Annotated in this window: 53 protein-coding genes and 1 tRNA gene (1 of these 54 only partly in view); 29 read left to right on the top strand and 25 right to left on the bottom strand. The window is 68.3% G+C overall.

Going from position 1 to position 55957, the window contains the following annotated elements:
- Positions 1-254: 254 nt before the first annotated feature.
- The 12 genes from rplJ to csgH all read left to right on the top strand — a co-directional run bounded on the left by rplJ (position 255) and on the right by csgH (position 11736).
- Complete coding sequence (gene rplJ / locus ACMX37_RS01635) at positions 255-770, top strand: 50S ribosomal protein L10 (protein WP_088912589.1); 516 nt, start codon at positions 255-257, stop codon at positions 768-770.
- Positions 771-842: 72 nt separating this feature from the next.
- Positions 843-1220 carry a 50S ribosomal protein L7/L12 gene (gene rplL / locus ACMX37_RS01630; protein ID WP_410178968.1) on the top strand — a complete coding sequence of 126 codons (378 nt, stop codon included), beginning with the start codon at positions 843-845 and terminating at the stop codon, positions 1218-1220.
- A 93-nt stretch (positions 1221-1313) separates the two neighbouring features.
- Complete coding sequence (locus ACMX37_RS01625; RefSeq protein ID WP_483147229.1) at positions 1314-1964, top strand: hypothetical protein; 651 nt, start codon at positions 1314-1316, stop codon at positions 1962-1964.
- Between the two features lie 462 nt (positions 1965-2426).
- On the top strand, positions 2427-2846 hold the full coding sequence (locus ACMX37_RS01620) for a curli assembly protein CsgF (RefSeq protein WP_483147228.1): 420 nt from the start codon (positions 2427-2429) through the stop codon (positions 2844-2846).
- 11 nt (positions 2847-2857) lie between these two features.
- The gene (locus tag ACMX37_RS01615; protein WP_483147227.1) at positions 2858-3832 is read left to right on the top strand and encodes a CsgG/HfaB family protein; all 975 of its coding nucleotides are present in this window, start codon (positions 2858-2860) and stop codon (positions 3830-3832) included.
- A 212-nt stretch (positions 3833-4044) separates the two neighbouring features.
- Positions 4045-4239, top strand: a complete 195-nt coding sequence (locus ACMX37_RS01610; RefSeq protein ID WP_483147226.1) for a hypothetical protein — start codon at positions 4045-4047, stop codon at positions 4237-4239.
- A complete protein-coding gene (locus ACMX37_RS01605) occupies positions 4236-6308 on the top strand; it encodes a beta strand repeat-containing protein (RefSeq protein WP_483147225.1) in 2073 nt (690 codons plus the stop codon). Before ACMX37_RS01610 ends, ACMX37_RS01605 begins: the two co-directional genes overlap by 4 nt.
- Before the next feature lie 110 nt (positions 6309-6418).
- Positions 6419-8047 (top strand): beta strand repeat-containing protein, encoded by a 1629-nt coding sequence (locus ACMX37_RS01600; RefSeq protein ID WP_483147224.1) that lies wholly within the window; start codon positions 6419-6421, stop codon positions 8045-8047.
- A gap of 117 nt (positions 8048-8164) precedes the next feature.
- Positions 8165-9883: a beta strand repeat-containing protein gene (locus tag ACMX37_RS01595; protein ID WP_483147223.1), complete on the top strand. Its 1719-nt coding sequence runs from the start codon at positions 8165-8167 to the stop codon at positions 9881-9883.
- 73 nt (positions 9884-9956) lie between these two features.
- Positions 9957-10601 (top strand): hypothetical protein, encoded by a 645-nt coding sequence (locus tag ACMX37_RS01590; RefSeq protein ID WP_483147222.1) that lies wholly within the window; start codon positions 9957-9959, stop codon positions 10599-10601.
- Positions 10602-10609: 8 nt separating this feature from the next.
- Positions 10610-11368, top strand: a complete 759-nt coding sequence (locus ACMX37_RS01585) for a hypothetical protein (RefSeq protein WP_483147221.1) — start codon at positions 10610-10612, stop codon at positions 11366-11368.
- Positions 11369-11439: 71 nt separating this feature from the next.
- Positions 11440-11736, top strand: coding sequence for a curli-like amyloid fiber formation chaperone CsgH (csgH, locus tag ACMX37_RS01580; protein WP_483147220.1), 297 nt, complete (start codon positions 11440-11442; stop codon positions 11734-11736).
- Here csgH and ACMX37_RS01575 read toward each other — a convergent pair.
- On the bottom strand, positions 11733-13292 hold the full coding sequence (locus ACMX37_RS01575; protein ID WP_483147219.1) for a hypothetical protein: 1560 nt from the start codon (positions 13290-13292) through the stop codon (positions 11733-11735). The two genes, csgH and ACMX37_RS01575, sit on opposite strands and share 4 nt — an antisense overlap.
- Positions 13293-13486: 194 nt before the next feature.
- Between ACMX37_RS01575 and ACMX37_RS01570 the strand changes: the two genes are divergently transcribed.
- The gene (locus ACMX37_RS01570; protein ID WP_483147218.1) at positions 13487-14872 is read left to right on the top strand and encodes an MATE family efflux transporter; all 1386 of its coding nucleotides are present in this window, start codon (positions 13487-13489) and stop codon (positions 14870-14872) included.
- On the opposite strand, the gene ACMX37_RS01565 is transcribed toward ACMX37_RS01570, so the two are convergent.
- The gene (locus ACMX37_RS01565; RefSeq protein ID WP_483147217.1) at positions 14869-15732 is read right to left on the bottom strand and encodes a mechanosensitive ion channel family protein; all 864 of its coding nucleotides are present in this window, start codon (positions 15730-15732) and stop codon (positions 14869-14871) included. The genes ACMX37_RS01570 and ACMX37_RS01565 overlap by 4 nt on opposite strands.
- Before the next feature lie 211 nt (positions 15733-15943).
- Between ACMX37_RS01565 and groES the strand changes: the two genes are divergently transcribed.
- The 5 genes from groES (at position 15944) to ACMX37_RS01540 (ending at position 20477) form a co-directional block, all read left to right on the top strand.
- Positions 15944-16231: a co-chaperone GroES gene (gene groES, locus ACMX37_RS01560; RefSeq protein ID WP_088912594.1), complete on the top strand. Its 288-nt coding sequence runs from the start codon at positions 15944-15946 to the stop codon at positions 16229-16231.
- Between the two features lie 53 nt (positions 16232-16284).
- On the top strand, positions 16285-17916 hold the full coding sequence (gene groL / locus ACMX37_RS01555; RefSeq protein ID WP_088912595.1) for a chaperonin GroEL: 1632 nt from the start codon (positions 16285-16287) through the stop codon (positions 17914-17916).
- A 145-nt stretch (positions 17917-18061) separates the two neighbouring features.
- Entirely contained in the window at positions 18062-18469 is a 408-nt protein-coding gene (locus ACMX37_RS01550; RefSeq protein WP_483147216.1) for a baeRF12 domain-containing protein, read from the top strand.
- Between the two features lie 158 nt (positions 18470-18627).
- Positions 18628-19290 carry an SRPBCC family protein gene (locus ACMX37_RS01545; protein ID WP_483147215.1) on the top strand — a complete coding sequence of 221 codons (663 nt, stop codon included), beginning with the start codon at positions 18628-18630 and terminating at the stop codon, positions 19288-19290.
- On the top strand, positions 19290-20477 hold the full coding sequence (locus ACMX37_RS01540) for a zinc-dependent alcohol dehydrogenase (protein ID WP_483147214.1): 1188 nt from the start codon (positions 19290-19292) through the stop codon (positions 20475-20477). Before ACMX37_RS01545 ends, ACMX37_RS01540 begins: the two co-directional genes overlap by 1 nt.
- Before the next feature lie 25 nt (positions 20478-20502).
- Here the strand turns inward: ACMX37_RS01540 and ACMX37_RS01535 are convergent, their stop codons facing one another.
- Entirely contained in the window at positions 20503-21003 is a 501-nt protein-coding gene (locus ACMX37_RS01535; RefSeq protein WP_483147213.1) for a hypothetical protein, read from the bottom strand.
- Positions 21004-21037: 34 nt separating this feature from the next.
- Positions 21038-22054, bottom strand: coding sequence for a class II fructose-bisphosphatase (gene glpX, locus ACMX37_RS01530; protein ID WP_483147212.1), 1017 nt, complete (start codon positions 22052-22054; stop codon positions 21038-21040).
- A gap of 78 nt (positions 22055-22132) precedes the next feature.
- Here glpX and ACMX37_RS01525 point away from each other — a divergent pair, with 78 nt between their 5' ends.
- Together ACMX37_RS01525 and ACMX37_RS01520 are read left to right on the top strand one after the other, a co-directional pair.
- Positions 22133-22756: a hypothetical protein gene (locus ACMX37_RS01525; RefSeq protein WP_483147211.1), complete on the top strand. Its 624-nt coding sequence runs from the start codon at positions 22133-22135 to the stop codon at positions 22754-22756.
- A gap of 14 nt (positions 22757-22770) precedes the next feature.
- Positions 22771-23460, top strand: a complete 690-nt coding sequence (locus ACMX37_RS01520) for a hypothetical protein (RefSeq protein ID WP_483147210.1) — start codon at positions 22771-22773, stop codon at positions 23458-23460.
- A gap of 4 nt (positions 23461-23464) precedes the next feature.
- Here the strand turns inward: ACMX37_RS01520 and ACMX37_RS01515 are convergent, their stop codons facing one another.
- Together ACMX37_RS01515 and ACMX37_RS01510 are read right to left on the bottom strand one after the other, a co-directional pair.
- Entirely contained in the window at positions 23465-24793 is a 1329-nt protein-coding gene (locus ACMX37_RS01515) for a homoserine dehydrogenase (RefSeq protein ID WP_483147209.1), read from the bottom strand.
- An 84-nt stretch (positions 24794-24877) separates the two neighbouring features.
- Positions 24878-25690 (bottom strand): hypothetical protein, encoded by an 813-nt coding sequence (locus tag ACMX37_RS01510; RefSeq protein WP_483147208.1) that lies wholly within the window; start codon positions 25688-25690, stop codon positions 24878-24880.
- A 495-nt stretch (positions 25691-26185) separates the two neighbouring features.
- Here ACMX37_RS01510 and ACMX37_RS01505 point away from each other — a divergent pair, with 495 nt between their 5' ends.
- The 4 genes from ACMX37_RS01505 (at position 26186) to ACMX37_RS01490 (ending at position 28786) form a co-directional block, all read left to right on the top strand.
- Positions 26186-26821, top strand: a complete 636-nt coding sequence (locus tag ACMX37_RS01505) for an energy transducer TonB (protein ID WP_483147207.1) — start codon at positions 26186-26188, stop codon at positions 26819-26821.
- Between the two features lie 75 nt (positions 26822-26896).
- Positions 26897-27667 (top strand): MotA/TolQ/ExbB proton channel family protein, encoded by a 771-nt coding sequence (locus ACMX37_RS01500; RefSeq protein WP_483147206.1) that lies wholly within the window; start codon positions 26897-26899, stop codon positions 27665-27667.
- 126 nt (positions 27668-27793) lie between these two features.
- The gene (locus tag ACMX37_RS01495) at positions 27794-28324 is read left to right on the top strand and encodes an ExbD/TolR family protein (protein ID WP_483147205.1); all 531 of its coding nucleotides are present in this window, start codon (positions 27794-27796) and stop codon (positions 28322-28324) included.
- A 30-nt stretch (positions 28325-28354) separates the two neighbouring features.
- Positions 28355-28786, top strand: coding sequence for an ExbD/TolR family protein (locus ACMX37_RS01490; RefSeq protein ID WP_483147204.1), 432 nt, complete (start codon positions 28355-28357; stop codon positions 28784-28786).
- A gap of 119 nt (positions 28787-28905) precedes the next feature.
- Here ACMX37_RS01490 and ACMX37_RS01485 read toward each other — a convergent pair whose 3' ends face one another.
- The 7 genes from ACMX37_RS01485 to ACMX37_RS01455 form a co-directional block, all read right to left on the bottom strand.
- Positions 28906-31350, bottom strand: a complete 2445-nt coding sequence (locus ACMX37_RS01485; protein ID WP_483148437.1) for a ligase-associated DNA damage response DEXH box helicase — start codon at positions 31348-31350, stop codon at positions 28906-28908.
- A gap of 71 nt (positions 31351-31421) precedes the next feature.
- Complete coding sequence (locus tag ACMX37_RS01480; protein ID WP_483147203.1) at positions 31422-32225, bottom strand: DUF2059 domain-containing protein; 804 nt, start codon at positions 32223-32225, stop codon at positions 31422-31424.
- A gap of 82 nt (positions 32226-32307) precedes the next feature.
- Positions 32308-33891 (bottom strand): hypothetical protein, encoded by a 1584-nt coding sequence (locus tag ACMX37_RS01475; RefSeq protein ID WP_483147202.1) that lies wholly within the window; start codon positions 33889-33891, stop codon positions 32308-32310.
- On the bottom strand, positions 33888-35603 hold the full coding sequence (locus ACMX37_RS01470; protein WP_483147201.1) for an Hsp70 family protein: 1716 nt from the start codon (positions 35601-35603) through the stop codon (positions 33888-33890). The genes ACMX37_RS01475 and ACMX37_RS01470 overlap by 4 nt, the downstream gene beginning before the upstream one ends.
- Positions 35604-35651: 48 nt before the next feature.
- On the bottom strand, positions 35652-37067 hold the full coding sequence (gene pgmG, locus ACMX37_RS01465; RefSeq protein ID WP_483147200.1) for a phosphoglucomutase/phosphomannomutase PgmG: 1416 nt from the start codon (positions 37065-37067) through the stop codon (positions 35652-35654).
- Between the two features lie 181 nt (positions 37068-37248).
- Positions 37249-37551: a J domain-containing protein gene (locus ACMX37_RS01460; RefSeq protein ID WP_483147199.1), complete on the bottom strand. Its 303-nt coding sequence runs from the start codon at positions 37549-37551 to the stop codon at positions 37249-37251.
- A gap of 4 nt (positions 37552-37555) precedes the next feature.
- The gene (locus ACMX37_RS01455; protein WP_483147198.1) at positions 37556-38413 is read right to left on the bottom strand and encodes a division plane positioning ATPase MipZ; all 858 of its coding nucleotides are present in this window, start codon (positions 38411-38413) and stop codon (positions 37556-37558) included.
- Positions 38414-38510: 97 nt separating this feature from the next.
- Here ACMX37_RS01455 and panC point away from each other — a divergent pair, with 97 nt between their 5' ends.
- From panC to sdhD, 4 genes are all read left to right on the top strand, one after another.
- The gene (gene panC / locus ACMX37_RS01450) at positions 38511-39371 is read left to right on the top strand and encodes a pantoate--beta-alanine ligase (protein ID WP_483147197.1); all 861 of its coding nucleotides are present in this window, start codon (positions 38511-38513) and stop codon (positions 39369-39371) included.
- A gap of 55 nt (positions 39372-39426) precedes the next feature.
- Positions 39427-39500, top strand: a tRNA-Gly gene (locus ACMX37_RS01445).
- 201 nt (positions 39501-39701) lie between these two features.
- Positions 39702-40988, top strand: a complete 1287-nt coding sequence (locus tag ACMX37_RS01440; protein WP_483147196.1) for a tyrosine-type recombinase/integrase — start codon at positions 39702-39704, stop codon at positions 40986-40988.
- Positions 40989-41400: 412 nt separating this feature from the next.
- Entirely contained in the window at positions 41401-41787 is a 387-nt protein-coding gene (gene sdhD / locus ACMX37_RS01435; protein WP_483147195.1) for a succinate dehydrogenase, hydrophobic membrane anchor protein, read from the top strand.
- On the opposite strand, the gene ACMX37_RS01430 is transcribed toward sdhD, so the two are convergent.
- The 12 genes from ACMX37_RS01430 to pepN all read right to left on the bottom strand — a co-directional run bounded on the left by ACMX37_RS01430 (position 41784) and on the right by pepN (position 55034).
- Complete coding sequence (locus ACMX37_RS01430; protein WP_483147194.1) at positions 41784-42206, bottom strand: Na+/H+ antiporter subunit G; 423 nt, start codon at positions 42204-42206, stop codon at positions 41784-41786. The two genes, sdhD and ACMX37_RS01430, sit on opposite strands and share 4 nt — an antisense overlap.
- Entirely contained in the window at positions 42203-42472 is a 270-nt protein-coding gene (locus tag ACMX37_RS01425) for a K+/H+ antiporter subunit F (RefSeq protein ID WP_483147193.1), read from the bottom strand. Before ACMX37_RS01425 ends, ACMX37_RS01430 begins: the two co-directional genes overlap by 4 nt.
- Positions 42465-42953: a Na+/H+ antiporter subunit E gene (locus ACMX37_RS01420; protein WP_483147192.1), complete on the bottom strand. Its 489-nt coding sequence runs from the start codon at positions 42951-42953 to the stop codon at positions 42465-42467. Before ACMX37_RS01420 ends, ACMX37_RS01425 begins: the two co-directional genes overlap by 8 nt.
- On the bottom strand, positions 42950-44467 hold the full coding sequence (locus ACMX37_RS01415) for a monovalent cation/H+ antiporter subunit D (protein WP_483147191.1): 1518 nt from the start codon (positions 44465-44467) through the stop codon (positions 42950-42952). The genes ACMX37_RS01420 and ACMX37_RS01415 overlap by 4 nt, the downstream gene beginning before the upstream one ends.
- A complete protein-coding gene (locus tag ACMX37_RS01410; RefSeq protein WP_483147190.1) occupies positions 44464-44847 on the bottom strand; it encodes a Na+/H+ antiporter subunit C in 384 nt (127 codons plus the stop codon). The genes ACMX37_RS01415 and ACMX37_RS01410 overlap by 4 nt, the downstream gene beginning before the upstream one ends.
- Entirely contained in the window at positions 44844-47678 is a 2835-nt protein-coding gene (locus tag ACMX37_RS01405) for a monovalent cation/H+ antiporter subunit A (protein ID WP_483147189.1), read from the bottom strand. Before ACMX37_RS01405 ends, ACMX37_RS01410 begins: the two co-directional genes overlap by 4 nt.
- 143 nt (positions 47679-47821) lie before the next feature.
- Entirely contained in the window at positions 47822-48373 is a 552-nt protein-coding gene (locus tag ACMX37_RS01400; protein ID WP_483147188.1) for an adenine phosphoribosyltransferase, read from the bottom strand.
- A 97-nt stretch (positions 48374-48470) separates the two neighbouring features.
- Positions 48471-49328, bottom strand: coding sequence for a cytochrome c1 (locus tag ACMX37_RS01395; RefSeq protein ID WP_483147187.1), 858 nt, complete (start codon positions 49326-49328; stop codon positions 48471-48473).
- Between the two features lie 54 nt (positions 49329-49382).
- Positions 49383-50759, bottom strand: coding sequence for a cytochrome b (locus ACMX37_RS01390; RefSeq protein ID WP_483147186.1), 1377 nt, complete (start codon positions 50757-50759; stop codon positions 49383-49385).
- A gap of 67 nt (positions 50760-50826) precedes the next feature.
- On the bottom strand, positions 50827-51390 hold the full coding sequence (petA, locus tag ACMX37_RS01385) for a ubiquinol-cytochrome c reductase iron-sulfur subunit (protein ID WP_483147185.1): 564 nt from the start codon (positions 51388-51390) through the stop codon (positions 50827-50829).
- A gap of 229 nt (positions 51391-51619) precedes the next feature.
- The gene (gene pgeF, locus ACMX37_RS01380) at positions 51620-52369 is read right to left on the bottom strand and encodes a peptidoglycan editing factor PgeF (RefSeq protein ID WP_483147184.1); all 750 of its coding nucleotides are present in this window, start codon (positions 52367-52369) and stop codon (positions 51620-51622) included.
- Between the two features lie 4 nt (positions 52370-52373).
- Positions 52374-55034, bottom strand: a complete 2661-nt coding sequence (pepN, locus tag ACMX37_RS01375; RefSeq protein ID WP_483147183.1) for an aminopeptidase N — start codon at positions 55032-55034, stop codon at positions 52374-52376.
- Between the two features lie 129 nt (positions 55035-55163).
- On the opposite strand from pepN, the gene ACMX37_RS01370 reads away from it, so the two are divergent.
- Positions 55164-55957, top strand: the 5' portion of a protein-coding gene (locus tag ACMX37_RS01370; protein WP_483147182.1) for a Rossmann-fold NAD(P)-binding domain-containing protein. 46 nt of this gene lie beyond the right edge of the window; only the first 794 of its 840 coding nucleotides appear in the window; the start codon lies at positions 55164-55166; its stop codon lies beyond the right edge, outside the window.

Below are 55957 nucleotides of genomic sequence, written 5' to 3'. Positions count from 1 at the left end.
CCGCGTCATCCGTCCGAGACAGTTGGTGACCGGGATCTGCCGGTCTTAATGTCCAGCCTAGACGGGGAAACGAGATTTTCGCGAGGGGCCCACGTCAACGTGGACGCCTTGCACGTGCCTGATGGCACACCCTCCTTCCCTATCGACGGACTCGCCCGCGCGTCGGAGCCGCATGGCTTCCGCGCGCGGACACAACGTAGCCGGTCGCGACCGGGGAGCCATTCCCGCCGCGATCAAATGTGAAGGAGTATGGCATGGATCGTTCGCAGAAAGCCGACGCGGTTGCCCAGCTCAATGCGGTCTTCTCAGAGGTCGGCGTGGTGGTCGTCACCCGCAACCTCGGCATGACGGTGGCCCAGTCCACCGACCTGCGCGGGAAGATGCGCGAAGCTGGTGCGTCCTACAAGGTTGCGAAGAACCGTCTCGCCAAGCTCGCCCTCGAGAACACCGACTATGTCGGGCTCGGTGACATGCTCACCGGCCCGGTCGGGCTGGCCTGGTCGAAGGACCCGGTCGCGGCTGCCAAGGCCGCTGTCGATTTCGCCAAGTCGAACGACAAGCTCGAAATCGTAGGCGGGTCGCTGGGTTCGGTCGTGCTCGACGAAGCCGGCATCAAGGCGCTTGCCACGATGCCCAGCCTCGACGAGATGCGCGCCAAGCTCATCGGTCTGGTCAACGCCCCGGCGACGAAGATCGCCCAGGTCGTCACGGCCCCCGCTGCCAAGGTCGCCCGTGTTTTCGCCGCCTATGCGGAAAAGGACGCAGCGTAAGAGACGCTTTTCGCCAGACGAAACAATCTGTTGGGACACATTCGTCCCGCCACAATTTTGGAGTGAACCATCATGGCCGATATTGCCAAGCTTGTTGAAGAACTGTCGCAGCTGACCGTGCTCGAAGCTGCCGAACTCGCCAAGGCGCTTGAAGAAGCGTGGGGCGTTTCCGCTGCTGCCGCGGTTGCCGTGGCTGCTGCCCCGGGCGGCGCTGCCGATGCCCCGGCTGCCGAAGAGCAGACCGAATTCGACGTCATCCTGACCGGCGACGGCGGCAAGAAGATCCAGGTCATCAAGGAAGTCCGCGCCATCACCGGCCTCGGCCTGACCGAAGCCAAGGCGCTCGTCGAAGGCGCGCCGAAGGCCGTCAAGGAAGGCGTGTCGAAGGCCGAAGCCGAAGACATCAAGAAGAAGATCGAGGAAGCCGGCGGCACCGTCGAGCTCAAGTAAGCTCTTCGTCGCCGATCTTTCGGATCGACGCAAATGGGGCGGCGCCAGCGATGGCGTCGCCCTTTTTTTACCTGTTTGCCGTAGCTTGCCGCCATGCGCAGCGAACGGGAAAAGCAGATCTTCCGCGAGACCCAGGGGGCGAGGATCTCGCGCTGGATCCGCGACAGCGAGGCCGGGTGGCTGTTCTACGGCCCCGGCGGCGCCCCGTTCCACATCCTCTCCGACGAGGCGGCGAGGCTCGAGGCCGAGGGAAACGCCATCGTCGAGCGCCTGCTGGGACCGGGCTTCGTGGCCCTGCCCCGTCAGGGCACGATCATCGCCGCGGTGATCGGGGTCCCGCTGCTGCTCGGGTGGTTCCTGCCTTCGCACATCAGCGGCATAGCCATGCCCGCGGCGCTGCTCTTGATGATCGTGCCGCTGCTGGCGCTCAACATCGCCAATGACGCGGCTTACGAGATCGCCTTGCGGCGCTGGCGGCGCGGCGTAGCGGCGCGGCTGGCGGCAAGCCAGCGCGGCAGGGTGCCGGTGCCCGTCGCCGAGAAGCATCGCCGCTACAACATCTTCCTCGTCATCTGCATTGCCGCGACCATCGGGATGCTGGGCACCACCGGCCTGATGGTGGCGGGGGTGCTGGGCGAGAGCTTCTACCTTCTCCAGATCGCCTTCGTGGTGCTGGCACTGGCCGTGAGCCCGGCCGCGCGCCGGGTCGATGACACCCATCGTCGCCGCAAGTGGCTCGATTGAGGCGGTCGCCCGTCGCCCCCGGGAGACGGAATCGGCCGCGAGTCGCAGGCCGAGTCGATCCTTTGGGATGAGCTGGAAGCGCCACTGACCGGTGCCGCAAGGCGCTATATAGGTTATCCAAAGCCGCGAAATTCATCGCGAGCGCAGCACGTCCGGGCGACCGGTCTCGCCGCTTCCGAAGCCCCCTTCCGATCGCTGCGGCAAACGTTCTCATCCGCAGGATTCCGCGACTTGCGGCAGGTTGCTGACATCTCCGCGCAACCCTGGAGCTGGGTGAGAAATGCAGACTTTGCAACCGTCTAGGAACCGGACGATTCCGCGCTGTAATGGTTAAGTTACTTTACAGCCTGTTAATAACACCTAACATCAGGCCATCGAGTCGCCGAGTCGGCAACGGCTTGGAACGTCAATGGGGTAGATAACCCAGGTACGTTCCACGGGTTCGAACTTGGGGGGGATTAGATGCACGTTTTCAAGGCAGGTCTGCTGGTTTGCGCCCTATGGTGCGGCGCGCCCCTGGCAGCGCAGGATCTGGTGCACGAGCCGATCAGCCCCACCTTCGGGGGCAACCCGTTCAACTCGCAGCACGTCCTGGGCGTTGCTAACGCCAACAACGACTTCCGCGACCCGCGTGCCACCAGCAGCAATTCGCAGGCCGATATCTTCGCCCGCCAGCTGCAGTCCCGCCTGCTTTCCGCGCTGTCCTCGCAGATCGTCGACGCGATCTTCGGCGACAACCCGCAGGAAAGGGGCACGATCAGCTTCGGCGGCCAGACGATCGAGTTCTTCCGCACGCTCGAAGAGGTCACGCTGATCATCCGCAATGACACCACGGGCGAGGAAACCCGCATCGTCGTGCCCCTGTTCATCGAAGTCGACTGATGGCGATGGACATGCGCAAGCTTCTTCCCCTCTCGCTGACGGCACTGGCCCCGCTCGCGCTGGCAGGCTGCATGAGCGCGCCGCACGATGGCCGCAGCTCGCTGCCGACGACCACCAGCCTCGCCTATTTCCCGAAGAAGACCCAGACCCAGAACCTGCTCCAGCAGCTTCCCGCGCCGCAGCGTCCGGTGGCGATCGCGGTCTACGGCTTCACCGACCAGACCGGCCAGTTCAAGCCGAGCGCGCAGGGCCAGACCCTGTCGCGCGCGGTCACGCAGGGCGCGGGCTCGATGCTGGTCAAGGCGCTGCAGGACGCGGGCAACCGCGGCTGGTTCACCGTGGTGGAGCGCGAGCGGCTCGACAACCTTCTGAAGGAACGCCAGATCATCGGCGAGATGCGCAAGCGTTATCTCGGCGAACAGGAAGTCGATCCCAACGCCCTGCCCGCGCTGCTGTTCGCAGGCGTGCTGCTGGAAGGCGGGATCGTCGGCTACGACACCAACACCGTCACCGGCGGGGCGGGTGCGGCCTTCCTCGGGATCGGCGCGCGCACCGAATACCGCCAGGACACGGTCACCGTCTATCTGCGCGCCGTCTCGGTGCGCACCGGCGAGGTGCTCGCCAACGTCACCGCCTCCAAGACCATCGCCAGCCAGGCGCTCGGCGCCAGCGCCTTCAAGTTCGTGGCCTTCCGCGAACTGCTCGAGGCCGAGGCCGGGATCACCTCCAACGAGCCCGATCAGGTCGCGCTGCAGCAGGCGATCGAGAAGGCGGTCTATGGTCTCGTGCTCGAGGGCGTGGAGCTCGACCTGTGGCGGTTCGACGACATGTCGGCCGCCCAGCCGCTGCTCGCCGCCTATCGCGCCGAGCGGGACGGGGTTTACGATGCCAGCGACATCCAGAAGGCGGTCAAGCGGGCAGGCTCGCTCACCGCACTGACGGTGGTCGATGGCGACAAGGACAAGGACCGGCGCGACGGATCGTGACGCCGGAGGGAGTTTCCCGGGGGGGCCGCAGGCTTTGACGGGATAGACCAGAGAGCGCGAAAAGCGCCGACTGGGCCGCAAAAACAAAGCACGCAAAGGAGCGGCAACTCCGATGCGCGCGAGGAAAAGGTATGCGATCACCTGTACGACCCGGCGTCTAGACGCGCCGTGGCCGATGCTCGGTATCGCCTATCGTCAAGGCGGATGCAACCATGAATGCCGAGCGTATCCAAAGTGATGGCTTGCCGATCTCCGTTCCGGTCCCCGTGGCCGGGCGGCGTGGTGCCGCGATCGCACGCTCTGCCTTCTCCTTTCTCAACGAATTCCAGACACCTGCGGCGCGCGAACGCCGGCGGGGATGGGACCAGTCGCACAAATTCCCGAATGCAGGAGGAAACGAGCAATGAAGAACGTGATCAAATCCGGCGCTTCGCTGATGGCACTTGCGCTGGCCGGCGCCGCGATGGCGCAGGGCGTGCCCAACACCTCGGATGTCGAGCAGACCGGGACCGGTGAAGTCGCCGACGTCACCCAGAGCGGCACCGGCGTCAACATCAGCGACATCGATCAGGACGGCAGCAACAACACAGCCACCGTGACCCAGTCGAGCGTGGCCGGCGCCGCGAACAGCTCGACCATCCTCCAGTCGGCGAGCGCGAGCGGCAACCAGGCCACCGTCGACCAGATCGGCGAGGGCAACAGCAGCAACGTCACGCAGGACGGCGAAGACAGCGAAGTCGACGTGACGCAGGACGGGACCGACAACGTCTCGAACGTCACCCAGAACGCGGTGGAATCGATCGCGATCATCAGCCAGACCGGCAATGCCAACTTCTCGAACGTCGGCCAGACCGGCGATGATGCGAGCATCTCCGTCACCCAGGCCAACAGCGACGGCGGTGTCGACGGCAACGATTCCTTCGTCACCCAGAGCGGCGACGGGTCTTCGACCACCGTCGGCCAGGACGGCCAGGGCAACATCTCCAACGTCACCCAGACTGGCGCCGGATCGCTGACCGACGTCAGCCAGAGCGGCGTCGGGAACCAGTCCACCGTGACGCAGGGCGGCACGTCGGCCGACGCCTTCGTCACCCAGACCGGCTCGATCAACCAGTCGACCATCAGCCAGACCGGGATCAGCTCGGTGACCGACGTGATCCAGGACGGCGAGGATAACCGTTCGACCGTCACCCAGTCGGGCTCGTTCTCGACGACCGAAATCGAGCAGAACGGCGAGGGCAACCGTTCGACCGTGAGCCAGACCGGCTCGCTCGCCGGCACAAGCGTGACGCAGAACGGCGACAGCAACACCTCGACCGTCACCCAGAGCGGTCTCGGTTCGAGCACCGACGTGACCCAGACGAACTTCACCGGCCTCGTCGGCAACACCTCGACCGTGACACAGAGCGGCGCTGGTTCGAGCAACACGGTCGACCAGACCGGGACGGCCAACAGCTCGCTCCTGACCCAGTCGGGGGTCGGTGCGGTTGCCTCAATCACCCAGGACGGCGAGGGCAACATCTCGACCGCCAGCGAAACCGGAGCGACCTCCGATCTCGCCGTTACCCAGCTCGGTACCGGCAACACCTCGACCGTGACCCAGAACGGCGCGGGTTCGGAAGTCGACATCTTCCAGGACGGCACGGACAACGTCTCCCTGGTCACCGGCACGGCCATCGGCGGGACCGTCGATGTCAGCCAGACCGGCACCGGCAACCAGAGCACCGTCGGCCAGTCGGGCGGCCTCCTCGGTGCCGTGAATGCCGATGTCCAGGTCATCCAGGACGGGACCACCAACGTGTCGACCGTGACCCAGCTGGCGGGCGGTGCCGAAGTGCTCGTGAACCAGAACGGCACCAACAACTTCTCCGACGTGGTCGGCATCGCCAACAACTCGGACGTGACGGTCGATCAGGACGGCACCGGCAACCGTTCGGAAATCGATCAGAACGCCGTCACCCTGCCCCTCGCCGCGGCGCTCAACGAGAACCAGAGCGCCAACGTGACGCAGAACGGGGAAGGCAACACCCAGCGCCTGAACCAGTACGGCCGTAACCAGATCGCCAACATCACCCAGATCGGTGACGGCAACATCTCGGGTGCGCCGGGCGGTGCGATCGGCATCACCCAGGTCGGCGAGAACAACACCGCCAACCTGCTCCAGAGCGGCGATCGCAACAATTCGGTGATCAACCAGGGCACTAGCGGCAGCCTGACGATCATCACCGGGGCATCGAGCTCGGGCAACACCGCCAACATGACCCAGTCGGGCAACGACGGCATCTCCAGCCTCACGCAGAACGGGGACAACAACTCCGCCACGCTCAACCAGGATGGCGATTTCAACGAATCCACCATCATCCAGACCGGCAACGGCAACACCGCCGGCGTGACGCAGGGTGGCATCGGGAACGTGTCCGACATCAGCCAGACGGGCAACGGGCACACCGCCACCGTCTTCCAGAACCAGCCCTGACGGCCACGGGGGAGCGGCTCCGGTCGCTTCCCCGCAATGCCGGACAGGGGCGCGAAGCATAGCCTCCCCCCTCCGGCAAGCCACGTAATCGCATGAAAGGATTACACATCATGAACAGGATCATCATCACCGGCGCTTCGCTCATCGCGCTCGCCGCCGGATCGCCCGCCCTCGCGCAGAGCGTGTCGAACCTCAACCAGATCGGCACCGGGAACGGCGCGACCGTCCAGCAATCCGGCAGCAACACGTCGGACATCGACCAGAACGGCAATGGCAACGCCGCCACGACGACCCAGACCGGCACGGGCAACAGCTCGACCATCGACCAGGATTCGCTCGGCGGCGGGGCCTTCGTCACGCAGACGGGCAACAACAACACCTCGACGATCAAGCAGGTCGATGCCTCGACGTTGAACACCATCAACCGGCCGGAGGATCCGGAATCGACTGTCGTGCAGAGCGGCAACAACAACAGCTCGACCGTCGATCAGAACGCGGTCGCGCCGGGCTTCAACCTGGTCGCCAACGCGACGCAGACGGTCGGCGACAACACCTCGACGATCAATCAGGATGCGCTCGGCCCGCTCTGGACGGGAACGCTGCGCGCCAACGTGGTGCAGTCGGGCAGTTCGGACTCGGTCATCAACCAGACCGCGGCGAACCCTAACTCACGCGATCTGCACGCCTCGGTCACGCAGATCGATTCAAGCTCGATCGTCAACCAGATGGCCACGGGGCAGGCATCCTCGCAGCTCAACGCCATCATCAACCAGCAGAGCGGTTCGACCTCGACCGTCAACCAGACCGCGAGCGGCGCCCAGTCGGGTGATCTTCTGGCCCGGGTGACGCAGCGCAACGGGGCGACGGCGACGATCAACCAGACTGCGGCAGGCCAGGCGTCGGTCAACCAGGATGCGATCGTCAACCAGAACGGCGCGAGCACCACGAACATCACCCAGACGTTCAACAATGCCGGGAGCAACGCCTTCTCGGCCACCGTGCGGCAGACCGGAGGCGGCAACCTCGTCAACGTGACGCAGCGCGACGAAGGCTTCGGGATCATCGGCAATGCCGACAGCAACCTGACCGCCGACGTCACCCAGATCGGCACCGGCAACACCACCGATCTGGTGCAGGAGAACAAGAGCGCCTTCGCCGACATCGACCAGACCGGCAACGGCAACATCGTCGATGCCTTCCAGGGCACGGCGGGCCAGAACCTCGTGGTGCTCCAGACCGGTGACGGCAACACCTCGAACTCGAACCAGACCGGGCTCAACAACTCGGCCGACGTGTTCCAGGCCGGCAATGGTGCGACCTCGACCATCAACCAGACGGGCCGCAACGATCTCGCCTTCGTCGACCAGCTGGTCGGTTCGGACGGGTCGAGCTCGCTGATCACCCAGACCGGGGCCGGCGGTCCGCGTTCGGAGAACCGGGCGGAAGTCATCCAGGCGGGGCTCTCGAACACCTCCGAGATCACCCAGGGCGGCTTCGACAGCACCGCGAAGGTGAACCAGTCGGGCCCGGGCAACGAGTCCAACATCGCCCAGACCGGCACCATCGACGGCCTCGGCAACCTTGCCGACGTCACCCAGTCGGGCGCGGACAACGAATCGAACATCACCCAGAACGGTTCGCTGAACTCCGCCACGGTCACCCAGTCGAGCAACAACAACCTGTCGAACATCATCCAGACCGGCAACGGCGGGTCGGTGACGGTGACACAGGGCTTCTGATCCGCTGCCTGCGGGCGCGCCCGACGGCGCGCCCGCAGACGGCTCCACCGGGGCGCAAGACCCCGGCTCGTACCGAACCGAATGTCGCAAGCCACTTGAAACAAAAAGGAACTTGAGATGAAGAACACCATTCTCGCCGGCGCCTCGATGCTGGCCCTCGCTCTGGCGGCTCCTGTCGCCGCCCAGGACAACCAGTCGACGATCACCCAGACCGGCACCACCCAGACCGCGACCGTCACCCAGTCGGGCACGAATGCGGAAGCGACCGTGATCCAGAGCAACGCGCGCAACACCGCCACGGTCACCCAGCAGGCCAATTCGGGCGGCGATGTCGACATTACCCAGTCGGGCACCGACAACAGGGCCACGGTCGGCCAGACCTCGCTGAACTCGGATGCGGACGTCGTGCAGTCGGGCAACCGCAACGAGATCACTCTCACCCAGGGCCGTCCGGCCTCGAACCCCAACCAGACCAACAGCCAGGAAGCCCTGCTGGTGCAGAGCGGCAGCGATAACGAAATCACCGCCAGCCAGACGGGCAGCAGCGGCGATCTCAACGTCCTGCAAAGCGGCAACTTCAACGAAGCGACCGTCACCCAGGGCGGCTTCGACAATGGCTCGGGCGACAGCGACGTGCCGGCGCTGGTCGGCATTCTGCAGTCGGGCAACAACAACGATGCCTTCGTGAACCAGACTGGCCAGCTCTCGGACGCCTTCATCAACCAGGGCGGCGATCTGAACATCGCGACCATCAACCAGTCGATCAACAATGCCCCCAACCCTCCGGGCGGCAACGATCCGCGCGTCGCGACCGCGACCATCAACCAGAGCGGCGACCGCAACGACAGCACGATCAACCAGAACGGTCCGGGCACCAATACCATCTCGGCCCGGCTGATGACCGCCACCAGCACCCAGAACGGCGACGACAACGACAGCACGATCACCCAGACCAACACGGCGATCGGCACCGCACCGCAGGTGGGCGCCGCGTCGAACACCGCGACTGTCACCCAGAACGGCGACAACAACGATTCGACCGTCAGCCAGAACGGCGTCCAGCTCGGCGCCAGCGTCCTGCAGGACGCCAGCGACAGCGAGTCGACGGTGATCCAGAGCGGCACCGGCAGCGATGCCTTCGTGACGCAGAGCGGCAGCGACCAGATCGCGGAAACCACCCAGTCGGGCACCGACAACTACTCGACCATCGACCAGAGCGGCTCGGGCAATGATGCCTTCGTCACCCAGTCGGGCAGCAACGGCGTCTCGACGCTCTTCCAGATCGGAACGGATGCCGAAGCGACCGTCACCCAGACCGGCAACGGCAATTCGAATGTCGTGCAGGGCGGCGCCAACAACGTCGCCTTCGTCGAGCAGATCGGCAACGGCGGCGACAGCGACGTGTTCCAGGGCGACATCGGCGGCGGCAGCAACAACTTCGCCGATGTGAGCCAGACCGGAGCCAACAACTCCTTCGTGGGTCAGGGCACCGGCAGCCGCAACAGCGCCACGGTGATCCAGACCAACACCGGCGGCACCGCAAACACCAGCAGCGTCAGCCAGGGCGATTTCGCGCCGGGTAACGATAACCTTGCGGCCAACATCACCCAGACCGGCACGGGCAACTCGAGCACCGTCAACCAGTCCGATCCGCTCGGCCTCGGCGGGTTCAACGACGTCTCGGTCACGCAGAACGGTGCCGACAACAACAGCACCGTCACGCAGGTCGGCACCCTGAACACCGCCGACGTGATGCAGACGAGCAACAACAACCTGTCGAACCTTAACCAGACCGGCACGAGCAACTCCGCCACTGTCACGCAGGGCGGCCTCTGAGCCTCACCAACCGTCCCGGGCGGGAGCGATGCTCTCGCCCGGGACATCTTTTTGCGATAATGAAGGACGGATGATGGCGATCGCATCCCTCGACCTGATCCGCGGCAGCATCCTCGCCGCCGCCCTGATTGCGGTGCCCGCCCTCGCCCAGAGCGCGACCGAGCGCGGCGTCTTCGTGACCCAGATCGGCGACGGCAGCCGCGCGAATGTCATCCAGCGCAATTCCGACAGCTTCGCCCGCATCGTGCAGGACGGCGACGAGAACGAGGTCGACCTTGCCCAGAACGGCAGCGCCCCGCACCGCGCCACGATTGCGCAGGACGGCGACGGCAATGTCGCCGGCGTGGAGCAGGACGGCGACGGCTCGACCGATCTCACCCTGGTGCAGGAAGGCGATGGCAATTCGGCGCTGGTGCTCCAGCGCGAGATTTCCGCCGCACAGCAGTCCAGCGCCGCAATCCTGCAGCGCGGCAGCGGCAACCGCGTGATCCTCGCCCAGAACGGCAGCGACAACGAGGCCCGCCTCGAACAGCTGGGCGACGGCAACACCATGACCGCGACCCAGCTCGACAACGGCAACCGCCTGCAATGGAGCCAGAACGGCGACAACCTCGCCGATCTCGGGATCGTGCAGACCGGCGGCGCGAGCCTCCAGGTCACCCAGAGCAACATCGGCGGCGTGCAGTTCGCTCCGCCGCCCGGTGGCGGGGGCGGATAGGCTTGGCGATGATCCGCCTGCCCCGCGCCGCAAGCGGCGCAGCCGCGATCGCCGCGCTCGGCCTTGCGGCAGCGGTCGCGGGCGCGCAGGAGCCCCCCGCCGAGACTCCCCCCAGCCGCACCGACGCGTTCCAGATCGAGCAGATCCCCGAGGACGCGCGCGCCAAGGCCTTCATCGGCGCCGAACGCCGCGCCCCGCCGGTGCCGCGCCCGACCATCACCGAGGCGCCCGGCGCGCAGATCTCGCGCGGGGCCGGCAATGCCCCCGCCAGCCAGATCACCAGCCGCACCCAGGGCACGCCAGGCATGGCGCAGCTTTCCAGGGCCGATCTCGACGCCACCCTCGCCCAGCTCAGCCCGGCCGAACGCCGCGTGCTGCTGCAGGCGATCGAGGGCACCGACATCTGCAATGACCCGCCCGCTGTCGCCGCGATCGTGGCGCTGTGCCAGAACCGCATCGAGACGCGCTCGCGGGACTTCGCGGCACTCGCCGACAGCGGCCCGAGCGCCGAGGAGCGGCTGCTGCGCGGCGACTTCGAGAACGCCGCCCTGCCGACCGTCGACCAGGTGATCGAGCGGCTCGCCCGCTCCGGCGCCTCGAGCGGTGATTTCAGCAATCAGGCGATCGCCTCCATCGCCCTTGCCACGCCCGAGACCTCGCCCGCGCGCCCGCGCGAAAAGGAACAGCCCGAAACGCAGAGTTTCGGCGAGGAGACGCAGGCGCTGATCAACGCGCTCATCAACCAGCTCGGCGGCCGCGCGCCGTGAGGCCCGCCCTGCCCGCCGCCGCGCCCGCCCTTGCGCTGGCGCTCCTCCTCGCTCCAGCAACGGTGCCCGCGATGACCGAAGAACCCCGTGCCCTCACGCTCGACGTCCGCCCGCACGAGGGGGGCGTCGAGGTGCAGCTGATCGGCCTCTCGCCGCGCCGGCAGCAGGTCAGCTACACGCTCGAGGTGACGGGCCGGTCGACCTCGCGCCACCGCGGCACGACCACGCTCGCCGCGGACACGCGGGCGGTGCTCTCGACCTTGCGATCGAGCGGCGGGGACGACTGGTGCGTGACGCTGAAGGCGGAGGAGGAGGGCCGCGCGCCCTACGAGATCACCCGGGGCAGCTGCGCCGCGGGCAAGGGCTAGCGCCGGACCTGATCCATCCCGGTTGCCCCGATCCCGCGCTCGGGCGCGGTGATCTGGTCCATGTGCACCTTGCGCCCGGCCTTGGGCCGCGTGTCGGTGTGGCCCACGTTGAATTCGTCATAGACCGGATCGTAGCTGATCGGGATGCCCTGCGCCTGGAGCTCGGCGAGCGAGAGCCAGGTGTTGCCGGCCTGCGAGCCGCGGATGCGGGCGAGCTGGGCCGGATCGATACGGTCGGCAAGCACCTCGGCGATCGAGCCGAGCCTCACCGTGAGCCCCGCCTCGGTCTGCCGGAAATCGACCGCGCCGGCGGTCTTGCCGTCGACGCGGGTGACGAGCTGCGACTTGATGTCGAGCCGGTAGGCGGGCTTTGCGGCCCCGAGGCCCGGCGCGGCGGCGAGCGGCGCGGGCGCGCGGGGCACGGCGGCGACGGCAGGATTGGGCGCGGGCGCGGGCGCTGAGGTCGGCGCGGAAGCAGGCGGGGCGGCACGGGCCGGTGCTGCGGCGGGCGGCTTTGCTGCGGCGGCAGGCTTCGCGGCCGGTGCGGGCGCGGCGCGGGCGGGTGTCGGGACCGGCACCGAGGCGGCGAGCGGCGGGCGGGCGCCGGGCGCGACCGGTCGGGCCGCGGGCGAGACTGCGGGCGAGACCGCCTTGGCCGCGCTGGTCGGTGCCGGTGCGGACGGCGCCGGCTTCGCCTGCGCAACCTGCTCGATGCCGCCGCGACCGACCGGTGTGCGCGCCACGGGCGAAGCCGCGGCAAGTCTCGCAGGCGCAGCGGCGACAGGGGTCGCGGACGGAGCCGGAGCATCGGCCGGCGCGATCGGCGCGGCAGCAGCAGCAGCCGCGACCGGCGCGGCCAGCGCTGCGCGCTCCTCGGGCTGGAAGGCGGCGAAGGCCGGGTTCTCCTGCCCCGCCAGCGGAGCGGAGACCGGCGCGGGCGCCGCGGGCGGATCGACGCGGACGGCGGGCGGGGTCTCGGGCGGCAGCGGAAGCGCGGCTGCCGCGACGGCGGCGACGGGCGCTGCCGGTTGCGGCGGAGCGATGATCGCAGCCGATGCCGGGGCAGCTGCCGGAGCGGCCACCCGCAGGACCACGGCGGGCGATGGCGCGGGCGGCACGAAGGGCTCCGCCTCGATTTCGGGAACACTCGGCGCAAGGTCGAGGACAGGGGCCGCGTCCGCGCTCCGGCCGAGCGGAGCGGCGGCGGTGATGGCGGGGGAGATGAAAGCGGCCGAGGCGCGGCTCTCGCCCAAATCCAGCAGCCCGCCATAGCGCACCCCGGCGAGCGGCCCTTCGGCAAGCGGCTGGACCAGTCCTGCCGGCTTCACGCTGCGCCTGGCCGGCGACGCGGGGGGCGCGTCGCGGCCCTCCCCGCCTCCGAGATCGCCCGCGCCGACCGAAAGTTCGGGCAGGGTGAGCGCCGCGACCACCGCGACGCCGCCGGGAATCCAGCGGGTGACGAGCTTCCGGCCGATCCGGCCGCGGCGCACCGGCCCATCCGCAGTCGCGGACAGCGCTTCGCCCTCGGCACCGGAATCGCGTCGGATATCGGTCAAGAAAGCCCCCCAAGTGCATCCGTTATGGTTGGATCGCCCGATTCGGCAAAGCGCAATCGGCCAAGCCGCTGATTTCGCAGGACCCCTGATGCCGCAAAGGGACACCGCCACCTGCTTGCGGCTTTTGCGCTTTCCCCGAATCACCCCTGCGCCTATCCGGGCCGGCTTGCCCGACGGCAGGCACCGACACGACCATGCAACAAGCCATCACCCTCGAGACGCCCGGCTGGGGGCAGGAACTGCGCGCGACCCTCGGGATCGCGGGGCCGCTGGCGGCTGCCAACCTGCTGCAGATGCTGACCTATGCCGTCGACGTGATCTTCATCGCCCGGCTCGGCGAGCAGGAGCTTGCGGCATCGGCGCTGGCGGTGTCGCTGTTCGGGCTGGTGCTGTGGGCGCTGACGGGCCTCACCGGAGCCGTCGCGCCGCTGATCGCCGAGGCGCTCGGTGCGCGCGCCCCGGCGCTGAGGCCGGTGCGGCGCTCGGTGCGCATGGCGCTGTGGCTGGCGGTGATCGCGGGGATCGGCGGCACGGGGCTGTGCCTGTTGCTCGATCCGATCATGCGCGTCTCCGGCCAGCAGCCGGGGATCATCGCGCTGGCCAACCAGTACAACACCGTGATCGTGTTCTCGATGGTGCCGATGCTGCTGTCGGCGGTGCTGCGCAACTTCGTCTCGGCGCTCGGCCGCCCGATCTTCGCCACGGCGATCACCGGGCTCGGCATCTTCGTCAATGCCATCGCCAACTACGCCTTCATCTTCGGCGAACTGGGCGCGCCGGCGCTGGGCCTTGCGGGGGCGGCGGTGGCGACGATCATCACCGCGTTCTTCACGCTCGGCGCCTATGTGCTGGCGATCCGGCTCGACCCGCGCCTGCACCGCTACCGCGTCTTCGGGCGGCTGTGGACGCCGGACTGGGCGCGGCTGAAGCAGATCGCCCGCATCGGCACGCCGATCGCGCTCACCATCACCGCCGAGGCGGGGATCTTCGGGGCGGCGGCGTTCCTGATGGGGCGGTTCGGTGCGGCGGAGCTGGCCGGGCACACGGTCGCGCTCCAGCTCGCCAGCCTGGCCTTCCAGGTGCCCTTCGGGGTCGGGCAGGCGGCCGCGATCAGGGTCGGCTACCACTTCGGCGCGCGCGATCCGCTTGGCGCGGGCCGGGCGGGATGGGTGGCGCTCGCGATCGGCGCGGGGTTCATGAGCCTCACCGCCGGCGCGATGATTCTCGCCCCCGAATGGCTGCTGCGGATCTATGTCGATCCCGACGCCGCCGCCAATGCTGCGCTGGTGGGGTTCGCGCTGCAATACCTCGTGCTCGCCGCGATCTTCCAGCTCGCCGACGGGGTGCAGGCCGTCGCCGCGGGGGCGCTCAGGGGATTGCAGGACACCCGCGTGCCGATGTGGATCGCGATCTTTTCCTACTGGGTACCCGGGATCGGCCTGTCGCTGGGGCTTGGCTTCTTCACCCCGCTCGAGGGGACGGGGGTGTGGATCGGGCTCGCCACGGGCCTCTTTTTCGCCGCCGCGGGCCTGATCTGGCGCTGGCACCGGCGCGATAGGCTGGGGCTGACACGCGGCTAGGTCTTGGCAGGGAGCGTCCGCACCTCGCGCTGCGGGAAGGGGATGGTGATGCCCTTCTCCTCGAACCGCTGCTTGGCCGCCTCGGTCAGGGCCCAGGACAGGGCGAGATAGTCGGAGGTGTTGCACCACACCCTGAGGCCCATCGTCACCGCGCTCTCGGCGAGCGCCGAGACGAACACCACCGGCGCCGGCTCCGCCAGCACCCGCGCATCGGCCTCTGCCAGCGCCAGCAGTTCCGCGCGCGCGGTCTCGATGCTGTCGTCATAGCCGATGCCGATCAGCAGTTCGAACCGCCGCGTCGGCATCCGCGAGAAGTTGATGATGGGCTTGTTCCACAGCTCGTTGTTGGGAACCATCACGTAGAGCCCGTCGTGCTGGAGCACCTCGGTGGTGAACAGGCCGATGCCCTGCACCACCCCGGTGACCGTGCCCGCGGTGATCGCCTCGCCCACGCGGAAGGGCCGCTGGATGAGGATCATCACGCCCGCCGCCACGTTCGACAACGTGCCCTGGAGCGCAAGGCCCACCGCCAGCGCAAGCCCGCCGAGGGCGGCGATGATGCTGGTGGTCTGCACCCCGAACTGCGTCAGCACGGTGATCGCCACCACCACCCACAGCGCATACTTGATGATGTTACTGAGGAACCGCGCCACGGTCGGCTCGATCCGCTCCGATCCGGTCAGCGCCCGGTCGGCCCATTTCGACAGCACGCGGGCGAGGATCACGCCGATGACGAGCACCGCCATGGCGCCGGTCAGATGGGCAAGGTTGGTCTTGAGCCACAGCCACGCCTCGGCGGCGACGTTGATCTCCTCGTTCAGCGTGGCGGACAGTCGGGGCGGAAGCTTGGGGGCGGTCATCGTGCGGCGGGTTTCCCTGGGAATGTGCCGGGCTGGATAACCGAGCCCGCCCGCGCTGGCCACCCCGCCCCTGAAAACGCACGCCTCGCGAAAATTTTTGCGGGTGCGGGGGTTGATTCATTCTCCCCCCGCGACCAAATGCCCGCCCGTTGGCACTCTCGAGGGGAGAGTGCCAAGCAACCCCTAGTCCAATTCAGGAAAGGTCATACACATGGCATTTCGTCCGCTGCACGACCGCGTCGTGGTTCGTCGCATCGAAGCCGACCAGAAGACCGCTGGCGGCATCATCATCCCCGACAGCGCCCAAGAAAAGCCGAGCGAAGGCGAAGTGATCGCCGTGGGCGACGGCGCCCGCGACGATGACGGCGACCGCATTCCGCTCGACGTCAAGGTCGGTGACCGCGTGCTGTTCGGCAAGTGGTCGGGCACCGAAGTCAAGATCAACGGCGAAGACCTGCTGATCATGAAGGAAAGCGACATCATGGGGATCGTGGGCTGATCGCCTGACCCCTTCTTCCCTTTCAAGAACAACCCAATCTCAGGAGAAACGAAATGGCTGCCAAGGACGTGAAGTTCGGCCGCGAAGCCCGTGAAGGCATTCTGCGCGGCGTCGATATCCTCGCCAACGCCGTCAAGGTGACCCTCGGCCCCAAGGGCCGCAACGTCGTCATCGACAAGAGCTTCGGCGCGCCGCGCATCACCAAGGACGGTGTGAGCGTCGCCAAGGAAATCGAGCTCAAGGACAAGTACGAGAACATGGGCGCGCAGATGCTGCGCGAAGTGGCCTCGAAGGCGAACGATGCTGCCGGTGACGGCACCACCACCGCCACCGTGCTCGCCCAGGCGATCGTGACCGAAGGCATGAAGTCGGTCGCCGCCGGCATGAACCCGATGGATCTGAAGCGCGGCATCGATCAGGCCGTGATCGCGGTCGTCGAGAACCTCAAGTCGCGTTCGAAGGACGTGTCGGACAGCTCGGAAATCGCGCAGGTCGGCATCATCTCGGCCAACGGCGACCGTGAAGTCGGCGAGAAGATCGCCGAAGCCATGGAAAAGGTCGGCAAGGAAGGCGTGATCACCGTCGAGGAAGCCAAGGGCCTCGAGTTCGAACTCGATGTCGTCGAAGGCATGCAGTTCGACCGCGGCTACCTTTCGCCCTACTTCATCACCAACCCCGACAAGATGACCGTGGAACTGGATAACCCCTACATCCTGATCCACGAGAAGAAGCTGTCGAACCTGCAGTCGATGCTGCCGATCCTCGAAGCCGTGGTGCAGTCGGGCCGTCCGCTCCTCATCATCGCCGAGGACATCGAAGGCGAAGCTCTGGCGACCCTCGTGGTCAACAAGCTGCGCGGCGGCCTGAAGGTCGCGGCCGTGAAGGCCCCGGGCTTCGGCGATCGTCGCAAGGCCATGCTGCAGGACATCGCGATCCTCACCAAGGGCGAGATGATCAGCGAAGACCTCGGCATCAAGCTCGAGAACGTCACCGTCGGCATGCTCGGCCAGGCCAAGAAGGTCTCGATCGACAAGGACAATACCACCATCGTCGACGGCGCCGGTTCGGCTGACGACATCAAGGCGCGGGTCGCCGAGATCCGCACCCAGATCGACAACACCACCAGCGACTACGACCGCGAGAAGCTCCAGGAGCGTCTGGCCAAGCTCGCCGGCGGCGTGGCCGTGATCAAGGTCGGCGGTGCGACCGAAGTCGAGGTGAAGGAGCGCAAGGACCGCGTCGACGACGCGCTCCACGCGACCCGCGCCGCGGTTGAAGAAGGCATCGTCCCGGGCGGCGGCACGGCTCTGCTCTACGCCACCAAGGCTCTCGAAGGCCTCAAGGGCGCGAACGAGGACCAGACCCGCGGCATCGACATCATCCGCAAGGCGATCACCGCCCCGATCAAGCAGATCGCCCAGAACGCCGGCCACGACGGCGCGGTCGTTGCGGGCAACCTGCTGCGCGAGAATGACGAAACGCAGGGCTTCAACGCCGCCACCGACACCTATGAAAACCTGGTGAAGGCCGGCGTGATCGACCCGACCAAGGTCGTCCGCACCGCGCTGCAGGACGCGGCCTCGGTCGCCGGCCTGCTGATCACCACCGAAGCGGCCATCGTCGAGCGTCCGGAAGACAAGCCGGCCGCCCCCGCGATGCCCGACATGGGCGGCATGGGCTTCTAAGCATGCCCTGAGCCCTGTCGAAGGGCTCGGCTGACCTTACGGTCCGACAACAGGAAGCCCCGGAGGTTCACGCCTCCGGGGCTTTTCTGTTAGGCTATCCGCATTCGGGGGCGATCACGCAAAACGACATCGAAGGACGCCCACCATGAAACTGCCTCACAACGCCCTCGTCGCTCTGGTTGACGGCGAGCACTTCACGCTGTTTCGCAACACGGGCCAGATGTTCGAGCCGAAGTTGTCGGAGGAAGGCAAGCCCGAACTCGACCCCACCAATTTCAGTGCCGGTGTGCGGCATCAGGATTCCGGCCGGAAGCCAGACAGCACCGATCTCGGCGAGCTTGCCCATGGCGCGGCGGCGGCCGAATGGCTCAATGCCCGGGCGATCGCCGGCGATATCGAAGCCCTCCTCGTCATCGCCGACCCGAAGACGCTGGGCGAGATGCGCCAGCACTATCACACCGAACTGACCGAACGTCTCGTGGGCGAGATCGCCAAGACCCTGACGGGCCAGACCACGGACCGGATCGAAGCGGCGATCATCGCCGCGCCATGAGCAGCCGCGCGTCCGGCGGGACAGGCTGCGCCTCCCGCCGGTCAGCGCGCGCTTCGCGGATAATGCAGGTTACGGGCAGCGCCCCCTGCGCGTGCCATCCTCCGGCTTCGTACATGGAGCGCGCCAGCCTGCGTCCATGCCCAGCCCCCGGAGGAACCATGCGCCACGAAACCCCCGCCAGATGGCCCTATTTCGCCCTTGCCGGGATCGGCCTTGCCGCCATACCCCTTGCCGTGGGCGCGACGGCGGCGCGCAAGCGGCGCGCGATGCAGGACGAGCACGACAGCGCCCCCGGTCACACCGCCCGCCGAAGCAGCTTCGGCGATTACCAGGTGGTCGGTCGCACCGTCACTATCGCCCGCCCGCGGGCCGAGCTGTTCGCCTTCTGGCGCGACTTCCAGAACCTGCCGCGCTTCATGGCGAACCTCGACCGTGTCGAACCCGGCGCCGAGCCGGGCCACAACACCTGGCACATCCGCGCGCCGGCGGGGAAGATCTATGCCGTGGACACGCGGATCGCCCGGGAGGTCGATGGCGAGCTGATCGCCTGGCGCTCCACAGAGGAGAGCGAGATCGACACCGAGGGCCGCGTCACCTTCGAGGACGCACCCGGCAACCGCGGCACCCGCGTCGGCCTCATCATCGCCTACAAGCCCAAGGGCGGCGCCATCGGCGACCTGATCGCCACCCTCGCGCGCCGCAGCCCCGAATTGCAGGCGCGGCATGACCTCAAGCGGCTCAAGATGCTGATGGAAGCCGGCGAGATCGCCACCTCGGCGCGCACCTGCGCCGACCTACCGACAGAAAAGGAGGCCCGCTGATGCGCGCTCTGACATGGCAAGGAACCCAGAAGGTCAGCGTCGAGACCGTCCCCGATCCCGAGATCGTCAACCCGCGCGACGCGATCATCCGCGTCACCTCGACCGCGATCTGCGGCAGCGACCTGCACCTCTATGACGGAGTGATCCCGGCGATGCGCCCGGGCGACATCCTCGGCCACGAATTCATGGGCGAGGTGGTGGAGACCGGCACCGACAGCACCCTGCAGAAGGGCCAGCGCGTGGTGGTGCCCTTCACCATCAGCTGCGGCGGATGCTTCCACTGCCGCATCACCCAGTTCAGCGCCTGCGAGAACTCCAACCCGGTCGAGAAGCAGGACATGTCCGAGAAGCTCTACGGCCACCCGATGGCCGGCATCTTCGGCTATTCGCACATGACCGGCGGCTATTCGGGTGGGCAGGCGGAGTATGTTCGCGTGCCCTTCTCCGATGTCGGCCCGATCGTGGTGCCGGACCACCTCGACGACGAGAAGGTGCTGTTCCTCTCCGACATCCTCCCGACCGGGTGGATGGCGGCCGAGAACGCCGAGATCCAGCCCGACGATACCGTCGCCGTGTGGGGCTGCGGCCCGGTCGGCCTGTTCGCGATCCAGTCGGCGATCGCGATGGGCGCGGCGCGGGTGATCGCGATCGACCACTACCCCCACCGGCTGGAGCTGGCGAAGCAGCTCGGCGCGGAGACGATCAACTTCCGCCTCACCGACGTGCGCGAGGCGCTGATGGAGATGAGCGGCGGGATCGGGGTCGATGCGGTGATCGATGCGGTGGGCATGGAATCCCACGGCTTCGCGGTCGACAACGTCATCGACATCGCCAAGCAGAAGGTCGGCATCGGCGCCGACCGGGCGAGCGCGCTCAAGCAGGCGATCCTCGCGGTGCGCTTCGGCGGGCGGGTCTCGGTGCCCGGCGTCTATGGCGGGATGACCGACAAGTTCCCGCTGGGCGCGGTGATGGAAAAGGGCCTGCAACTGCGCACCGGCCAGACCCATGTGCAACGCTACATGGCGGACCTGCTGGCGAAGATCGAGGAAGGCGAGATCGACACCACCTTCCTCATCAGCCACCGCCTCCCGCTGGAGGAGGCGGCGGACGGCTACAAGTGCTTCAAGGAAGCACAGGACAGCTGGACCAAGGTGGTGCTGAAGCCGGGTATGGCCGCCGCCACCTAGGCGCGCTGCCCCCGGCCACCGGCAATCACGTCGCGTCGTTGACCCCGACAAAGCCGAAGGTCAGCGTCTCGACGGTCCACGGTGCGCCTTCGGGCGAGCTGGCGAACAGCGCGATCTGGGTCTCGTACCCGTTCGCGCCGAGCGTGCCGTCGCTGACCGGGCCGATACCGACATGGCGCCGGTTCGCGGCGTCGTAGGTGATCGCCACGTCCTTCGCGAGCGGCGTTCCGTTGAAGCTGAACCACATCTGGCACTTGAGCGGGGTCCAGTCCGCCGCGCCCCTCACGATCACGTAGGGCTGGCGGTTGGCAATGTCGGGCCAGCGCAGGCGGATGATCCCGGCATTGCGCAGGGTGATGCGGCCATTGGGAAGCGCGCTCACCGGGCCGGAGTGCCAGCGCTCGGCCCCCTCGACCTCGCACCACCATGCGCCGTAGTAGCCGTTCCCGGCGGTCTGCCGGGCCGACATCACGAGCGGCTGCCCCTGGCCGCCCCCGAAGCGGGGCAGGTCCTTTTCATCCATCATGTTCCCCCCATTTCTGCACCCCCCGGTGCGTCGTTTACCCGATCCGGTGTTCGCCCCGGATCCAGCGCACCGTGCCCGACGAAGCGCGCATCACCACGCTTTCGGTGGTGAGGATCGTCTCGCCGGTCGGCTTGCGGCGGCGCTTGACGCCGTCGAGCAGCGAGCCGTCGGTCACGCCGGTCGCGGCGAAGATGCAGTCGCCCTTGGCGAGGTCCTCCAGCTTGTAGATGCGATTGAGGTCCTCGATCCCCCACTTGCGGGCGCGGGCCTTCTCGTCATCGTTGCGGAACACGAGGCGGCCGTTGAACTGCCCGCCGACGCAGCGCAGCGCCGCTGCGGCAAGAACGCCCTCGGGCGCGCCGCCCTGGCCCATATACATGTCAACCGTGGTTTCCTCGTCGGTGACCGCGATCACGCCCGCCACGTCGCCGTCGCCGATCAGCACCACCCCGCAGCCGATGCTGCGCAGCTCGGCGATCAGCTCGGCATGGCGCGGGCGGTCGAGGACGCAGACGTTGATGTCCGACGGCTTCACACCCTTGGCATTGGCGACCGCCATGACGTTCTCGGTCGGCGACTTGGCGAGGTCGATGATGCCTTCGGGATAGCCCGGGCCGACCGCCAGCTTGTCCATGTAGACGTCGGGCGCGTTGAGCAGGCAGCCTTCTTCCGCCGCCGCCAGCACGGCGAGCGCGTTGGGCCCGGCCTTGGCGGTGATGGTGGTGCCTTCGAGCGGGTCGAGGGCGATGTCGATCTTCGGGCCCTTGCCCATGCCGACCTTCTCGCCGATGAACAGCATCGGCGCCTCGTCGCGCTCGCCCTCGCCGATCACCACGGTGCCGTCGATGTAGAGGTTATCGAAGGCCTTGCGCATCGCCGCGACGGCGGCCGCGTCCGCGGCCTTCTCGTCGCCGCGCCCGACGAGCTGGGCCGCCGCGACCGCCGCCGCTTCGGTGACGCGCACCATCTCGAGCACCAGCACGCGCTGGATGGCATTGTCGCTGGCGGCTTGTGCGGCCACATCAAGCTGGGTATCGGTCGCGGAGTTCATGGGAAATTCAGCCCCCTGTTGGTCTGGTGAGCATGCTGCACGCAGCCACCTATGAAATTGCCCCCGGCGCTTAAGCGGATGGAGACGGGTTTGTCGAGCAATGCCACGCCGGTCCTGCCCTGTTTTCGTCTCGCCCTGTCGGCGCTGACGCTCGGATGGACGACAATTGCCGCCGCGCCTGTGGCGGCGCAGGATGACAGCGGCGCGGCAGCGCCGGCCGCCCAAGCGCCCGCCCAGCCGCCGCCGCGCGTCAACCTGATGGTCACCGTGCCGCGCAACGAGCCGAGCCAGGCGGACCTGCGCGAATGCCGGGATGACGAGGAGGCCGCCGCGATCAACGGCGAGATCGTGGTGTGCCGGGTGGTCGGCAATGACGGCACCGGCCTGACCGGCACCCGGGCCGAGAGCCAGAAACGCTACGCGCAGGAGACCATGCTCAAGGGCGCCCCGCGCGCGCCGGAGGCCTTCGGCATCCCCGACAACGGCAAGGGCATCGGCTTCGGAGGCGTGCCGCCGCCGGCCTATATCGTCGATTTCGAGGTCCTGCCGGCGGCCCCCGCGGGTTCCGACGCCGACCGCATCGCCCGCGGCCTGCCCCCGCTCAACGAGGAGCGCGAGCTGACCGAGGAGGAGGAGAAGGCCCGGCGCGAGGCGGCAGGGATCAAGACCACCGTGCCGCCCCGCCCGAAGAAGAAGGGCTGAGGGCGCGGGCGGACGTGCCCATGCTGGCCTTCATCGCCGCGCTGGCCGCCCAGGTGGCAACCGAACCGCAGGTGCCGGTCGGGCCGCAGGTGCCGCCCGAACAGACCCTTCGCCTGCCGCTCCCGGACCAGCGGGCCCGCGCGCCGCAGCGCCCCTCGTCCCCGGCGACGCCCGAGCCCGAGCGCATCCCCATCGATCTCGGCCCCGACGCGCCGACCAGCGGCGCGCCGCCGCAGCAGATCGACATCCTCGTCCCCCCGCCCGCCTCCGAGGCCGCCAACGAGGCCGTGCTCAAGGAATGCGAGGACCAGCGCGAGGCGGGCGTCGTCGCCGGGGAAATCGTCGTGTGCCGTGAACTCGCCGTGCCGACCGACCAGCTCTACAGCGGCAGCCGCGAGGAGTGGCTCAAGGCCTATGCGGCGCGCACCCCGGGGCCGGCCACGCCCGATGTCGACGGCAGCGGCCTTCCGCGCGGGATGGCGGCGATGATCACCATCAAGGGCTGCTTCATCCCGCCCTGCCCCAAGCCCCCGGCGCTGATGATCGATGTCGAGGGCATCGAGACACCGCCCGCCGGGTCGGACGCCGAACGCGTGGCGCAGGGCCTTGCCCCGGTCGAGGACGACATGGCCCCGCTCGACGAGGAGACCCGCCGCCGGGTCGAGGCGGACCTCGGCTTGCCCGAGGCGCCGCGCGAGGACTGAGCGGCTAGAGCGGCAGGATCGGCAGCACCAGCGGCTCGCCCGACAGGCTCTCCGATCCTTCGAGCAGCGCAAGCGCCTTGGCGACGCAGCGTTCCGGCCCCTCGTGCGTGACCATCGCCACCATCACCTCGCCCCCGCTCTGCGAGCGGCCCTGCTGGATCAGGCTCTCGATCGAGACGTCGCCATCCCTGAGCGCGGCGGTGAGTTCGGCCAGCACGCCGGGGCGGTCCTTGACCATGAAGCGGATATAGGTGCGCTCGGTGCGGTCGCCGGGTTCGGCGGGCGGCAGGGCGGCGAGCTGGGCGACCGGGATCGAGAAGGGCGCGCCCACCTCGTCGCGGGCGATGTCGATGAGGTCGGCGGCGACCGCGCTGGCGGTCGGCCCGTCGCCCGCGCCCGCGCCCTGGAACAGCAGGCGGCCGGAGAAATTGCCCTCGGCGACCACGGCATTGGTCGGGCCGTCGACCGCGCTGAGCGGGTGACCCTTGGCGACGAGGCAGGGGCGCACGCGCTGGAGCAGGCGCGGGCCTTCGGGCGTCTCCTCCACGTCCGCCTCGCCGATCAGGCGGATCACGAAGCCGAGCGCGTCGGCCTGGGCGATGTCGGCGGCGCGCACCCGGGTGATGCCGGAGACGCGCACGCCCGCGAAATCGACCCGCGTCCCGAAGCCGATCGCGGCGAGGATCGCGAGCTTGTGCGCCGCGTCCACGCCCTCGATGTCGAAGGCGGGATCGGCCTCGGCGAAACCGAGGCGCTGCGCTTCCGCCAGCACGGCGGCGAAATCGGCGCCGGTCGCCTCCATCTCGGAGAGGATGTAATTGCAGGTGCCGTTGAGAATGCCGTAGACCTTGGTCAGCGCATTGGCGCTGGTGCCCTCGCGCAGCCCCTTGATGACAGGGATGCCCCCCGCCACCGCCGCCTCGAACTTCAGGGCGACGTTGTTCGCCTCGGCCAGCTGCGCCAGCTCCAGCCCGTGATGCGCGATCATCGCCTTGTTGGCGGTGACGAGGCCCTTGCCCGCCCCCAGTGCCGCGCGCGAGCAGGCGAGCGCCGGGCCGTCCGAACCGCCGACCAGTTCCACCACCACATCCACATCCTCGCGCCGGGCGAGCGCGGTCATGTCGTCTTCCCAGGCGAAGCGGGCGATGTCGACGCCGCGATCCTTGCCGCGGTCGCGCGCGGAGACGGCGACGACCTCGATCGGGCGGCCGGCGCGCGCGGCGATGAGGTGCGCGTTGGTGTCGAGCAGGCGGATCACCCCCGCGCCGACAGTGCCGATCCCGGCGATGCCGATGCGCAGCGGCGCGGTGCGAGGCGGTGCGGTGGTGGTCAAGCGGCCCTCCCTTGGTGACGCGAGGGCGCGCTTAACCGTGCAGCGCGCGCGGTCAAGCGCGGATGCGCGTCGGGAGCCCGCGGATCACCCTTGCGTGATGCGCCGCTCGCACGGTCCCAGCGCCTCGCGCACGAAGGCATAGTCCCCCGCCGCCAGTCGCCGCTCGGCCGGATCGCGGGCGAGGTTGGCGTTGCTCGGCAGCTGTGCGGGCAGCGAACAGGCGAGACGATACCAGCGCAGGGTCTCGGGGCTTGGCGGGCGCGCGGCCGAATCGATGATCTCGCCCCACGACACGCCCCACTGCACCCGCTGGCCCGGACGGCGCAGCACCGTGATCGACACGGGGGAGCGGTTTTCGGTTGCGAGGAAGATCTGCGTCTCCGATTCGCCGGTCAACGTCCCCGGCACCGCCAGCGCATCGCTGATCCCGGTGATCCGCGGCGGCGGACCCTCGGCGGCGTAGAACTCGGTCAGGATCGGCCGCAGCCGCGCCTCGAGCGCGGGCGTGTAGGCGAGGTGGGCGCTCGGGCCGGCCAGCTGGACCTCGCCCGGACGGCCGGCCACGGGCTTGGCAAACAGCAGGAATTCGCGCTTCTTGAGCTTGGGCACCTTGCCCTTCGCATCGAGCGGCACGTCGACGAGATAGGCCAGCGTGCTCCCCACCCCGCTGCGCCCGGCGATGAGAGCGAGGGTGTCGGCCTCGATGTAGAGCCGCGCGAATCCCGGTGCGAGGCCGGGCGCACGCTCGGGCTTGAGGGCGGTCTGACGGCGAATCTGTGCCCGCACGACGAGCGTCGAAGCCTCCGAAAGCGTCGCCAGATCGGCATAGGTGGGCCCCTCGGCAGGCGCGGCGGCAGGCGCGGGCGGGGTCTGCGCATGGCCTGTCACCGGTATCATCAGGCACCCGGCCAGCAGCACTGTGCGAACATTCAGAGTCTTGAAAAACGACATTAATCTACCCTTTACCTTTCCGCACCGCGGCGCGCTCACGCAGACCGCCGCCACGGGCTTTCCGGCTCCATTATTGCACAAGGTGCACCGTGAATCCGCACTGAACCGCAAAAGCGTTTGATCGGCTAGGGGTTGCCCGTTAAAGCCCTCGAGGCTGATTGCGCGGGACTGGGGACATTGCCGCGGGAACAGTTCAGGTTGCGCGCTGGGCTCCCTAAAGCCCAACGCGTGCCAGCCGGGGAGAATTCGGGCGATGCGGCAGAATGCGCATGCCCGCGCTTTCGTTCCGGCGTGGGAGGACCGAAATTACCGGGATCCGCTCTCCGACCGTAATGGCCGGGGGGCGGGGAGTGTGCCGATCGCAGGGTCGGCGAGTATTTGGAGAGAAAGCGCTGGATGTCCTACGCTAGCCAACAACAAGGATTGACCGGGCCCAAGCTCGTGTCGCTGATCATCGCATTGTCGATCGTCGGCCTCGTGGGCACGGGCATGGTCCTGTTCCTTGCCGTCGACGCCGTCAAGGAGATGGTCGAACGCGTGACGACAGTCGACGTCACGGAAGAGCCGCCGCCGCCCGAGGAGGAGCCGCCGCCGCCGGAAGAAATGCCGGAGCCGACGTCGCCGCCGCCGCCGGTCGCGCCGCCGCCGCCGTTCAACATCGCGCCCAATCCGCCGCAGATGGAAACCCGTCAGGATCCGCCGCCGCCCGCGCCGGTGTTCCGCCAGCCGAGCACGGCTCCGAGCGCGCCTCCGGGACCGCCGGAACCGCCCCGAGTGTCGAAGGCGCGTGGGGTGCAGCCCAAGAACCAGCGCAGCTGGGCCGCGCGCATCCAGGAAAACTACCCGCGTCGCGCCGCGCAGGAAGAGATCGAAGGGACCGTCGGCGTTCGCGTGACCGTCACGCCCGATGGTCGCGCCACGGGTTGCTCGGTGACGTCGTCGAGCGGGTCCAACATCCTCGATGATGCGGCCTGCAAGGACCTCGAACGCTACGGTCGTTTCGACCCCGCGCTCGACGATGACGGCAGCCCGATCAGCGCCAGCTGGTCCACCCGCATTACCTACAAGCTGAACTGATCAATCGGGCCGTCGGCCGGGCAAGGCCCCGGCTGACGGAACCCTTCGACAAATTCTTTCAAGAGGACTTTCGCAATGAACCTTTACCTTCTCGCCGCCGCCGCTGGGGAAGCAGCGCCCGAAAACAAGTTCGGCTTCGTCGAAGCCATGCGCGAAGGCGGCCCGGTCGCCTGGTCGATCCTCGCCGTGATGATCATCATGTCGGTCGGCTCGTTCTACATCATGTTCACCAAGCTCTTCGAGCAGAACAAGATCATGAAGCAGTACAACGTGGTGCGGACCCAGTTCTGGCGCGCGTCGAGCCTCAAGGAAGGCGCGACCAAGCTGGAGAAGGACAGCGCGTGGCGCCAGCTCGCCGACGACGCGGTCAAGGCCCAGGAAGACCACGGCAAGATGACCGACGCCCTGGAATCGCATGACTACATGCACGGTTCGCTCCAGCGTTCGGAAGATTCGATCAACGCGGTCCTCAACGGCGGCCTGGCGTTCCTCGCCACCGTCGGCGCGACCGCGCCCTTCGTCGGCCTGCTCGGCACCGTGATCGGGATCTACCGCGCGCTGATCAACATCGGCATCGCCGGCAACGCCTCGATCGACAAGGTCGCCGGCCCCGTCGGTGAAGCGCTGATCATGACCGCGATCGGTCTGCTCGTCGCGGTTCCGGCCGTGCTCGCGTTCAACTGGCTGCAGGGCCGCAACCGCAAGATCGCGGCGATGCTCAGCACCTTCTCGAACGATCTGCTCGCCTACATGAACTCGAACGGCGCGGTGAAGCCGGCGGTCGTGGCGGCTCCGGCGGCCAAGCCCGCTGCGAAGCCGGCTGCTGCTCCGGCCACCAAGGCCTGATCGTCATTGCCGCATGATTGCGGGAGCGGGCCTGTCCCGCTCCCGTCGCTGCCCGGCCAGACCCTTTGCGGGGACACGGCCGGGCCGGCACACCAAGTCAAAGTTTTGACAGGCTAGGAATTCACAATGGCGATTTCTACGGGAGGCGGGGCAGATACCCCATTGTCCGACATCAACACCACGCCGCTGGTGGACGTGATGCTGGTGCTCCTGATCATCTTCCTCATCGCGGTTCCGGTGGCGATCCAGACGATCGAGAAGCTGGAGATCCCCGTCTTCGAATCCGAGGAATCGAAGGACAAGGTGGAGAACCTCCAGCTCACCGTCAGCACCACCGACGATGCGGGGCGCTCGGCCGGCGAGCCCGGCTTTGCGGGCGCATCGCGCAACGGGGAGTGCCGGGTCTACTTCAACAACCTCACCCCGGTGAGCTCGGAGGAGCTGCAGAAGCGCGCCTTCGACCGGCTCGACGCGATCGTGCAGCGCGCAGGCGGTGCCGAGGCACTGATGAAGGATCCCGAGCAGGTGCCCCAGGTCCACATCCGCGGCGACGTCAACGCCCCGTGGAAGTGCGTGGCGGGCGCGATCTACAACATCCAGACGGCGGGCTATCCGATCGTCGGGTTCATCTCGAACCCCGTCGATCCGAACGGCTGATCGTCCAAGCGAACCTAAGGAGTAACTGACATGGGTATGTCTGGAGGCAAGCTCGACGGCGAGCCGATGATGGACATGAACATGACGCCGCTGATCGACGTTCTGCTCGTTCTGCTGATCATGTTCATCATCACTATCCCGGTCGCGACGCACTCGGTCGACATCGACCTTCCGCAGCCGCAGCCGAACGACACGCCGCCGCCGATCGATCCGGTGAAGAACAAGGTTGTGCTCACCCCGGACGACCAGATCCTCTGGAACGGCACGCCGATCAGCGAAGGCCAGCTGGTGGAAACCCTCCGCCAGACCACCGAGATGGCGGTCGAGCCCGAGCTGCAGTTCGAGCCCGAGGCGCTTGCCAGCTATGCGCTGTCGGCCCGCGTGCTGCAGGACATCAAGGCATCGGGCGTGACCAAGTTCGGCTTCGTGGGTAACGACAAGTACCGCGTGTTCGACAAGTGATCGCCATGTCGTAGCGGTGCCGTTGCGCACCCGTCGACAGGTCGTAAGAGGGCGCTGCGAGGTTTCGCGGCGCCCTTTTTCTTTGCCCCGAGCGCGTCAGGCCGATGCCGCTTCGGGCCTCAGTCCCCCTCCGACGGCGCGTCCGGCCGCATGGCAGCGGCGATCAGGCCCTCGGCCTCGAGCAGCAGTTCGTCGTCCACCGCCCCCTGCGGCACCGCCTCGCGCCCGATCATCGTCATCACCGGAACGGCCAGCGGCGAGACCCGGTCGAGGGTGACGTGCACCAGCTCGCGCTCGGACCGTTCGAGCAGGTCGGCCAGCCGCCCCACATCGGTCATGCGCGAGCGGGCATCGGCCCAGGCCGCCTCGATAAGCACATGATCGGGCTCGTATTTCCTGAGCACGTCATAGATCAGGTCGGTCGAGAAGGTGACCTGCTTGCCGGTCTTCCTCTGCCCCGGATGCTGGCGCTCGACGAGGCCCGAGATCACCGCCACCTCGCGGAAGGCGCGGCGCAGCAGGTGGCTTTCGGTCACCCACTGGATGAACTCGCCGGTGAGAATGTCCGGCGATAACAAGGGGGCCGGGTCCTCAACCGGCTTCAGGCCCCAGACCGCAAGGCAATAGTCGTTCGCCACGAAACCGCCGGGCAGCAGCCCGCGGTCCTCCATCCGCCGAGTGATCAGCATCCCCAGCGACTGGTTCGCGTTCCAGCCCTCGAAAGTGTAATAGGCGGTGTAGTGCTTGCCGCCGTGGGGGAAGCTCTCGACCAGCAGCTCGCCGGGGGCGGGAAGACGCGAGCGGTAGTCCTGCATTTCCAGCCACTCGCGCACATCGTCGGGAAAACGCCCCCACCCGGCGCGGTCCGACAGCAGGGCCTGCACACGGGTGGACAGGTGCGTGGTGAGCGGCAGGCGCAACCCGCCATAGCTCGGGATCGTGGCCGATTTCTTGGCGGCACGCACGGTAACGTCCATGTCCTTCACCCCCTCGACCTCGAGGCTCATGCCGGCGAAGAAGAAGGTGTCGCCGGGGGAGAGCGAAGCTGCGAACCGCTCCTCGACCTTGCCGAGGCTGCGACCGTTGCGGAAGCGCACGGTCAGCATCTCGCTATCGACGATGATCCCGGCGTTCATCCGGTGCCGCTGCGCCTGGTTCGGGTGCGCGAGCCGCCACACCCCGTCCCGGCCGCGCACGATCCGCTTGAACCGGTCATAGGCCTTGAGCGCATAGCCCCCGTCGGCAACGAAGTTCAGGACACGGGCGAAGGTCGCCTCGTCGACCCAGCTATAGGCGAGCGCGCTCCTGATCTCGGCCAGCAACGCGTCCTCGTGGAACGGCCCCGCACAGGCGCAGGCCATGACGTGCTGGGCGAGCACGTCGAGGCTACCCGGGCGGAAGGCCTCGCCGTCGCGCTGGCCCTCGTCGACCGCCTCCTTGGCGGCCATCGCCTCGAGGAACTCGAAGCGGTTCCCCGGCACCAGCACCGCGCGGCTCGGGACGTCGAGGCGGTGCCCCGCGCGCCCGATCCGCTGGAGCAGTCGCGAGGAGCCCTTCGGCGCGCCCATCTGCACGACGAGGTCGATGTCCCCCCAGTCGATCCCGAGATCGAGGCTGGCGGTGCACACCAGCGCCCTGAGATCGCCGCGCGCCATCGCCTCTTCCACCTTGCGCCTTGCCTCGGTCGAGAGGCTGCCGTGGTGGATGCCGATGGGAAGATTGTCGTCATTCGCCTCCCACAGGCACTGGAAGATGAACTCGGCAAGGAAGCGGGTGTTGGTGAAGACCAGCGTGGTGCGGTTGGCCTTGATTGCCTCGATCAGCTGCGGGACGGCCCAGCGCCCCGCGTGCCCGCCCCAAGGCACCCGCTCCTCCTGCGGCAGGAGGATCTCGACCTCGGGCTCCGCGCCTGCCTCGCCGATGACGAGGTCGGCGGCGGCGATCTCGCCTGCCTCGCCGGTCTGCGGCGCGAGCCATTCCTGAAAGTCGCGGGGGTTGGCGAGCGTCGCCGAGAGCGCAACCCGCTGCGCCTGCGGCGCGATGGCGTGGAGCCGCGCGAGGCTGAGCGCCAGAAGATCACCGCGCTTGTCGGTGGCGAAGGCGTGGACCTCGTCGATCACCACCCGCTTCAACCCGCCAAACAGATCGGCGCTTTCGGGGTAGGAGAGCAGCAGCGAGAGGCTCTCGGGCGTGGTCAGCAGGATGTGCGGCGGGCGCTCCCTCTGGCGCTTCTTGCGGTCCGAGGGCGTGTCGCCGCTGCGGGTCTCGACCCGGACAGGCAGACCGATCTCCTCGATCGGGGTCAGCAGGTTGCGCTTCACGTCCTGCGCCAGCGCCTTCAGCGGCGAGACGTAGAGCGTGTGCAGCCCCTCACCCGGAGGCGCATCGCCCGCGAAGTCGCAGAGCGTAGGCAGGAACCCGGCGAGCGTCTTGCCGGCACCGGTATCGGCCACCAGCAGCGCGTGGCACCCGGCGCGCGCCTTGGCCAGCATCTCCCACTGGTGCCGCCGCACCCGCCAGCCCCGCCCCGCGAACCACGCGGCGACGGCAGGCGGGAGGGGCATGTCGGCAGGGTCGGGAGCGGTCACGGCGCCAATGTGGCCGCTCGGCCCCCGCCTCACAAGCCTCGCGCGGCCTATTCGGCGTCGCGTGCGGCGAGGCCTTCCCTGATCTCGGCGACGCTGCGGCCGGTGATCGCGGCAACCCGCGCCTGCTCGGCCTTGGAGAGCGCGTCGAAGCCGCGCTTGGCGGGCAGATCGGCGACCGCCGCAGCCATCTTCTGCTCCATCCCGGCAAAGGCGCCCATCATCTGCGGCAGCGATTCCATCGTCGCGCTGATGATGCGCGGATCGCTCGACATGGTGAAGCTCTTGCGGGCATAGGCCGTGCCGCTGTCGGTCTGGAAGAAGGCCTCGATGTCGTCGAGTTCCTTCTGGGTGAAGTGGATCGCGTAGAGCTCGGACATGGCCTTGCGCATGGTCGGCTCCATCACCGTCATCATGTCGCGCATCAGGGCGGGCATCAGCGCCACCTCACGCGCGTGGCGTTCGGCATAGGCGGGATCGAACAGGCGGGCGAGTTCTTCGGACTGTTCGGCGGTGAGATCGAGCGTGTCGGCGCCGAGGCCCGTGCCCTCCACCACGGCGTCGATCGCAGGCGCGCCGGCCGCCCCGAGGATCGGGCCGAGCATCTTGTCGAACATCCCGCCCATCATCTCGCCGAGGGTGCCTTCGGGGATCATGCGGTTGATGATGCGCTGCGTCTGCGGCAGTCGGGCCTCCTGTTCGGGGGTGAGCGGCTCGGCCGGGAACATGGCGCCGAGCGCGGCCATCGCCTGATCCATCTCCTGCGCCGAAGGATCGGCCTGGGCGGCGAGCGGCTGCGGGGCGAGCGCCAGCGCGGCGGCCCCTGCCATGCCGATGAAAAGGCGACGAATCATATCCTTGCTCCCCTTGTGGCGAAATGCGCGCCCCTTGTGCCGCAACCCGCGCGCCGCCGCCAGCCCAAGCGGCCAAGGGGCGTCACAGGCCCTTGAGCACCTCCACCGGCACCCGCCCGGGTGCGGCGCGCACCGCCTCCACCAGCGCGCTTTCCGCCTTGCACCGGTCCGGGCTGTCGGGATCGGCCAGCGCCGCGACCAGCGCCTCCTGCGAGAGGCCGCTCAGCCGCAGCGTCTCGGCGGCGAGCCAGCCCGGCACGGCATAGCGCGTCTTCCCGCCCTTCGGCGTGTGGCCGAGCAGGCGCGCCTCGAGCAGCTGGCGCAGCAGCGCCTGTTCGCGGGCGCGCTCGGAATCGGGGAGTTCGAGCCGCAGACCCAGAAAATCGCCTCTTGCGACCTTGCGGCAGGCCTCGTCCGATTGGCGCTGCGCGGCGGCGAACCAGATGGCCTTGAGATCGATCCGCACCGCCAGCGCATCGGCATCGGCGACCTCGGCCGACCCGAGCGCCTTCAGGCGCACCATGTTGAGCGCCTCGCTTTCGGTTCGGCCGAGCACAAAGCCCAGCTCCTCGGCAAATTGCGGATCGGCGGCACGTACCTCCGCCATCCCCGTGCCCGGCCCGAAGATCGCCGCGACCCCGGCGTCGATCTGCGCGGCGTCGACCACCGGCGGCGGCGCGGCCTCTCCGGGGGCAATGATCGCCACCAGGCTCGCCGCCACCCGAGCCAGCGCGAAGACCAGCAGCACCGCCGCCAGCGCGCCGACGAATCCGCGCCCGGCGCTGGTCCGCCCTTCGCCGACACTGGCGCTGCCACCGTCCCACGAGGCGACCCGCTCGGGATCGAGATGCGCCTCGAGTTCGGGATAGCGTTCGCGGATGCCGGTCAGCAGCTTGTGCACGTCGAGCCGCTTCACCCGCAGCCGGTCGCGCCAGCTGGCCCGGCCCGGCCGCGACAGCTCCACCCACGCCCGGTGAAGCGGATGGTCGGCCTGCTGCACCTTTTCGTGAAAGCGCATCCCCTTGAGGCGCTGGTTTAGGAAGCGCAGCGCCCAGCGTTCCTCGAGATGGCCGGATTCGTCCAGCCAGTGGAACGCCGCACTGGCCGGTTCGACGAAGGGCGCAGAGCGCGGCCAGGTGCTGGCGAAAAGCTCGGCAAGCCCGCTGTCGAGCGCATCGTGCTCGGCAAGGTCGGCTTCCTCGGCGCGCGCGATCAGGGTTTCGAGCGCGGCAAGGCCCTCGGCCAGCTCGGCATGGCTGACGGCCTCCTCGCTCGCCGCGCCATCGGGGTAGAGCACGCCGACAAGCGCATTCCACGCCGCCTCGGCGCGCTGCTGCGCTTCGCTGCGTTCGGGCATGACGCCGGGGTCGACCGGCGCGAGCGGATCGGGGTGTAGCGCGGCCGGGCTGTCGTCCCATGCCTCTGCCGCATCGTCGTCCCAACCGCCGATGCCGTAATCGCCTTCCTCCTCCTCCGCCCCGCCCCCGTCGCCGTGCGCGGCCAGCCACAGCGCCTCGTCGCGGGCGCGGCGAAGCTCGGCGAAGCCGGCGATGTCCGCATCGGGATCGATCGCGCGCAGGGCATCGGCATAGGCCTTGCGGATCGCACCCGTGTCGGCGGTCGGGCCGATCCCGAGCCGGTTCCACGGGAAGGCGGCGGCATTCATAGCGGAGAGCGGGCGTCGATCTCGTCGAGCAGCCGCACGAGGCCCTCGCGCGCATCGGCGATCCGGCGCGGCTCCTGGCTGTCGAGCGCGCCCTGGAATTCGGTCAGGGCCTGCCCGATCACGTCGCGCACATGGCCGGTGAAGCCCTCGTAGGCCCGTTCGGCCCGCGCCAGCAGTGCGACATTCTCCGCCTGATCGCGGGGGTGGACCTTGAGCTTTTCGAGCCGCTTGCGGCTCTCGGCGATGTCGCCCTTGCTGCGCCGGTCCTCCTCGTCGACGATCACGAGATTGCGGGTGAGGCCGGTCTCCGGCACCGCCACGTCGACCTCCAGCAGCCCGCTGGTGTCGTAGGTGAAGCGGACGTTGACCCCCACCTCCCCGGCCGGACGCGGCGGCACCGGCACGGTCAGCTCGCCGAGCTTTACGTTCTTCTTCACGTCGCGCGCCTCGCCCTGGTAGATCGCGAAGGTCACCTGCCGCTGGTTGTCGCCGAGGGTGAAGAACCGCTCCATGCGGCTGGCGGGCACGGGTGTGTTGCGCTCGATGATCGGCGCGAAGATGTCGTCGTGGAAGCGCCCATGCGCATCGCGGGTCGAGGTGTTCACCCCGAGCGTGAAGGGCGCGACGTCGGTGATGCGGATCTCCTCGAGCCCCCCGCCCCCCGACAGCAGCCCCGCCTGGATCGCCGCGCCGAGCGCGACCGCGTGATCCGGGTGGACGGTCGCATTGGGGAAGCGCCCGAACATCCGGGTGAGCGCCTTCCTGACGACCGGCATCCGCGTCGCGCCGCCGACCAGCACGATGTCGGACAGGGCCTTCACGTCGATATGGCTGTCGCGCAGCGCGCGGATCACCGGATCGCGCAGGCGCTTCACGAGCCCGGCGGCGGCCTCCTCGAAGGCTTCGGTGGTGACACGGGTGGTGAGCGCCTCGCCATCCACCACCACGGTGAACTCGGCCTCCTCGGCAGTGGTGAGCGCGCGGCGGGTGCGTTCGGCGGCGAGGGTCAGCAGGGCGTGGCGGCGATCGGCGGGCAGGCGCTCGAGCACGCCCGCGTCCAGCAGCGGTTCGGCCAGCCGGACCAGCACTGCGTCGAAATCGTCACCCCCGAGCCGGTTGTCCCCGGCCGAGGCGCGCACCTCGACGATGCCTTCGAACATCTCGACGATCGAGACGTCAAAGGTCCCCCCGCCGAGATCGAACACGAGGAAGGGCTCGCGGTCGCCCTTGTCGGCAAGGCCGAAGGCGAGCGCTGCGGCCGTCGGCTCGTTGATGAGGCGCCTGACCTCGAGCCCCGCGATCTCGCCCGCCCGCCGGGTGGCGCGGCGCTGGCGCTCGTTGAAATAGGCCGGCACGGTGATGACCGCCGCGGTGGGCCGCTCGCCCGTCGCCGCCTCGACATCGTCGGCAAGGCTGCGAAGCACCATGGCCGAAAGGTCCTCCGGCGTCAGCGTGGTGCCGGCCAGCGTCACGGTCGAGGCGGTGCCCATCATCCGCTTGAAACTGGTGACCGTGTCCGCCGGGTGGGTCGCCATCCGGTCGAGCGCGGCCTCGCCGACCCAGCTCTGGCCATCACGCGACAGGCTGACTGCCGAGGGAGTGAGCATGTTGCCCAGCGCATTGGGAACGAGCGCGGGCGCACCATCACGCCACAGCGCGACCGCGCTGTTGGTGGTGCCAAGATCGATCCCCACGAGCATGGCAGCCGTCATAGCGCAGGCCGGCCGTCAGGCAATTGGAATTGCAGGCGTTCCGGAACGCTAGTGGCCGACGCTCTCGCCGCGCTCCAGCCCCGAAAGCGCCAGCTGCGCATCGATTTGCGCGAGCAGGCGTTCGAGCCCCGCCTCGCTGTCGCTCTCGGCGCGGGCGACCAGCACGTCCTGCGTGTTCGAGGCGCGCAGCAGCCACCAGCCGTCGGCGGTGTTGACGCGCACACCGTCGGTGGTGTTCACGCTCTCGACCTCTGGGCCGGGATTGCCGGTGAGGCGCCCGGCGATCTCCTCCATCGCCGCGAACTTGCGGCTCTCGTCGACCTGGAAGCGCATTTCGGGCGTGTTGAGCATCGGCGGTATGGCGCCGCGCAGCTCGGTGACCGACTTGCCCAGACGCGCCGCCGCCGCGAGGAGCCGGACCCCGGCATAGAGCGCGTCGTCGAAGCCGTAATATTCGTCGGCGAAGAACACGTGCCCGCTCATCTCGCCGGCCAGCGGCGCGGCAGTTTCCTTCATTTTGGATTTGATCAGCGAGTGGCCGGTCTTCCACATCAGCGGCTGCCCGCCGAGTTCGGCGACGCGGTCGAACAGCGCGCGGCTCGCCTTCACGTCGGCGATAACCGTCGCGCCGGGGCGGGTTTTCAGCACGTCCTCGGCATAGATCATCAGCAGCTGGTCGCCCCAGATCACCCGGCCTTCGCCGTCGATCGCGCCGATGCGGTCGCCATCGCCGTCGAAAGCCACTCCGAAATCGAGGTTCTTTGCCGAGACGAGCGCGCGCAGATCGGTCAGGTTGGTCTCGACAGTCGGATCAGGATGGTGGTTGGGAAAATGGCCGTCAACTTCGGTAAAGAGCAGATGGTGTTCCCCCGGCAGCCGGGCGGCCAGCGCCTCGAGAGCGGGGCCGGCGGCACCGTTCCCGGCATCCCAGCCGACGCGCAGGCCTTCGAGCTTCCCGGCTTCGATCCCGGCCAGACCCTGGAGCAGGCGCTCGACATACTCGCCAAGGATGTCGCGCGTGGTCACCTCACCGGTGCCGCTGGCGAACGCCCCGTCTGCTGCCAGTTTCCCGAGCTTCTGGATATCGGCGCCGAAGAACGGGCGCCCGAGAAATACCATCTTGAAGCCATTGTAATTGGGGGGATTGTGGCTGCCAGTTATCTGAATGCCGCCATCCACCTGTTCGTCTGAGGCTTCGGCGTAATAGAGCATCGGGGTCGCCCCCATGCCGATCCGCACCACATCGCACCCGCTCGCGGTCAGCCCCTCGACCAGCGCATGCTCGAGCATCGGCGAGCTGACGCGCCCGTCATAACCCACCGCCACGGTCTTCCCCCCCGCCTCGCGCAGCAGCGTGCCGAAGGCCCGGCCGATCGCCCGCGCATCGTCCGCGCCGAGGGTCTCGCCGATGATCCCGCGAATGTCGTATTCGCGCAGCACGGTGGGGTGGAAATGGTGTTGCATGATCGAGAGGTTCTCCTTGCCCGCGTCGGGGCGGTGATCGGGTTATTGGTGCATCGGCAGGGATCGGGCGCCCGTCCGTTCAACGGATCGGCCGGCCCGGACATTCCCCCGCACAGTCCACTATTCTGCCAAACCCCTGCCTCGCGATTGTGTCAACTCTGCGATGCCACCCGGAGGCCAGTCAGACGTCCGCCCCGTCGCGCGGATGAGGCAGTTCGTCGAGTAGCAGATCGCGCGCGGCGTTCGCCTCCTGCATCGCCGCGGTCGTCCCGCCCCGGTCGGGATGCACCAGCGCGGTGAGCCGGCGATGGGCGGCGATGATCTCCTCGCGCTCCGCCCCGGCCGCGACACCCAGCAGCTTGCGGGCACGGGATATCGCCTGGATGCGGGTCGGCGCGGGCCGCAGGAAATCCCACGGCCACTTGCCGAAAGCCCAGCGGCAGAAGATGCACACGGCGGCAATCAGGATCAGCGCGCGCAGCATCGGCTCAGGCCAGCTCCAGCTCGCCCTGTTCGCGGCTGAACTGCGGCAGGGCCAGCGCCTTGACCAGTGCGCGCAGCTCCTGCCGGGCGATGAGGTGGCTGGTTCCGAGCTCGCCGAGGTGCCCCTTGTCGAGCAGCGTCAGCCCCGAGGGGAAAAGCTCGCGGTAGATCACGCGTTCGGAAAGACCCTGCGTCACCCGGAAGCCGACGCGCTTGGACATCTCGCCCAGCGCCTTGTGCAGGCGCGCCTGGTTCCTCGCTTCGACATGGCCGGTGCGGTTGCGCACCACGATCCAGTCCATCTCGGGGCGCTGCTGTTCGATCGTCATCCGGCTGCGCTTCATCCGCGCCTCCCAGATCAGCTCGGCGAAGAAGGAGAGCTTCTTGACCTTGAAGGTCTCGGCATCGACCTGGCCGATCAGGTCGAAATCGACGAAGCTGTCGTTCATCGGCGTGACCAGGGTGTCGGCGTGCTCGACTGCGATGCGGGCAAAGGGATCGTCGCGCCCGGGGTTGTCGATGATCAGGAAATCGCACGAGGCCTCGAGCCGGCGGATCAATGCCATCAGGTCGCCCGTGCCGTTGCCGCGAAACACCTCGCAGGCCGGGGTCGGCAGCGTCAGGCCGCGCTTTTCGAGCGTCGCCAGCCGGTTCTCGATATAGCGGTGCATGGTGCGCTGGCGCGGATCGAGATCGATCGAGGCCACCCGCGCGCCGAGATAGGAGAGCGCGACCGCGACATGGACCGCGGTGGTCGACTTTCCAGTGCCGCCCTTCTCGTTGGCGAAGACGATGCGGTGCGCCTGCCCCTGCCTGAGGGAGCGCGGGGCCGTCTGGGGCTGCTGGGACTGGGCGGGCGGCATGGCGGTTTTCTTGCGCGGGTCTCTCGGCGGAGCGGCTTGAAATGGGACAGCTGGCGCCGCTAGGGCGTGCTTCGGCATTATCCTTGGAGGCCTGACGGTGCAAACGGTCAAGACGTTGCAAATGTTGAGAACCGCTTTGGCACATTTGCGTGTCGGCGATGCGACGATCGCGCTGGCCCCGACGATGGGCGCGCTGCACGAGGGCCACCTCACGCTGGTGCGCCGCGCGAAGGCCGAGGCCGACCACGTGGTCGCCTCGATCTTCGTCAATCCGAAGCAGTTCGGCGCGAACGAGGACCTCGACGCCTACCCCCGCCAGCTCGCCGTCGACGCCGCGATGCTCGAGGCCGAGGGCGTCGCGCTGCTGTGGGCGCCGGACGTGGCGGCGATGTATCCGGCGGGCTTCGTCACCAATATCAGCGTCGCCAGTGTCAGCGAGGGCCTGTGCGGCGCGGCCCGGCCCGGGCACTTCGACGGGGTGGCGACCGTCGTGTGCAAGCTCTTCAACCAGGTTGCCCCCGACATGGCCTTCTTCGGCGAGAAGGATTTCCAGCAGCTCGCCGTGATCCGGGCAATGGCGCGCGACCTCGATCTGACACGGCCCCATGTCGACAGCATCATCGGCGTGCCGACAGTGCGGGAGGCGGACGGGCTCGCGATGTCGAGCCGCAACCGCTACCTGACCGCCGACCAGCGCGCCGCCGCCGCCGCCCTCCCGCGCGCGATGCGCGAGGCGGCAGGCGCGATCGGCGGCGGCGCCGATGTGGCCGGGGCGCTTTCGGATTTGCAGGCGGCGCTGATCGCGGCGGGCTTTTCCAGCGTCGATTACGCCGTCCTCGCCGACAGCCGCTCGCTTGCCCCGCTCGATGCGCTCGGCGGCGATCCGGCGCGGCTGCTGGTGGCGGCCCGGATCGGCGGCACGCGCCTGATCGACAACCTCGCGGTGGACCGCGCCTGACCAGAAGTGTTGACGCACGCCCTCCCCCGGTGGCATGGGCGCGTCCTGAGCCCGAGCGGGTATAGCTTAGTGGTAAAGCTCCAGCCTTCCAAGCTGGCTATGCGGGTTCGATTCCCGCTACCCGCTCCACTTCCCCGTTCACAGGCGCTCATAGCCGCCTAGACAATCCCTCAGAAAGCCTGATATTTCCGCGTAATCGGTTCACACCGGTTCACTCGCTTTCGCCCCCTGCCGCGATGCGGTGGGGGTATGATTGAGGGGGTATCAGTGGAGAGCCGATGCAATACCCCCGCCCATGGGGGTATCAGGACAGCAAAGGCGCGCTCGCAAATGCCCCTTACCGATGTAGCGATCCGGCAGGCAAAGCCCGGCCCAAAGGCCATTAAGCTTAGCGATGAAAAGGGCATGTTCCTTCTCATCACCCCGGCTGGCGGCAAACTCTGGCGCTTCAAATATCGGTTCGAGGGCAAGGAAAAGCTGCTGGCCATGGGGGCCTATCCGGCAGTCGGCTTGGGCGATGCCCGCAAGCGGCGGGAAGATGCGCGGGCCTTGCTCGCCAAAGGCAAAGACCCCTCGCGCGAGAAACAGCGCGACAAGATCCGCGCGAGGATGGAAGCCGCCGACACATTCAAGGCTATCGCGGACGAGTATTGCGCCAAGCGTCGGCGCGATGGGGAGAAAGGCTGGGCTCCCGCGACGGCCACGCGCAGCGAATATCTGCTGTCCCTGCTTAATGGTTCGATCGGCAGCCTGCCCATCACCGACATTGAACCAGCCGATATCCTCGCCGCGATCCGCAAGATCGAGAACAAGGGCAATCTGGAGAGCGCGCGGCGCACCTTGCAGCTTTCCAGCATGGTGTTCCGCTACGCCGTGGCAACGGCGCGCCTGCGATCAGACCCTACCCGTGATTTGCGCGGGGCGCTTACCGCGCCGAAAGTCACCCATTACGGCGCGATCACAGACGCGGCGAAAGTGGGTGATCTGTTGCGCGCCATCGATGGGTATGAGGGTAGCGGCATCACCAAGCTCGCCTTGCAGCTCGCGCCCCATGTGTTCGTTCGCCCCGGCGAGATTCGCCATGCAGAATGGGCCGATATCGATCTGGATCAGGCTCTTTGGGTGATCCCGGCTGGCAAGACCAAGATGCGCAAGGCTCACCATGTCCCCCTTTCGAGGCAATCGGTGGCGATCCTGCGCGAGGTGTTCGAAGTGACAGGGCCGAGCGGCTACGTGTTCCATTCGATCCGTAGCCGCACCCGCGCCATGAGCGACAACACCTTGAACGCGGCGCTGCGGCGGCTGGGCTACACCACCGACGAAATGACCGCCCACGGCTTCCGCGCCATGGCCTCCACCCTGTTGAACGAAAGCGGCAAGTGGAGCCCCGATGCAATCGAGCGGGCGCTTGCCCATGGCGATAGTGACAAGGTGAGAGCGGCCTACCACCGCGGCGCACACTGGAAAGAGCGCGTCGATATGGCGCAATGGTGGAGCGACTACTTGGATCAGCTTCGCAAGGGCGCTGATGTGATCACGCGCCCTGCCTACGTCCCCACCGCAGGTTCGCCAAGATGGGTATCGCAGATTTCGAACAGCAACATCAAACCGCAATGAATTCCATAGGGTAGGTCACAGTTACAGGAAGCGGTCATCGAGCGCATTAGAGTCCTGTTTCGCGGGGTAAGGAACCGGATTTTTCAAGGGCGTAGGTCGCGCGAAACAGGACCGAACTGAAATTAATTCTCGGACGAGAGTTTGTGACAGGGAGAGCGTTTTGGGGGTATTTGTGGGGGTATACTGAATTCCTGCAACCATAAAGATTATGCAATTCAGACGGTAAGTGGAATTTAAAGATTCCCGCTACCGCTCCAGCCCTCCCTTCCCGATAACCCTGCAACGTGCGCGACGGGCTGGCGCTGTGCGCTTCGGCTGTCCGCACCGCTTCGTCCCCGCTTCACCTATGTGAGCGCGCCGGCCTCCCGCCCGGCCTAGGGATGCGCCCGGCACGGCGAGCGGGACGAGACACATGGCAAAGCAGGACACGCGGCACGAGACGCACCGGCTCGACCCCGGCAAGGGCGGCGCGGAAGACTTCATCGCGGTGCGGCTCAATTCGCTTGCGCTAATCGTGCTCTATGCCTGGCTGCTCACCGCCATTGTCCTGCTCCTGCCGGACCTGTCGCACGACGCCGTCACGGGCTGGCTGCGCCATCCGCTCAACGCGCTGCTGATGGTGCTGCTGATCGGCCTGACCTTCCAGCATGTGAAATACGGGCTGAACGAGCTGATCGACGACTACGTTCACGCCCCGGTCGCCCGCATCGCGAGCCTTGCGACCATGCACACGCTGACGTGGACCGGCGCGCTGTTTGCGCTGATCAGCCTTGCGCGGATCGTGCTGGCGCCCGCCTAGTCACCCTCGAAATCGCCCGGCGTGCCGAGATGCGGGGCCTCGTGCGTGGCCCAGTCGGCGCGGCCCGGGGGCGGCCCGGGCACGCCGGCGGGACCGGGCTCCGCGCCGGGCTCGGCCTGCCGCAGCCGGTGGAGGTGCACCTTGGCGATCATGTTGGCGCTGATCGGCGCGGTGACGAACAGGAAGACCGAGATCAGCAGCTCGTGCGTCGTCCAGCTGCCGAGCGCGAGCTGGAACCACGCGACCGAGGCGACCAGCATCGCCCCGAGCCCCAGCGTCGTCGCCTTGGTGGGCCCGTGCAGCCGCTCCATCAGCGAGGGCAGGCGGACCAGCCCCCAGCTGCCGACCAGAGCGAAGCCGCCGCCCAGCACGATGAGCGCGCTGGCGAGGATCTCGGCGTAGGATACGGCGTCGCTCATTCGATGATGTCCCCCCGCAGCAGGAACTTGGCATAGGCGACCGTGCCGACGAAGCCGACCATGGCCAGCAGCAGCGCGGCTTCGAAGGATGTGCCGCTCCCGCCCGCGATGCCCGCCAGCACGATCAGGCCGATGACGTTGATCACCATGGTGTCGAGCGCGAGGATGCGGTCGGCGACGCCCGGGCCCTTGAACAGGCGCCACAGGTTGAGCGCCAGCGCGAGACCCAATGCCGCGAAGCCGAAGGCGAGCGCCCCCTCAAGCATGGAAGATCTCCTTGAGCCGCGCCTCGTAGCGTGCCTTGACCTTGACGATCTCGGCCTGCGGATCGGGCGCGTGGAGGGCGTGGACCAGCAGGTACTTGCCGCAGGCCGAGACATCGGCCGAGACCGTCCCGGGGGTCAGGCTGATCGTCCCGGCGAAGACGGTGATCGCCTCGGGGCTGGCAAGCTCGAGCGGGACCGCGAGCCACGCCGGGCGCAGGGCGTGCGAGGGTTTGAACAGGATGATCGCGGCGACCTGGAAGTTCGCGACGAGGATATCCCACAGCACCACGCCGCAATAGGCAAGGGCCGGCACGAAGCGCACCTGCGGTCGGCCCGGCCACCACGGCGCGGTGAAGATCGGCACCAGCACGCCGAACACGAGGCCTAGGAACAGCGTGCCGTAGGTGAGGTCGTTGACCATCACCACCCACATGACGACGAGCAGGGCGGACAGGCCGGGATGGGGCAGCAGGCGGCTCATGGCGTCGCCTCCGCCAGCACCACCGCCGCGCTGCGCGCCGGATCGAGCACCTGCGCCGCCGCCGCCCCGGCATAGGCGCTCGCCCAGCCCGCACCGGCAGAGAGCGCCGCGAGCAGCACCAGCGCGAGAGCGGGCGCCGCGAAATCGGCGCGGCGCGTGCGGACGGCGGGCGCGTCACCCTCTGCCGTCTTCCAGAACACGGCGCTGCCCGCGCGGGCGAAACCGATCACGCCGATGAAGGTCGTGCCGAGGATCACGCCCCACGCCCAGCCCCAGTCGGGACGCGCGGCGACGGATTGGAGGATCAGCAGCTTGCCGATGAAGCCCGAAAGCGGCGGCAAGCCGGTCGCGGCGATCGCGGCGGCCATGAACAGCATCGCCGCAATGCCGCGCCCGGCGAAGGCGGGGCCGGGGCTTGTGGTATCACCGAAGGCCCCGCGCCGCCGCGCCGCCGCATCCGCCACCAGGAACAGCGCCGCGCCCGCCAGCGTCGAATGGGCGAGGTAATAGAGCGCCGCGCCGAGGCTTTCGGGTGTCCACGCGGCAACCGCGATCAGCAGCGTGCCGGTCGAGCCGATGACGGCATAGGCGGCCTGCTCGGAAAGGCTGCGCGCGACGAACACGCCGGCAAAGCCGACGCCTGCGCTCACCAGCGCCGCCGGGAACAGCCACGGCGCGGGCACCCAGGCCGCCGCCCCCGCAGCCTCGCCGAACACCTGCGGCACCACGCGGATGATCGCATAGACGCCGACCTTGGTCATGATCGCGAACAGCGCCGCCACCGCGGGGGTCGAGACGGCGTAGGTGCGCGGCAGCCACAGATGGAGCGGCGCCACCGCCGCCTTCAGCGCAAAGACGCTGACCAGCAGCAGCCCGGCGATCCGCAGCATCCCCTGGTCCGCCGGCGGTACCGCGGCGACCCGCAGCCCCATGTCGGCCATGTTGAGCGTGCCGGTGAGCGCATAGAGCATCCCCAGCGCGATCAGGAACACCGACGAGCCGACGAGGTTCACCACCACATACTGCACCCCCGCCTTGAGCCGCGCGGGCCCCTGCCCGTGCAGCATCAACCCGTAGGAGGCGATCAGCAGCACCTCGAAGAAGACGAAGAGGTTGAACAGGTCGCCCGTCAGGAAGGCACCGTTCAGGCCCATCAGCTGGAACTGGAACAGCGGGTGGAAATGCCACCCCTTGCGGTCGGCTCGGGTGACCACGGCGTGCAGCAGCGCGATGAGCGCGAGGCTCGCGGTCAGGACCAGCATCATCGCCGCCAGCCGGTCGGCCACCAGCACAATGCCGAAGGGCGCGGGCCAGTCACCCAGCGCATAGGCGAGGATCGTGCCGTTCGAGACCCGCGCCATCAGCGCCAGCGCGGTGACGAGCATCGCGAGGCACGAGCCGAAGCCGAGGCCCACCGCCAGCGCCCGCCGCCGCCGCATCGCCAGCAGGGCGAAAGGCGCGGCCAGCGCCGGGATCGCGATCGGCAGGATCGGGAGATGGGCGGCAAGGCTCACAGCCGCGTCTCCTCGCTGTCGGCGGCGAGGCCGTCCTGCGTGTCGCAGGGCACCGAATCGCCGTCGACATGGTCGCTGCCGGTCTCAAGGAAGCCCCTCAGGGCAAGGATCACAACGAAGGCGGTCATGCCGAAGGTGATGACGATGGCGGTCAGCACCAGCGCCTGCGGCAGGGGGTCGGTGTATTCGGTCACGGCCTTGTCCCAGATCGGCGGACGGCCCAGCACCAGCCTGCCGCTTGCGAACAGGAACAGGTTCACCGCATAGGAGAACAGCGTCAGCCCCAGCACCACCTGGAAGGTGCGCGCGCGCAGGGCGAGGAAGATCCCGCCCGCCACCAGCACGCCGATCGCGCTCGCCACGAGAAATTCGTAGCTCATGCCCCGCCCTCCTCGGCCTGCGCGGCGCGGGCCGCGCGCTGGCCGACATGGCTCAGCTGCGCCAGCGCCAGCATTACCGCGCCGAGCACCGTGAGGAACACGCCGGTATCGAACAGCATCGCGCTCGCCAGCTCGAACTTGCCGATCAGCGGCAGGCTGAAATAGTCGAACCAGCTGGTGAGGAACGGCGCCCCGAGCGCCATCGCGCCGAGACCCGTCGCCATCGCCGCCAGCACGCCCCAGCCGATCAGCTGGTGCTCGCCGAAAGGCAGGCGCCGGTCGGACCAGTCGAAGCCGGCGGCGAGATACTGGACGAGGAAGGCGATCGCCACGACCAGGGCGGCGATGAAGCCGCCGCCCGGCTGGTTGTGCCCGCGCAGGAACAGGTAGATGCCGACGGTCAGCGTCAGCGGCAGGATGATCCGGCTGGCGGCGACGAGCATCATCGGATGCCGCTCGGGCGAGTGCGGCATGTCCTCGCGCCACGCCCGCAGCCGCGCGCCGGCCGCGCCGGTCGCAGCGGTGTCGAGCAGGGCGAAGATGCCGAGCCCGGCGATGCCGAGCACGATGATCTCGCCCAGCGTGTCGAAGGCGCGGAAATCGACGAGGATGACGTTGACCACGTTGGTCCCGCCTCCGCCCGAATAGGAGTTGGCGAGGTGATAGGCGGCGATGCTCGGCCCCGGGTCGCGGGTGAGCATGGCCCAGGCAATGCCGCCCACCAGCACGCCCCCCGTCACCGCCAGTGCCCCGTCGCGCCACTTGCGCGGCGCGGAGGACAGCAGCGGCGGCGCCTTGGGCAGGAGGTTGAGCGCGAGCAGCAGCAGCAGGATCGTCACCACCTCGACCGAGATCTGCGTCAGCGCGAGGTCGGGCGCGGAGAACTGCACGAAGGCGAGACTGACGACGAGGCCGATAACGCTGAGATAGATCAGCACGCGCAGCCGGTTGCGCGAATCGTTCACCACCGCAGCCGTCGCCGCGATCAGCAGCGCCCAGGCGATGAACGCGGGCGGGGAGGCAGGAAGCAGCGCGCGCGTGCCCGTCAGCATGCCTCCGGCGGTGACAGCGCCGTCGATGATCAGGAGGACGATCACGGTGAAGCTCGCCAGCAGCATCGTCTGGAGCCGCGGCGTGTGGGTGGCGACGATCGCCTTGCGCACCCAGGTGTCGGCGAAGGCCATCACCGCCTGGAACATGCGCTTGGCATCGGGGAGCGGGGTGGCCTCCCACGCCGCCAGCAGCGGCTTGTGGAGCCAGAGCAGCGCCGTCCCGCCCACGACAGCCAGCAGGCTCAGCATCAGCGCGAGGTTGAGCCCGTGCCACAGCGCCAGTTCGACGAGCGGAGCGGGGCTTCCGGTCACGGCCCCGGTCGCCGCGCCCACCAGCGGAGCGGCGAGGGTCATGGGCACCAGACCGAGCAGCACCGCCAGCACCGTCAGCAGCGCGGGCCCGCCCCACATCCCGGCGGAAGGATCATGCGCCCGGGCGAAGGGCTCCGCCTCGCGCGGTGAACCGAAGAACAGGTGGGCGGCGAAACGCAGCGAGTAACCGACCGAGAACGTCGCCCCCAGCGTCGCCAGCACCGGCAGCAGCCAGGGGAGGCCGAACAGCGCCAGCTTGGGCGTCTGGTAGAGCATCAGCTCCTTGGAGATGAACCCGCCGAGCGGCGGCAGCCCCGCCATTGAGGCGGCGGCGAGCGTCGCGACGAGGGCGGTGATCGGCATCGCCTTGGCGAGCCCGCCGAGGCGGCGGATGTCGCGGGTGCCGGTCTCGTGCTCGACGATGCCGGCGCTCATGAACAGCGCGGCCTTGAAGGCGGCGTGGTTGAGGATGTGCAGCACCGCGGCCATCGCGGCGGCTTCGAGGCTGAAGCCCAGCAGCATCACCAGCATCCCCAGCTGCGAGATGGTGGAATAGGCGAGGATGCTTTTCAGATCGTGCCGGAACAGCGCCACCCCCGCGCCGAGCAGCATGGTGACAAGGCCGACCGAGGTGACGATCGCCGTATAGGCTTCCGTCCCCGCCAGCACCGGCCACAGCCGCGCGAGCAGGAAGACGCCCGCCTTCACCATCGTCGCCGAGTGCAGGTAGGCGCTGACCGGGGTCGGCGCGGCCATCGCGTGCGGCAGCCAGAAGTGAAACGGGAACTGCGCCGACTTGGTGAAGCAGCCGACGAGGATCAGGCCGAGGATCGCGGGATAGAGCGGCGAGGCCTTCACCTCGGCGCCGCGGGAGAGGATCGTGGCGAGATCGAAGGAGCCGGCGGCGATCCCCAGCAGCACCATCCCCCCGATCAGTGCGAGGCCCCCGCCCCCCGTCACCGCCAGCGCCATGCGCGCGCCCTGCCGGGCTTCGGGCTTGTGCTGCCAGAAGCCGATCAGGAGGAAGGAGGCGAGGCTCGTCATCTCCCAGAACACCAGCAGCAGCAGGACGTTACCGGCGATGACGATCCCCAGCATCGCGCCCTGGAACAGCATCAGGCTGGCGAAGAAGCGCCCCGTGTCCTCGGTAGGGTAGAGGTAGAAATGGGCGAAGATCACCACGAGGAGTCCGATCCCGAGGATCAGCAGGGCGAACATCCAGCCCAGTGGATCGACCATCAGGGTCAGGTCCATGCCCAGCGCGGGGACCCAGTCCCACGAAGCCGCAGGCACCTCGCCCCCCAGCACCGGCGCGGCGAGGTTGGCGAGGAGTGCAAGGCCGGCGGCGCTCGCCGCACCCGCGATGCCCGAATGGACGGCGCGCGGCGCGCCGTGGGTCAGCGCGATGGCGAGCGCCGCAGCGAAGGGAAGCGCGACCAGCGCAAGAAGCGTCAAGGCGATAGCCATTGGCGGTCCCGGTGGTCCTTTGCGTGTGACAGTTGCGCGAGAGGCGGGACGCGGCAGGCGGCCCGCAGCAGGCATAGACGACAGCCGTTCATCAGCACAACCCAAACCGGCCCTGTGGGGTTCCCGGCGCGGGCCGGGGCGGCTCAGTCGCCCTCGAATTCCATCAGCGCCGCGACTGCGATCCCCGCCTGCCGCAACCGCTCGGCCCCGCCGAGGTCGGGCAGGTCGATGACGAACAGCGCCTGTTCGATCACCGCCCCCGCCTTGCGCAGCAGCTCGGCCGAGGCGAGCGCCGTGCCGCCGGTGGCGATGAGATCGTCGACGATCACCACCTTCTGCCCCGGCTCGATCGCGCCCGGGTCCATCTCCAGCCGGTCGGTGCCGTATTCGAGCGCATATTCGATGCCGATGGTTTCGATCGGCAGCTTGCCGGGCTTGCGCACGGGCACGAAGCCCACCCCGAGCTGGACTGCCACCGCCGCGCCGAAGATGAAGCCGCGCGCTTCCATCCCGGCAATCTTGTGCGCCCCCGCCGCGTCCGCCAGCTGCGCGAGGTGGTGGACGCTCGCCGCCATGCCCTGATGGTGGCCGATCAGCGTGGTGATGTCGCGGAACTGGATCCCTGCGTGGGGGAAGTCGGGCACCGTGCGGACGAGCGCCTTGAGCTCTGCGGGAGAGAGATGTGGTGCAGTCATGATCTGCGGGCCCCTTTCGCACGCCTCAATGCACAAGCGCCCCGCCATCCGCAAGGGATGACGGGGCGCCTGAACATTTCGCCCTGGGTGAGGCGGATCAGCCCTTCTTCGGCTTCACCCCGGCCCAGATCTGCTTGTAGCTGAGGAAGGCCAGCACGGTCGCGAACAGCAGGAAGCCGAGCACGAACCAGCCGGTCTGCTTGCGCTGGATCAGCGAAGGTTCGGCCGTCCAGGTCAGGAAGGCGGCCACGTCGGTCGCCATCTGCGGGATGGTCGCGTCGGTGCCGTCGGCATAGGTGACCTGCCCGTCGACCGCGAGCGGCGGGGCCATTGCGATGTTCACGTTGGGGAAGTGCTTGTTGAAGTAGAGACCGTCGGGCGTCTCGAAGCCGACCTTGGCGGCCTTCTCCGGATCGGGTTCGCCATAGCCGGTCAGCAGGTCATAGACGTAGTTCGAACCGTCGTGCCGTGCCTTGGTCATCAGCGAGAGATCGGGCGGAATGGCGTTGTTGTTCGCCGCCGCCGCCGCGATCGCGTTGGGGAAGGGCATCGGGAAGTAGTCGGTCGGCTCGCCCGGACGGGTGGTCGTCTCGCCGGTCCCGGGGTCGATGCCCGGCACGGTCCAGGCCGCGGCCTCGGCGTCCACCTCGGCCTCGGTGTAGCCGAGCTCCTGCAGGTTGCGGAAGGCGACGAACTTCAGGCTGTGGCAGGCCGAGCAGACCTCCTTGTAGACCTGGTAGCCGCGCTGGAGCTGGGCGTAGTCCCACTTGCCGAAGGGGCCGTCGAACGAGAAGCCGCCTTCCGGGCCATGGCCGTGCTCGTAGAAGGCATAGGACGGCTGCTGCTCCGGCGCCGGGCCGAAGGCGTAGTTGTAGGCACCGGGCAGGAGCGACCAGAGCACCAGCACCAGGGTGATGGCGAGGCCTGCAAGGATGCCGCCGAGACGAATAGACATGTCCGAACTCTTTCTCGTTATCGGTTCAGATTGCTGGGGGCTGTTTCCGGCCGATCACTCGGCCGGTTGCAGCGAACCATCGGTGGCGGTGCCGGGCAGACCCTCGACAACGCTTTCGGGATCGACCTTGCCGCCGCCCGAGGTGCTCCCGGGCTTGGTCCCGCCGAGCACCGCTTCGGTGATCGAGAACGGCAGCGGCTTGGGCACTTCGATCTGGCTGACGATCGGGAGGATCACCAGGAAGTGCAGGAAGTAGTAGGCCGTCGCGATCTGGCTGATCACCACATAGGGCTCCTCCGCCGGCGCGCCGCCGCAGATGAACAGCGCGATCATGCAGGGGATGAGGCCGAACCAGAAGAACTTGCGGAACAGCGGGCGGTAGTGGCCCGAGCGCACCGGGCTCTTGTCCAGCCAGGGCAGGATGAACCACAGCAGGATCGAGCCGAACATCGCGATCACGCCGAGCAGCTTGGCCGGGATCAGCACGATGCCGGTGAAGGGGATGCTGAGGTCGCCGGTGAAGGCGCGCAGGATCGCATAGAACGGCCAGAAGTACCATTCGGGCACGATGTGCGCCGGCGTCGAGAGCGGGTTCGCCTCGATGTAGTTGTCCGGGTGGCCCAGCGCGTTCGGCAGGAAGAACACCATGGTGGCGAACAGGATCAGGAAGACGCCGAGACCGAAGCCGTCCTTGGCCGTGTAGTAGGGGTGGAACGGCACGGTGTCCGATTCCTGCTTCACTTCCACGCCGGTCGGGTTCGACGAGCCGGGGATGTGCAGCGCCCAGATGTGCAGGATCACGACACCCGCGATAACGAAGGGCAGCAGGAAGTGCAGCGAGAAGAAGCGGTTCAGAGCGGCGTTGTCAGGGGCGAAGCCGCCCAGCAGCCACACCTGCAGCGGCTCGCCGACGAGCGGGATCGCGCTGAACAGACCGGTGATGACCTGCGCGCCCCAGAAGCTCATCTGGCCCCACGGCAGCACGTAGCCCATGAAGGCGGTCGCCATCATCAGCAGGAAGATCACCACGCCCAGCAGCCAGATCATCTCGCGCGGGGCCTTGTAGGACGAATAAAAGAACCCGCGGAAGATGTGCAGGTAGATCACGATGAAGAAGAAGCTGGCCCCGTTGGCGTGGGCGTAGCGCAGCATCCAGCCGTAGTTGACGTTGCGCATGATGTGCTCGACCGTGCCGAAGGCGACCTGCGCGTTCGCGGCATAGTGCATCGCCAGGACGACGCCGGTGACGATCTGCACCACCAGGAAGAAGCCGGCGAGCACGCCGAAGTTCCACATGTAGTTGAGGTTGCGCGGCACCGGATAACCGGCGCCCACCGCGTTGTAGACGAGCCGCGGAAGCGGCAATTTCTCGTCCAGCCACTTCGTGAAAGCGGACTGCGGTTCATACTGCTTGGCCCAGGCGAAACTCATGGCGTTCTCTCGGCTTGATCGGTGTAAGGGAAACGGACGATTATCGTTATCGTTCAGATACGAAAGCTCAGCCGACGCGGACGACGGTGTCGGATGCGAAAGTGTATTCCGGCACCATCAGGTTGAGCGGCGCGGGGCCCTTGCGGATGCGGCCGGCGACGTCGTAGTGCGAGCCGTGGCAGGGGCAGAAATAGCCGCCGAACTCGCCCTTGTTCTCGCCTTCGGCCGCGCCCAGCGGCACGCAGCCGAGGTGGGTGCACACGCCCATGGTGATGAGGATGTCCTCGTGCCCGGCCTTGGTGCGCTCGGCGAGGGTCGCCGGATCGCGCATGTCGGCGCCGTCATCGGCCTTGGCCTTGGCGATTTCCTCGGGCGTGAGGCGCTTCACGAACAGCGGCTGCTTGCGGAAGGTGGCCTTGATGCTCTGGCCCGGCTGGATCGCGCCGACGTCGACCTCGGTGGTGCTGGCGGCGAGCACGTCGGCCGAGGGGGCCATCTGGCTGACCAGCGGGAACAGGACGGAAGCCCCGCCGACGCCCGCGGTGCTCAGCGCGGCAATGTGGATCCAGTCGCGGCGACGCACGCCTTCAGGGTTGCTGAGGTCGTTGGTCGCGGCCGTATCAGTCGCCATTTCTTCTTACCCTGCTCGTTTTGCCGCGCCGGGATTGGCCTGCGCGGCGTGGTGTTCCAGTGCGGGGCGATGCCCCGGATCCCGATCCGTCGATTGGTCCCTGTTTCAGGCCCGGCGAGCGCCCGTGGAGCGCACCTCACCCGAAACTTGCGCGGGGCAATTAACGGCAATCCTGCGAATTTCCAACCGTGTTTTAAGCAAGGCGCGTTCGCCGCCGTGCAAGGCGACCTCAGGACAGCGCGATCATGCTGATCTGCCGACCATAATTCGCCTCGCACGCCTGGGTTGAGCGCCTGTGGGAATGGTAACGCGCGACTTGGGAGAATGTATCCCGGCCCAGATCCGCAATTTTCCCGAGGTTCGCGGCGCGAAGCCGGGCCATGATGAATCCCGGCAGGTCGAAGTGCCAGCGCGCCATGCCCTCGCGCTCGGGCGCAGGGGCGAAGAAGCGGTCGGCATCGGCGGGAAAGCGGGCGCGGAAGGGGGCGTCGACCTCGTAGCTCGGCTGCGCGATGGTGGGGCCGAGCACGGCGGCGATCCGCTCCCGCCGCGCACCGAGCGATTCCATTGCGGCGACGGTGTTCTCGAGCACGCCGTCGACCGCGCCGCGCCAGCCGGCATGGGCGGCACCGATCACGCCCGCCTCGCGGTCGGCGAAGAGGATGGGTCCACAGTCGGCGGTGACGATCCCGAGCACGATGCCTGGTGTCGCAGTCACCACGGCATCGGCGACGGGGCGGCCCTCAATGGCATCGTCCCACGCCGCGGCGACCGTCACCACATCGGGCGAATGGACCTGGTGGGGCGCGGCGAGTCGTCCGCCGGGCAGGATCGCCTCGGTCGCCGCTGCCCGCAACGCGCGGACCTCGGCGCCGTCGCCCGGCCCGCCGAAGCCGAACTGGTGCCCGCCTCCGGCGCTGCCGAAGAAGCCGTGGGGCACGCCCGCCAGCAGGTCGGCGGTCTCGATCTGGAAGTCCACCGCCTCAGCCCTCGAGCGAGCGGCTGACCTGCTCGAAGGTGTCGCGCGACAGGTTGCCCGCCGCCAGGATCCGCTCCAGCTCCGCCTTCATCAGCGCCGCCCGCCCGGGCTCCAGCCTCCGCCAGCGCCCGAGCGAGGGCACGAAGCGCGCGGCGGTCTGCGGGTTGATCGGATCAAGCGCGAGGATCACGTCGGCGACCATGCGGTAGCCCTCCCCGTCGGCCTTGTGGAACGCCTTGGGGTTGCCGGCGAAAGCCATGTGCAGCGAACGTACGCGGTTGGGGTTCTTCAGCGTGAAGTCGGGGTGCTCGGCGAGCCTGCGCACATGGGCGATCACGTCCGGATGGAGCGACAGCGCCTGCAGGGTGAACCACTTGTCGATCACCAGCGCGTTGCCCTTGTAACGCTCGTAGAAGGCGGCGAGCCGCTCCTCGCGCGCCGGCGTGTCGAGCCCGCACAGCACCATCAGCGCGCCTTGCCGGTCGGTCATGTTGTCCGCCGCGTCATATTGCGCTGCTGCCAGCTGCGCCGCCCGCGCCGGGTCGGCGGCGGCGATGAGGCCCAGCGCGATGGTCTTGACCTTGCGCGCCCCGCGCCCGGCCGGATCGTCGTGCGTCACCGCCGAGGCCCGCGCGTGGAGCGCCGCGAGCTCGCCCGCCAGCGCCGTGCCGATCGCCGCCTTCAGCCCCTCGCGCGCGGCATGGATCGCGCCGGGATCGGCGAGGCGCTCGCCCGTGGCCATCGCTTCGAAGAGGTAGGTTTCGGACGGCAACACCATAAGCTCGCCGCGCATCGCGTCCTCGAGCGCATTGTCGGCGAGGCTGGAGCGGAAGGCGCCGATGATCGCCGCTTCGCCCGCGGCCTGCTCGTCCGCCGACAGCGTCCCGGCCGCGGTCGCAACGAGATGCCCGACGGCGAGTTCCTGCAAGGCCTCGGAACGGGCGAAGGGATCATCGTCATGCGCGGCAAGGAACACGAGGTCCTCGCGCGCCAAATCGCGCTCGATCACCACCGGGGCGGTGAAACCGCGGTTGATCGAGACCACCGGGTCGGGTCCGGCGAGCGGCAGGGTGAAGCTCTGCTCCTCCTGCGCCAGCACCAGCACCTGCTCCGCCCCCGTCGCGCCCTGCCGCGAGTGGACCGCGACCTTGAGCGGGATCGGCATCGGCAGCTTGTCGGGCTGGCCGGGGGTGGCGGGGACGGTCTGCCGGAGGGTGAGCTTGAGGGTATCGCCCTCCACGGCCTGCGACACGGCGACGCGCGGCGTGCCGGCCTGCGCGTACCAGCGGCGGAACTGGGTGAGGTCGATCCCGGCCCCGTCCTCGATCGCCTTGACGAAATCCTCGCAGGTCGCCGCCTCGCCGTCGTGGCGGTCGAAATAGAGGTCGCACCCGGCGCGGAACCGCGCCTCGCCCACCATCGAGCGCATCATGCGGATCACCTCGGCGCCCTTGTTGTAGACGGTCGCGGTGTAAAAGTTGCTGATCTCGCGATAGGAATCGGGCCGGATCGGGTGGGCGAGCGGCCCCGCGTCCTCGGGGAACTGCGCAGCGCGCAGGATGCGCACGTCCTCGATCCGCTTGACCGCCTCGCCGCGCATGTCCTGCGAGAACAGCTGGTCGCGCAGCACGGTGAAGCCCTCCTTCAGCGAGAGCTGGAACCAGTCGCGGCAGGTCACGCGGTTGCCCGACCAGTTGTGGAAATACTCATGCGCGATCACGCCCTCGACCGCGTCAAAATCGGCGTCGGTCGCGGTGTCGGGATCGGCGAGCACGTATTTCGTGTTGAAGACGTTGAGCCCCTTGTTCTCCATCGCCCCCATGTTGAAGTCGGAAACGGCGACGATGTTGTAGAGATCGAGGTCGTATTCGCGGCCGAACACGTCCTCGTCCCACTTCATCGAGCGGTGAAGCGATTCGAGCGCATGGTCGGTGCGTTCGAGGTCTTCCGCGCGCACCCAGACATTGCATTCGACGACGCGGCCCGAGCGGGTGGTGAAGGGCTTGCTGTTCGCCACCAGGTCGCCCGCGACCAGCGCGAAGAGGTAGGAGGGCTTGGGCCAGGGATCGTGCCATTCGGCCCAGTGCGTGCCGTCGCCGTTGTCGCCAGCCGCGATGCGGTTGCCGTTGCACAGCAGGATCGGGAAGAGCGCCTTGTCACCCTCCATCCGCACGGCATAGGTCGACAGGACATCGGGCCGGTCGGGGAAGAAGGTTATGCGGCGGAAGCCCTCCGATTCGCACTGAGTGCAGAGCATGCCCGAAGAGGCGTAGAGGCCCATCAGCTGGGTGTTGGCGCTGGGGTCGATGGTGGTGACGACCTCGACCGTATGGGCAGCGCCCGGCAGGGTGATGACGAGGTCGGGCCCGTCCATGCGCCATTCGGCAGGGGCGCCGTCCACCGTGACACTCTCTGCCATGAGGCTGTCGCCGTTGAGGCGCAGCTCGGGCGAGGGATCGGCGGCGGGGTTGCGCTCGACCGCGAGGGTCGCCGTGACGCGGGTCGCCTCCAGACCGAGGCGGAAGTCCAGCGTCGTCGTCGGCACGGCCCAGGCGAAGGGCCGGTAATCCTCGCGCCGGATCACCGGCGGCTCGTGGGGAGTGGGGGCGGCGTCCGCGAGTTCGGGGTTGCCCTCGGGGGTGGTGGGGGTGGTGGCGATATCCATAGGTCACTCTCTACCCGTTCGTGTCGAGCGCAGTCGAGACACAAAGCGCACCGCCGGACGCACAGGCCTCTCGCGTTCAACCTGCGGTTGTGCGTTGCATCCGCTCGAGGCGAACGGCACTAGTGAGGGATGGCGCACCTTCTCATCTTCGGCCTCGGCTACACGGCAACGCGCATCGCCGTCGCCATGCGTGCGGCCGGGTGGCAGGTTCGCGCCACGGGGAGCGCGGGCGACATCGCCTTCGCCGACCGCGATGCGGTGCTGGCGGCCTTGGGCGAGGCCACCCACGTGCTCTCCTCCGTCCCGCCGGAGCGCGGCGGTGGCGATCCGGTGCTGGAGGCTTATGGCGAGGCGCTTGCGGGCAAGGGGCTGTTCTACCTCTCCTCGACCGGCGTCTATGGCGACCGCGAGGGCGCTTGGGTGGACGAGTCGACCCCGACCATCGCGCAGAGCGGCGAAGGCCGCAGGAATGCCCGCGCCGATGCCGACCTTGCGTGGCTGAACATGGGCGCGCGGGTGTTCCGCCTGCCCGGGATCTACGGGCCGGGCCGCTCGGCGCTGGACCGGGCACGCGAGGGCAAGGCGCGGCGGATCGACCTTCCGGGGCAGGTGTTCAGCCGCGTCCATGTCGAGGACATCGTCAGCGGGGTCGTCGCCGCCCTCACACAGGACGCGCCTTCGGGGGCCTACAACCTCGGCGACGATCACCCGTGCAGCGGCAACGCGGTCACCGAACACGCCTGCCGTTTGCTCGGCCTGCCCCTGCCGCCGCTGGAACCGCTGGAGGAGGCGAACCTCTCGGACATGGCGCGCGGTTTCTACCTGGAGAACCGCCGCGTCGCGAACGGCAAGGCGAAGCGGGTGCTGGGGTGGTCGCCGAAATATCCGACCTATGTCGAGGGATTGGCGTCCTTGTTTTCGCC

The sequence above is a fragment of the Porphyrobacter sp. THAI-01a genome (assembly GCF_056868655.1).
The sequence above is the reverse complement of the archived record's forward strand: the minus strand, read 5'-3'. Positions and strand labels throughout refer to the sequence as shown.

Bases quoted from the DNA above. Each gene is read 5' to 3' on its own strand.
- ACMX37_RS01590 (WP_483147222.1), top strand. From the start codon at position 9,957: ATGGCGATCGCATCCCTCGACCTGATCCGCGGCAGCATCCTCGCCGCC.
- ACMX37_RS01525 (WP_483147211.1), top strand. From the start codon at position 22,133: ATGGAGACGGGTTTGTCGAGCAATGCCACGCCGGTCCTGCCCTGTTTT.
- rplJ (WP_088912589.1), top strand. From the start codon at position 255: ATGGATCGTTCGCAGAAAGCCGACGCGGTTGCCCAGCTCAATGCGGTC.
- ACMX37_RS01535 (WP_483147213.1), bottom strand. From the start codon at position 21,003: ATGATGGATGAAAAGGACCTGCCCCGCTTCGGGGGCGGCCAGGGGCAG.
- ACMX37_RS01390 (WP_483147186.1), bottom strand. From the start codon at position 50,759: ATGAGTTTCGCCTGGGCCAAGCAGTATGAACCGCAGTCCGCTTTCACG.
- ACMX37_RS01620 (WP_483147228.1), top strand. From the start codon at position 2,427: ATGCACGTTTTCAAGGCAGGTCTGCTGGTTTGCGCCCTATGGTGCGGC.
- ACMX37_RS01500 (WP_483147206.1), top strand. From the start codon at position 26,897: ATGAACCTTTACCTTCTCGCCGCCGCCGCTGGGGAAGCAGCGCCCGAA.
- ACMX37_RS01475 (WP_483147202.1), bottom strand. From the start codon at position 33,891: ATGAATGCCGCCGCCTTCCCGTGGAACCGGCTCGGGATCGGCCCGACC.
- groES (WP_088912594.1), top strand. From the start codon at position 15,944: ATGGCATTTCGTCCGCTGCACGACCGCGTCGTGGTTCGTCGCATCGAA.
- ACMX37_RS01405 (WP_483147189.1), bottom strand. From the start codon at position 47,678: ATGGCTATCGCCTTGACGCTTCTTGCGCTGGTCGCGCTTCCCTTCGCT.
- rplL (WP_410178968.1), top strand. From the start codon at position 843: ATGGCCGATATTGCCAAGCTTGTTGAAGAACTGTCGCAGCTGACCGTG.
- ACMX37_RS01400 (WP_483147188.1), bottom strand. From the start codon at position 48,373: ATGACTGCACCACATCTCTCTCCCGCAGAGCTCAAGGCGCTCGTCCGC.
- ACMX37_RS01480 (WP_483147203.1), bottom strand. From the start codon at position 32,225: ATGATTCGTCGCCTTTTCATCGGCATGGCAGGGGCCGCCGCGCTGGCG.
- ACMX37_RS01495 (WP_483147205.1), top strand. From the start codon at position 27,794: ATGGCGATTTCTACGGGAGGCGGGGCAGATACCCCATTGTCCGACATC.
- ACMX37_RS01570 (WP_483147218.1), top strand. From the start codon at position 13,487: ATGCAACAAGCCATCACCCTCGAGACGCCCGGCTGGGGGCAGGAACTG.
- ACMX37_RS01455 (WP_483147198.1), bottom strand. From the start codon at position 38,413: ATGCCGCCCGCCCAGTCCCAGCAGCCCCAGACGGCCCCGCGCTCCCTC.
- ACMX37_RS01425 (WP_483147193.1), bottom strand. From the start codon at position 42,472: ATGCTTGAGGGGGCGCTCGCCTTCGGCTTCGCGGCATTGGGTCTCGCG.
- ACMX37_RS01470 (WP_483147201.1), bottom strand. From the start codon at position 35,603: ATGACGGCTGCCATGCTCGTGGGGATCGATCTTGGCACCACCAACAGC.
- ACMX37_RS01430 (WP_483147194.1), bottom strand. From the start codon at position 42,206: ATGAGCGACGCCGTATCCTACGCCGAGATCCTCGCCAGCGCGCTCATC.
- csgH (WP_483147220.1), top strand. From the start codon at position 11,440: ATGACCGAAGAACCCCGTGCCCTCACGCTCGACGTCCGCCCGCACGAG.
- ACMX37_RS01550 (WP_483147216.1), top strand. From the start codon at position 18,062: ATGAAACTGCCTCACAACGCCCTCGTCGCTCTGGTTGACGGCGAGCAC.
- ACMX37_RS01625 (WP_483147229.1), top strand. From the start codon at position 1,314: ATGCGCAGCGAACGGGAAAAGCAGATCTTCCGCGAGACCCAGGGGGCG.
- glpX (WP_483147212.1), bottom strand. From the start codon at position 22,054: ATGAACTCCGCGACCGATACCCAGCTTGATGTGGCCGCACAAGCCGCC.
- sdhD (WP_483147195.1), top strand. From the start codon at position 41,401: ATGGCAAAGCAGGACACGCGGCACGAGACGCACCGGCTCGACCCCGGC.
- ACMX37_RS01410 (WP_483147190.1), bottom strand. From the start codon at position 44,847: ATGAGCTACGAATTTCTCGTGGCGAGCGCGATCGGCGTGCTGGTGGCG.
- ACMX37_RS01510 (WP_483147208.1), bottom strand. From the start codon at position 25,690: ATGATACCGGTGACAGGCCATGCGCAGACCCCGCCCGCGCCTGCCGCC.
- ACMX37_RS01490 (WP_483147204.1), top strand. From the start codon at position 28,355: ATGGGTATGTCTGGAGGCAAGCTCGACGGCGAGCCGATGATGGACATG.
- ACMX37_RS01460 (WP_483147199.1), bottom strand. From the start codon at position 37,551: ATGCTGCGCGCGCTGATCCTGATTGCCGCCGTGTGCATCTTCTGCCGC.
- ACMX37_RS01440 (WP_483147196.1), top strand. From the start codon at position 39,702: ATGCCCCTTACCGATGTAGCGATCCGGCAGGCAAAGCCCGGCCCAAAG.
- petA (WP_483147185.1), bottom strand. From the start codon at position 51,390: ATGGCGACTGATACGGCCGCGACCAACGACCTCAGCAACCCTGAAGGC.
- ACMX37_RS01395 (WP_483147187.1), bottom strand. From the start codon at position 49,328: ATGTCTATTCGTCTCGGCGGCATCCTTGCAGGCCTCGCCATCACCCTG.
- pgmG (WP_483147200.1), bottom strand. From the start codon at position 37,067: ATGCAACACCATTTCCACCCCACCGTGCTGCGCGAATACGACATTCGC.
- groL (WP_088912595.1), top strand. From the start codon at position 16,285: ATGGCTGCCAAGGACGTGAAGTTCGGCCGCGAAGCCCGTGAAGGCATT.
- ACMX37_RS01610 (WP_483147226.1), top strand. From the start codon at position 4,045: ATGAATGCCGAGCGTATCCAAAGTGATGGCTTGCCGATCTCCGTTCCG.
- ACMX37_RS01545 (WP_483147215.1), top strand. From the start codon at position 18,628: ATGCGCCACGAAACCCCCGCCAGATGGCCCTATTTCGCCCTTGCCGGG.
- pepN (WP_483147183.1), bottom strand. From the start codon at position 55,034: ATGGATATCGCCACCACCCCCACCACCCCCGAGGGCAACCCCGAACTC.
- ACMX37_RS01540 (WP_483147214.1), top strand. From the start codon at position 19,290: ATGCGCGCTCTGACATGGCAAGGAACCCAGAAGGTCAGCGTCGAGACC.
- ACMX37_RS01595 (WP_483147223.1), top strand. From the start codon at position 8,165: ATGAAGAACACCATTCTCGCCGGCGCCTCGATGCTGGCCCTCGCTCTG.
- ACMX37_RS01565 (WP_483147217.1), bottom strand. From the start codon at position 15,732: ATGACCGCCCCCAAGCTTCCGCCCCGACTGTCCGCCACGCTGAACGAG.
- ACMX37_RS01600 (WP_483147224.1), top strand. From the start codon at position 6,419: ATGAACAGGATCATCATCACCGGCGCTTCGCTCATCGCGCTCGCCGCC.
- ACMX37_RS01420 (WP_483147192.1), bottom strand. From the start codon at position 42,953: ATGAGCCGCCTGCTGCCCCATCCCGGCCTGTCCGCCCTGCTCGTCGTC.
- ACMX37_RS01585 (WP_483147221.1), top strand. From the start codon at position 10,610: ATGATCCGCCTGCCCCGCGCCGCAAGCGGCGCAGCCGCGATCGCCGCG.
- ACMX37_RS01615 (WP_483147227.1), top strand. From the start codon at position 2,858: ATGCGCAAGCTTCTTCCCCTCTCGCTGACGGCACTGGCCCCGCTCGCG.
- ACMX37_RS01485 (WP_483148437.1), bottom strand. From the start codon at position 31,350: ATGCCCCTCCCGCCTGCCGTCGCCGCGTGGTTCGCGGGGCGGGGCTGG.
- ACMX37_RS01605 (WP_483147225.1), top strand. From the start codon at position 4,236: ATGAAGAACGTGATCAAATCCGGCGCTTCGCTGATGGCACTTGCGCTG.